Genomic DNA, 56660 nt, shown 5'->3' with positions numbered 1-56660 from the left:
CCGCCGCGACCGCCGTCCTGGGCCGTCTGGCCGCCCCGTCCGACCTGTCCGTCAACGCCCTCTCTTCGACCCAGCACAGCGTGGAGGCCTGAGCCATGGAGAAGTTCACCACCCACACCGGCCGGGCCGTTCCGCTGCGCCGCAGCAACGTGGACACCGACCAGATCATCCCGGCCCATTGGCTCAAGAAGGTCACCCGATCCGGTTTCGAGGACGGCCTGTTCGAAGCCTGGCGCAAGGACGAGTCGTTCGTCCTCAATCGGCCCGAGCGCCAGGGCGCCACGGTCCTGGTGGCAGGCCCCGAGTTCGGCACCGGCTCCTCCCGCGAGCACGCCGTCTGGGCGCTGCAGAACTACGGCTTCCACGCGGTCATCTCCTCGCGCTTCGCCGACATCTTCCGGGGCAACTCGCTGAAGAACGGCCTGCTGACCGTCGTACTCCCCCAGGAGACCGTGGAGCGCCTCTGGTCGCTCACCGAGAGTGACCCTTCGGCCGAGATCACCGTTGATCTGGAGAAGCGGGAAGTTCGGGCCGAAGGCGTCGCCGCGCCCTTCGAACTGGACGACAACGTCCGCTGGCGGCTGCTCAACGGCCTGGACGACATCAGCATCACCCTGCGGAACGAGGCCGACATCGCCGCCTACGAGGCGACCCGTCCGGCGTTCAAGCCCCGTACTCTGCCGGTCTCCTGAGTTACCCTCAGAACAAGCATTCTGACGATCGACCGGATGGCCCGCGCTCCCCTTCGGGGGGGCCGGGCCATCCGGCGTTCCGGAGCACGAGTTAGCGCCGGGGCCTCCCCGGATTGCCCATTCGGCTTTGCGGAAGAGGGCCCCGCGCAAGTACAACTGCGGGTAGATGGCACAATCAGTACATGCACCGGCACCATGAACCTCCGTACGCGGGCGGCGAACCCGCGTCCGAGGAGTCCACGGGCCGGGGATCCGAACGCCGAATTGACGATCGGCCGGACGTCACCTCCGCAACATCAGCTGAGGCGCCGGACGACCAGGAAGTCGCAGCGCTCTACGCGCTTGTGGCCGAGCGGTTGAAGCAAGCTCACGCCCGCGTGCATGCGCTGAACGTGTCTGTCGATGCAAAGACCGCTCTCACCCGTCAACTGCTCATCGTCACGGAGACCGCCAAGCGCGATCTTCCGGAGGCGGCAAGGCGGTTGAGTCGCTTTGTACATGACCTCGACGAGGGGCGCCCGCCGCTCGACTGAGGTCGCGGACGCGCAAATCCATTGCGACACTAGGGTGATTCGCGCGTTTGGTAATTGAAAGTCCGCAGATACATACCTAACGTGCGAAAAGAACGGATGGAATCATCCGGCGCCCGTTTCCGAAGGGGAAGACGTGAACAAGGCTCAGCTTGTCGAAGCGGTGGCCGAGCAGCTGGGCGGTCGCAAGGCTGCCGCAGAGGCCGTCGACGCAGTGCTCGACACCATGGTCCGTGCCGTTGTGGCCGGTGACCGGGTGTCGGTCACCGGTTTCGGCACCTTCGAGAAGGTGGAGCGCTCCGCGCGCTTCGCCCGCAACCCGCAGACCGGCGAGCGGGTCAAGGTCAAGAAGACCTCGGTCCCCCGCTTCCGTCCGGGCCAGGGCTTCAAGGACCTGGTCAGCGGCAGCAAGAAGCTGCCGAAGGAAGGCCCCTCGGTGAAGAAGGCCCCCAAGGGCTCCCTCACCCCGGGCAAGACCGGCGTCGCCGCGACCCCGGCCGCCAAGCGTGCCGCCACCAAGCGCGCCGCCGCTGCCGCCGCCGCCCCGGCCGCCACCAAGAAGGCCGCCGCGAAGAAGGCGACCACCACGGCTGCCGCCAAGAAGACCACGGCCACCGCCGCGAAGAAGGCGACCGCCACCAAGAAGGCCACCACGGCCGCCGCCGCCAAGAAGACCACGGCGACCGCGACCAAGGCCGCCGCGACCAAGAAGACGGCCACCGCGAAGAAGGCGACCACCACCGCCGCCGCCAAGAAGACCACGGCCACCGCCAAGAAGGCGACCGCCACGGCCAAGAAGACGGCGCCGGCGAAGAAGACCGCCACCCGCAAGACCACCGCGCGCAAGACCTCTGCCAAGTAAGTCCCGCGCGACTGTCCTCGGACGGTCTTCGGCTCGGAGCCGCGGCACCCCCTTCCGTGAATTGCGGAGACCGGGTGGCCGCGGCTCTTTCGATTTCCGGGCGCTTAGTCAGGATTCGACGGCAGCCCCCGGCCGGGCGCGGAGAACCGCGGGACCGGCGGATAACAGGGGAAGACGGGGAGGGCGGCGGGACGGCCTCAGCGCGCGTCGGCCGGGTCAGCGTCCGTCGGCGGGGTCGGGGAAGGTCTGCAGCGTCACGAAGACCACCCGGCGGGCATCGCCGGCGCCCTCGGTGCGGATCCGGACCCGCTGGCCGGGGCGCAGCAGCAGCAGGCCGCCGGCGTCGAAGGCGGACGCGTCGAACGGCACCGGGGTCCCGTCGTCGAGCAGCACGGAGCCGGCCCGGGTGGCGGGGTCGAAGGTGAACGCGGTGGCCTGCATGCCAGCAGCATAGCGAGCGGGCCGGGCGGGCCCGCTGGTCAGGAGAGGTTCAGACGCGCGAACAGCGCACTGGTGTACGGGCCCAGGCCGAGCGTCGCGGCCTCGCCGAGGTCGGCCCCGGTGTCGACGTCCCGGCGGACCGACTCCACGTCCGCCAGGCGCAGTTCGAGCGCTCCGCCGGCCGCGTGCCGGGCCCGGGAGCCGTCCCCGAAGGCGGGGGCGAGCGGACGGCCGGGGGAACTGGCCAGCAGGGAGGTGCCGACGCCGGGGGAGTCCGGCAGGAAGGCCCGACCGTCCGGTGGCACCGCGCCCAGCACCCGGGCGAGTTCGGCCGGGCGCAGGGCCGGCAGGTCCGCCGAGAGGGCGGCCAGCGGGGTCCGCGGAGCGAGCGCCCGGGCGGTCGATGCGCCGTGCGCCAGCGCCCGGTTGAGGCCGCCGCCGGGCTCGTCCGCGATCACCACGGCGCCGAGCTCGGCCAGTCGGGCGCCCGCGATGGCGTCCGGGGTGACCACCAGGACGCGGGCGACGCCCGGGGTGGCCAGTGCGGCGGTGACCGTGTCGAGGGCGAAGGACAGGGCCAGCTCGGCCCGGTGCGGCCCCGCGTACGGGGCCAGTCGGCTCTTCGCCAGGGCGAGCGGCTTGAGCGGCAGCACCAGCGACCAGACGGCGGCGGGTGCGGCGGGCGCGACGGGCCCGCTGGGGCGTACGGTGTCCTGGGTCATCGGCGTCATTGTGTCGCCGGGGCCGGAGCTCTCGCCAGGCCGTCCGAGCTGTGCGGACGTGCGTTTGATCACGCCCGCCCGGCGGGTTGGCGCGGCCGCTCGACAGCCGGTGAGCAGGCGGGCGACACTGTTCCGCGCCCGGGGCCCGGGCGCCGCTCGCAGGTCGCAGCGGTGCGCGGCACCGGAGGCCATGACCGCGGCACCCCACGTGCCGCATCGGATGAGAAGGAGCTGGGGTGGCCCGCCGCTCGTACGCCAAGTTCGGCAACGCCGACTACGGCATCTGGTACCGCTTCGCGGCCGTGCTGGTGAAGCCGGTGACGACCGCCCTGGTGAAGCCCGACTGGCGGGGCTGGGAGCACATTCCCGAGAAGGGCGGCTTCATCGCCGCGGTGAACCACAATTCGATCATCGACCCGGTGATCTACGCGCACTGGCAGTACAACAGCGGGCGGCCGCCGCGGATCCTCGGCAAGTCCTCGCTGTTCTCGATCCCGTTCATCGGATTCATGCTGCGCAAGACCGGCCAGATTCCGGTGTTCCGCGAGTCCACCGACGCCGCGCAGGCCTTCCGGGCCGCGATCGACGCCGTCAACAACGGCCAGTGCGTGCAGTTCTACCCGGAGGGAACGCTCACCCGGGACCCGGACCTGTGGCCGATGACCGGCAAGAACGGGGTCGCCCGGGTCGCGCTGATGACCGGTGCGCCGGTCATCCCGGTCGCGCACTGGGGCGCCCACGAGATCATCCCGCCGTACGGCCGGGCCGGCTTCGGCAAGGGCAAGTTCAACCTGTTCCCGCGCCACCGGGTGACGGTGGCCGCCGGGCCCGCGGTGGACCTGAGCAAGTACCAGGGCATGGAGCTCACCGCCCAGGTGCTCAACGACGCCACCGAGGACATCATGGCCGCCATCACCGACGTGCTGGCCGAGGTCCGCGGCGAGCAGCCGCCGGCCGAGCGCTACGACATGCGCAAGGCGGCCCGCGAGCGGGCCGCCGTCGCGCAGGCCGAACGCCGGCGGGCCAAGGGCCCCCGGGACGGCAACGAGGGTCAGGGGGCGGGCCGATGACCCGCTGCGCCGTGATGGGGACGGGCTCCTGGGGCACCGCGTTCGCGATGGTGCTGGCCGACGCCGGGTGCGACGTCGTGCTGTGGGCCCGCCGCCAGGACCTGGTGGACGCCGTCAACACCACCCACGAGAACCCGGACTACCTGCCGGGCGTCCGGCTGCCCGACACCGTCCGGGCCACCACCGACGCCGCCGAGGCGCTGGCCGGAGCCGACTTCGCGGTGCTGGTGGTGCCCTCGCAGACGCTGCGCGACAACCTGGCCGCGTGGGCGCCGCTGATCGAGCCGCAGACCGTGCTGGTGAGCCTGATGAAGGGCATCGAACTCGGCACCGCCAAGCGGATGAGCGAGGTGATCGACGAGGTCACCAAGGTCGGGCCGGAGCGGGTCGCGGTGGTCAGCGGGCCCAACCTGGCCAAGGAGATCGCCAACCGGCAGCCCGCCGCCAGCGTGGTGGCCTGCACCGACGAGGCGGTCGCCAAGCGGCTCCAGGCGGCCTGCCACACGCCGTACTTCCGGCCGTACACCAACACCGACGTGATCGGCTGCGAACTCGGCGGCGCCGTCAAGAACGTGATCGGCCTGGCCGTCGGCATGGCGGCCGGCATGGGGCTCGGCGACAACACCAAGGCGACGCTGATCACCCGCGGACTGGCCGAGACCACCCGGCTCGGCGAGGTGCTGGGCGCCGACCCGCACACCTTCGCGGGGCTGGCCGGGATGGGCGACCTGGTCGCCACCTGCTCCTCGCCGCTGTCGCGCAACAACACCTTCGGGATGAACCTGGGCCGGGGCATGTCGCTGGCCGAGACCATCGCGGCCACCCGGCAGACCGCGGAGGGCGTCAAGTCCTGCGAATCGGTGCTGGACCTGGCCCGGCGCAGCGGGGTCGACATGCCGATCGTCGAGGCCGTGGTGGACGTGGTGCACAACGGGCGGCCGACCCAGGAGGCGCTCCAGGCGCTGATGTCCCGCTCGGCCAAGGCGGAGCGGCGCTGAGGCGGAGCGCTGAGGCACGGCGCCGGGGCGTGGGCGCCGAGACGGAGCGGCGCCGAGGCGGGTCCGGCGGGTCCGCGCGCGGACTCTCCGGGTCCGCGTTGACTTCCCGGAAACACCTCGCACGGTAGTCTCAAACCCGATATGAGCATCGAACAGACCTCCCCGAACCCGTCCGCCCCGAAGCCGCGCGTCGCGCTGGTCTTCGGCGGGCGCAGCTCCGAGCACGCGATCTCGGTCTCGACCGCGGGCAGCGTTCTCCGGGCGATCGACCGTGACAAGTACGACGTGCTGCCGATCGGCATCACCCACGAGGGCCGCTGGGCGCTGACCAGCGACGAGCCGGCCCGGATGGCGATCACCGACGGCAGGCTGCCGGACGTGGCGCACGTCGCCGAGGCCGTCGACGGGCAGGTCGCGCTGCCGGTGTCCCCGGGCAGCCGGGAGGTGCTGCTGAGCGAGCCGGGCAGCGCCCCCAAGGCCCTCGGCGAGGTCGACGTGGTGTTCCCGCTGCTGCACGGCCCCTGGGGCGAGGACGGCACCGTGCAGGGCCTGCTGGAGCTCTCCGGCGTCCCGTACGTCGGCAACGGCGTGCTGGCCAGCGCGGCCGGCATGGACAAGGAGTTCGCCAAGCGGATCCTGGCCTCGCACGGTCTGGGCGTCGGCCACTACACGATCGTGCGGCCGCGCGACTGGGAGACCGAGCAGGGCCGGGCCGCGGTGCGCGAGCGGGTCGCCGAGCTGGGCCTGCCGGTGTTCGTGAAGCCCTGCCGGGCCGGGTCCAGCATCGGCATCACCAAGGTCAAGGACCTGGCCGAGCTGGACGCCGCGATCGAGGAGGCCCGCCGGCACGACCCCAAGCTGATCATCGAGGCGGGGGTGTCCGGCCGCGAGATCGAGTGCGGGGTGCTGGAGTTCGAGGACGGCCCGCGGGCCAGCGTCCCGGCCGAGGTGCTGGTCGGCGAGGGCTTCGACTTCTACGACTTCGAGGCGAAGTACATCGACTCCTCCGAGGTGCGGATCCCGGCCGAGCTGACCGCCGCCGAGGTCGCGGAGATCCAGCGCCAGGCGGTCGCCGCGTTCGAGGCGTTCGGCTGCGAGGGCCTGGCCCGGGTGGACTTCTTCCTGCTGGAGGACGGCTCCTGGATGATCAACGAGATCAACACCATGCCGGGCTTCACCCCGATCTCCGCCTACCCGAAGATGTGGGAGGCCAGCGGGATCTCGTACGCGGAGCTGATCGACCGGCTGCTGCAGACCGCGCTGCGCCGTTCGACCGGGCTGCGGTAGCGGGTCCGTACGCGCCGAGGGGCGGGCCGGAGGCTTCCGGCCCGCCCCTCGCGCGTGTTCGGTCTACTCGCTCAGCCCGGGATGCTGGCCTTCACCGCGTCGGTCAGGGCGGCCGCCGGGTCGAAGGGGTTCTGCGCGGCACCGGCCGGGACGGTCACCTCGACGTAGGCGGCCCGCATGGTCGTCACGAAGCGGTAGCCGCCGTCGCCGAGCTTCTGCGACCACCAGGTGACGTCGTCGACGGTCGGGGACCAGTCCTCGGCGTGCTCGCCGTCCAGCTCCTCCGGCCGGTCGACGCCGCACCGCACCACCACCCGGGGCGAGTCGCCCCAGGCCGCCGTGTACGGCGAGGCCGGCGAGGGGTCCTTGCGGGCGTGGCCGAGCAGCTCCGCCGGCAGCGCCGCGTCCAGCGCGCGGCAGTAGTCCGCGGCCCTCCCGCTCGGCCGCGGGACCGCGACGTCCTGGTCGGCCGGGCCCCAACTGCCGACCAGCAGCACGACCGTGCAGGTCAGTGCGACGGGCAGGGCCAGCCAGCGGACCGGCGCGGGGAGGGCGGTCAGCGCCTCGGGGATGCGGAGTTCTCTGGCCACCCGCCGATGGTAGCCGGGGCTCAGAGATGGACCACCGGACAGGTGAGGGTGCGGGTGATGCCCTCCACCTTCTGGACCTTGGCGACCACCATGCGGCCGAGGTCGTCGACCGTCTCGGCCTCGGCCTTGACGATCACGTCGTACGGACCGGTGACGTCCTCGGCGGTGATCACACCGGGGATCTTCGCGATCGTCTCGGCCACCGAGGTGGCCTTTCCTACCTCGGTCTGGATCAGGATGTATGCCTGTACCACGGGTGACCTCCCGGCGGCCGGTTGGGGGGATCGCCGCCGTGATCGCCCGGTCTGGTGCAGGGGTGGATGCGGGTTCACCGGCAGGCTGATCACCACGCTACCGCGCTGCGGGCCGGGGAGGGGAGACTTCGGCGCTCCCGAAGGGCGTACGCTGCGCGCGGGGGAGCGACGGGGACTGGATTCCGGATGGCGGTGCCGTCCGGGAAGGAAACGCGAGAGGACGCAGATGCAGGGGACCGTGGGCGAGCTCGGCGAGTTCGGTCTCATCCGGGAGCTGACCGCGCGGGTACCGCTCACCGACGCGGTCGACCTCGGCCCCGGGGACGACGCCGCGGTGGTGAAGGCCCCGGACGGCCGGGTGGTGGCCACCACGGACGTCCTGATCGAGAACCGGCACTTCCGCCGGGACTGGTCGACCGCCTACGACGTGGGCCGCAAGGCCGCCGCCCAGAACCTCGCCGACGTGGCCGCGATGGGCGCGGTGCCCACCGCGATACTGCTCGGGCTGGTCGCCCCCGCCGACCTGCCGACCACCTGGGCCACCGAGCTGATGGACGGGCTGCGCGACGAGTGCCAGGTCGCCGGGGCGACGGTGGTCGGCGGCGACGTGGTGCGCGGCGACACCGTGACGCTGGCGATCACGGCACTCGGCGACCTCCAGGGGCGCGCGGCGGTGACGCGCTCCGGCGCCCAGGTCGGCGACGTGATCGCGGTGTGCGGCTGGCTGGGCTGGTCGGCGGCCGGACTGACGGTGCTGCAGCGCGGCTTCCGCTCCCCGCGCGCCTTCGTCGAGGCGCACCGCCGCCCCGAGCCGCCGTACCACGCGGGCCCGGCCGCGGCCGAGTTGGGCGCGACCTCGATGATCGACGTGAGCGACGGGCTGGTCGCCGACCTCGGCCACGTGGCCCGCGCCAGCGAGGTGGACATCGACCTCAGGGCCGCCGACTTCGACGTCCCGGCGCAGATGGCCGACATCGGCCAGGCGGTCGGGGTGGACCCGTTGGTGTGGGTGCTGTCCGGCGGCGAGGACCACGCGATCGTGGCGACCTTCCCGCGAGGGGTCCAACTCCCGTCCCGCTGGCGGGTGGTGGGCGAGGTGACCGGTCGTCCGCGGGGCTCGCGCAGCGGCCGGGTGACGGTGGACGGCGCCCCCTGGGACCGGGTGGGCGGCTGGGACCACTTCTCCGAATGAGCTACGGCGCAAGGACGATCCGGAGTGGACGCCGGTACGGCGCGTGACGCTCCGGGCGTGCGGCGGACGGGATTCGGTGGTGCGTTTTGCGTAGGCTTGCGCCATCCGAGCCCGCCCGCCGTCCGGCGCGGGTGGTCTGAACCACTGCGAGCGGGAGCACACCACACATGCGCATCGGTGTACTGACCAGCGGCGGCGACTGCCCCGGTCTCAACGCGGTGATCCGCTCGGTGGTGCACCGGGGGACGGACGTCCACGGCGACGAGATCGTGGGCATCGAGGACGGCTTCCTCGGCCTGATCGAGGGCCGCACCCGGCCGGTCTCGCACGACGACGTCACCGGTCTGCTCACCCTCGGCGGCACCATCCTGGGCTCGGCCCGGGTGCAGCGCGAGCGGATCGCCTGGGCGGTGGAGAACGCCAAGACGCTGGCCCGGGACATCGGCATCGACGCGCTGATCGCGATCGGCGGCGAGGGGACGCTGACCGCCGCCAAACAGTTCAGCGACGCCGGGCTGCCGGTGGTCGGCGTGCCCAAGACCATCGACAACGACATCGACGCCACCGACGTCACCTTCGGCTTCGACACCGCGGTGCACGTGGCGACCGAGGCGATCGACCGGCTGAAGACCACCGCGGAGTCCCACCAGCGCGTCATGGTGGTGGAGTTGATGGGCCGGCACACCGGCTGGATCACCCTGACCGCGGGCATGGCCGGCGGCGCGCACGGCATCCTGATCCCGGAGAAGCCGTTCGACATCGAGGAGGTGGCCCGGATGGTCGAGGACCGCTTCGCCCGCGGCAAGAAGTTCGCCATCATCGCCGTCGCCGAGGGCGCCACCCCGATGCCCGGCACCATGCGCTTCGACCACGGCGAGGTCGACCAGTACGGTCACCGGACCTTCGGCGGGATCGGCAACCGGCTCGCCCACGAGCTGGAGAACCTGCTCGGCAAGGAGGCCCGTCCGGTCATCCTCGGCCACACCCAGCGCGGCGGCACCCCGACCGCCCGGGACCGGGTGCTGGCCACCCGCTTCGGCTGGCACGCGGTGGAGGCCGTCCACCTGGGCGCCTTCGGGCACTTCACCGCGCTGCGCCGGACCGGCATCGAGCTGCTGCCGATCGGTGACGCGGTCACCCGGCTGAAGACGGTGCCGGAGGACCGCTGGGCGGAGTCCGAGGCGGTGCTCTGAACCCCCGCGGGTAGGTTGGGCCCATGGACTCCACCGCACCTCCCCGCGTGCTCACCGTCGCAGGCTCCGACTCCGGCGGCGGCGCCGGCATCCAGGCCGACCTCAAGGCGATGCTCGCCCTCGGCGTCCACGGCATGAGCGTGATCACCGCCGTCACCGCGCAGAACTCGCTCGGCGTCCAGGGCTACTGGGAACTGCCCGCCGAGGCCGTCCGGGCGCAGTTCCGCAGCGTGGTGGACGACATCGGGGTGCAGGCCGTGAAGACCGGCATGCTCGCCTCGACCGAACTGGTCGAGACCGTCGCCGGCCTGCTCGCCGGGGTGGACGCCCCGGTGGTGGTCGACCCGGTCGGCGTCTCCAAGCACGGGGACGCGCTGCTGGCCGCCGAGGCGGTGGCCACCGTCCGCGAGCGGCTGCTGCCGGTCGCCACCGTGGTCACCCCCAACCTCCACGAGGTGACGCAGCTCACCGGCCGCACCGTCGAGGACGAGTCGCAGATGCTGCCCGCCGCCGAGGCGCTGCTGGACCTCGGGCCGCGCTGGGTGCTGGTCAAGGGCGGCCACCTGGCGGGCGAGGCCGCCGACCTGCTGTACGGCGGGCCCGGCGAGGTGCACTGGTACCGCGCGCCGCGCTACGACAACCGGCACACCCACGGCACCGGCTGCACCCTGGCCAGCTCGATCGCGGCCGGCCTGGCCAAGGGCGAGTCGGTGCCGGAGGCGGTGGGCTCGGCCAAGGAGTACGTCACCGGCGCGATCGCCGGGGGTTTCGCGCTGGGTGCCGGGATCGGCCCGGTCGACCACGCCTGGCGCTGGCGCCGGTCGGACAGGACCTAGGGTCCGGCGGATCCGGCCGGAAACGGATGATGGGCGGCCCCCCGAAGGGGTCCGCCCATCACCGGTGCGTCCGGATGGCGCGACCGGTCCCGGAAACAGCGAAGCCGGCTCATCCGGGGATGAACCGACTCACTGGAGGACCGGCATGCCGGTCTGCGCGTCAGCGCGAGACCTTACCGGCCTTGATGCACGAGGTGCAGACGTTGAGCCGCTTCGGCGTACGCCCAATCACAGCGCGCACCGTCTGAATGTTGGGGTTCCAACGACGGGGGGTACGGCGGTGAGAGTGGGAGATGCTGTTGCCGAAGCCCGGCCCCTTGCCGCAGACGTCGCAGTTGGCAGCCACAGGAGTCACTCCAAGACTTCAGATCAGATACTTTCGAAAACCCACTCACCCACCAGAACACTCGCGTGCACCGGACCGGACAAGGGGGTGAGCCTGGACGGTTCCAGGCAACCGGAAGAGCATACAACGCTTGCTTCCGTCCCACGAAACTACCATGACCGGCCGAGTGATCGCTCCGGTCGACGGTCCCGGCGGCCCTCCCCGACCCCCGATAACCTGCCGGTATCACCCCTTGCCGCCGCCCCCGGCCGTGTCGGCGTCCCGTTCCGGAGGAGACCTGGTGCTGCACACGCTCGACGCCCCGGCCGTGCGCACCTGGTGCCAGCTCGCCCTGCACGCGCTCGGCCAGGCCCGCGAGGAGATCGACGCGCTCAACGTCTATCCCGTCCCGGACGGCGACACCGGCACCAACCTCTACCTGACCGTCGAGTCCGCCGCCGCCGAGGTGGAGAGCCGCTTCGCCGACCCCGCCGCCGACCCGGCGCCCGGACTGGCCGACGCCGTCCGGGCGATGGCCCGCGGCGCGCTGATCGGCGCCCGCGGCAACTCCGGGGTGATCCTCGCCCAGTGGCTGCGCGGCACCGCGGAGACGCTCGCCGAGGGCGGCGGCGGCGATCACCTGCGGGCCGCCCTCCAGCGGGCCGCCGACTCGGCGTACCAGGCCGTCGCGGAGCCCGTCGAGGGCACCCTGCTCACCGTCGCCCGGGTCGCCGCCCGGGAGGCGGTCCGGGCCGGGGGCGGGCTCGCCCAGGTCGCCGACACCGCCTACCGGGCCGCCCGGGACGCGCTGCGACACACCCCCGAGCAGCTCGCCGTGCTGGCCGAGAACGGAGTGGTGGACGCCGGCGGGCGCGGTCTGGTGGCCGTCCTCGGCGCACTCGCCGACGCCGTCGCCGGGCAGCAGCCGATGGGTCCGGTCGCGCTGCGCGGGGACGTCCGGGCGGTGGAGAGCTGCGAGGTGCACCTCCGGCCGCCCGGCCCGGGCCACCCCGCCTTCGAGGTCATCTACCTGCTGGACGCGCCGGACGACGCGCTGCCCGCGCTGCGCGAGCGGCTCGGCCGGCTCGGCGACTCGCTGGTGATCGGCGGCGGCGACGGCCTGTGGAACGTGCACGTCCACGTGGACGACGCGGGCGCCGCCGTGGAGGCCGGGGTCGGCGCCGGGCGCCCGCACCAGATCCGGATCACCCACTTCGCGGAGGCCGCCGCCCGGGCCGGCACCGCCGCCGAGCGCGGCGAACGCGAGGAGCGGGCCCGCGCGGTGCTCTCCGTGGTCTCCGGCGACGGACTGGCCGAGCTGTGCGAGCAGGCCGGGGCCGTCGTCCTGCACGCCGACCCGGACCGCCGCCCGGCCAGCGCCGAACTCGCCGACGCCGTCCGCGGTTCGGCCGCCCGCGAGGTGGTGCTGCTGCTCAACGACCCCGAACTGCGCGCCGCCGCCGGGGCCGCCGCCGACCAGCTGCGTGAGGAGGGCGTACGGATCGCCGTCCTGCCCACCCGCTCGCCGGTGCAGGGCCTGGCGGCGCTCGCCGTGCACGAGGGCGGGCGGCGCTTCGACGAGGACGTGGTCGCCATGACCTCCGCCGCCGGGGCCACCCGGTACGCCGAACTCGCCGTCGCCGAGGGGGAGTCCTGGACCATGGCCGGGGTCTGCCAGGCCGGCGACGTGCTCGGCCTGATCGACGGCGACGTCGCGGTGATCGGCGCCGGGCTGGCCGAGGTCGGCGAGAGCGTGCTGGACCGGATGCTCGGCGCGGGCGGCGAACTCGTCACCCTGATCCTCGGCGAGGGCGCCGACCGGGCGCTCGCCGACCGGCTGGTGGCGCACGTCCGCCAGCAGCGGCCGGAGGTGGACTCGGTGGTCTTCCACGGCGGCCAGGGGTTCACCCCGCTGCTCATCGGAGTGGAGTGAGCCGCCCCTCCGGCTCGGAGGCGGCGGGCGGGTGAGCGTGCCCGGATCGTCGGTGCCTTGGTGTAGACAAGGGCCTGATGGGCGCTCTCGATGAATCACTGACCAAGCTCGTCGGCGACCGCACCGCGAAGGTGCTCGCCGACAGCCTCAAGCTGCGCACGGTCGGGGACCTGCTGCACCACTATCCGCGCCGCTACGTCGAACGCGGCCAGCTCACCAGCCTGGACGAGCTGGAGATCGACGAGCACGTCACCGTGCTGGCCCGGATCGAGAAGGTCACCCTGATCCCGTTCCGCGGCCGCAAGGGCGACCGGCTGGAGGTCGTGGTCACCGACGGCCGCAGCCGGCTCTCGCTGGTCTTCTTCAACCAGGGCTGGCGGCAGAAGGAGCTCAGGGCCGGAGCCCAGGGCCTGTTCGCGGGCAAGGTCGGCGTCTTCAACCGCACCCGCCAACTGGTCTCGCCCGACTACCAGCTGCTCGACGAGGACGCCGGCTCCGACGCCGCCGAGCAGTTCGCCGGCCGGCTCATCCCGGTGTACGGCGCCAGCGCGCAGATGCCCAGCTGGAAGCTGTCGATCTGCATCGAGACCGCGCTCACCAAGCACCTCGGGGACGTCGGTGAGCCGCTGCCCGCCGAACTGCGCGAGCGGCACGACCTGATCCCGCTGCCCGAGGCGCTGGAGTTGATCCACCGCCCGAGCAGCCAGGCCGACCGCGAGCGCGCCCAGAGCCGGCTGCGCTGGGACGAGGCCTTCGTCCTGCAGGTCGCGCTGGCCCAGCGGCGGGCCGCCGACTCCGCGCTGCCCGCCAAGCCGCGGGTGGCCCTCACCGGCGGGCTGCTGGACGCCTTCGACGCCCGGCTGCCGTTCACCCTCACCGAGGGCCAGCGGAAGGTCTCCGCCGAGATCGCCGCCGACCTGGCGACCGAGCACCCGATGCACCGGCTGCTCCAGGGCGAGGTGGGCTCGGGCAAGACCCTGGTCGCGTTGCGCGCCATGCTCGCCGTGGTGGACGCCGGTGGCCAGGCCGTGCTGCTCGCGCCCACCGAGGTGCTGGCCCAGCAGCACCACCGCTCGATCGTCGAGATGATGGGCGACCTCGCCGAGGGCGGCATGCTCGGCGGCTCGGAGCACGCCACCCGGGTGGTGCTGCTGACCGGTTCGATGGGGACGGCCGCCCGCCGCCAGGCGATGCTGGACATGGCCTGCGGGGACGCCGGCATCGCCATCGGCACCCACGCGCTGATCGAGGACAAGGTCCAGTTCCAGGACCTCGGCCTGGTCGTGGTGGACGAGCAGCACCGTTTCGGCGTCGAGCAGCGGGACGCGCTGCGCGCCAAGGGGGAGCAGCCGCCACACCTGCTGGTGATGACGGCCACCCCGATCCCGCGCACCGTCGCGATGACCGTCTTCGGGGACTTGGAGACCTCCGTCCTGGACCAGCTCCCGGCCGGCCGCTCGCCGATCTCCACCCATGTCGTCCCCGCGCTGGAGAAGCCCAACTTCCTCACCCGGGCCTGGGAGCGGGTCCGCGAGGAGGTCGGCAAGGGCCACCAGGCGTACGTGGTCTGCCCCCGGATCGGGGACGAGGAGCCGGCCGCCGACCCGAAGGCCGCGAAGAAGCGGCGCAAGGCGGCCGAGGAGGACTTCGAGGAAGTCACCGACGCCGACGCCGGCGCCGGGAGCGATGAACGGCGGCCGCCGCTCTCGGTGGTGGAGACCGCCGACAAGCTGGTGAAGGGCCCGCTCAGCGGGCTGCGGGTGGAGATCCTGCACGGCCGGCTCGCCCCGGAGGCCAAGGACGACGTGATGCGCCGGTTCGCCGCAGGGGAGGTGGACGTGCTGGTCGCCACCACCGTCATCGAGGTCGGCGTGAACGTCCCCAACTCCACCGTGATGGTCATCATGGACGCCGACCGCTTCGGCGTCTCCCAGCTCCACCAACTGCGCGGCCGGGTCGGCCGGGGCAGCGCGGCGGGCCTGTGCCTGCTGGTCAGCGAGATGCCCGGGGGCAGTGCCGCCCGGGCCCGGCTGGACGCGGTGGCCGGCACCCTGGACGGCTTCGAGCTGTCCCGGATCGACCTCGAACAGCGCCGTGAGGGCGATGTGCTGGGCCAGGCGCAGTCCGGGGTGAAGTCCTCGCTCAAGGTGCTCTCGGTGCTGGAGGACGAGGAGGTCATCCTCACCGCCCGGACCGAGGCCACCCGGCTGGTCGCCGAGGACCCCGAACTGGCCGCCCACCCGGAGCTGCGCACCGCGCTGGAGAGCCTGCTCGACGAGGACCGCGCGGCCTACATGGAGAAGGGCTGAGCGGGCCCTCGGGCCGGCCGGATTGTCAGACCCCCGGGAGAGAATGTAGTTGTTCAGGGCGCACCCTCAAGGTGCGTACCTGGCACGACACTTGGGGGTCCTGCCATGGCATTCCGTCATCTCAACGAGCTCCCGCTGGGCGACAAGGTCTTCCGGATCGAACTCGCCAGCGACGACGACCGAGAGGTCACCCTCACCCTGACCGGCTGGCGTGAGGGGGCGGCCGCCACGCCGCTCGCCTCGGGCAAGCTCCGACTGCCGGTCGAGGACGTCGCCTCGCTGCGGATCGCGCTCAACCGCGCACTGCGGGCGCTGGCGATCGTCGCCGACGTCTCCGAGCCCATCCCCGACCGCGACGTGCTGCGTGAGCTGTACCCCGGCCACGGCGCCCCCTGGGTGCCCCAGCACGAGGAGGAGCTGGTCCGGCGCTTCCACGACGGCGAGACCGTCGCCCGGATCGCCGCCCGCTTCGGCCGTACGCCCGACTCCGTCCGGACCAAGCTGCGCGAGCTCGGGCACGACCCGCGCCGCCCCGAGTTCTGCCCGCCCGACGGCTGCCTGTCGTGGTCCCGCTACGCCTCGCCGGCCCTGCTCGGCGCGGCGGTCCCGGGCCAGGGCGCGGGCACCGAGGCGAGCTGACCGCCCGCGTGCGCGGGCCCGGCCCGGCGGGGACGCCCCCGCCGGGCCCGGCCCGGCCGGCGTGAGCGTGGTGCGGGGCTGTGATTCGCCCGCTCGCCTCCGGGGCGCTCGGGTCCGGTGCCGACGGTCGGCGCTCCGGCGCTCGTGCCTCGCTGGTCGCTTCTCCCTTTCGGCACCGGCGCGCCCCTTCGGCTCGGGGCTGTGACTCGCCCGCTCGCCTCCGGGGCGCTCGGGCCCGGTGCCGACGGTCGTCGCTCCGGCGCTCGTGCCTCGCTGGTCGCTTCTCCCTTTCGGCACCGGCGCGCCCCTTCGGCTCGGGGCGGGATAGCGTGGTCGGGCAGCGACGAAAGGACCTCCCACCACCATGACCCGCGTGATCGCCGGAGCGGCCGGCGGCCGCCGACTGGCCGTACCGCCCGGCCGGGGCACCCGTCCGACCTCCGACAAGGCCCGCGAGGCGATGTTCTCCACCCTGGAGGCGTTCCGCGGCACCCTGCACGGGGCGCGGATGCTGGACCTGTTCGGCGGATCGGGCGCGGTCGGCCTGGAGGCGCTCTCGCGCGGCGCCGAGCACGTGCTGCTGGTCGAGGCGGACGCCCAGGCGGCCCGGGTGATCCGGGAGAACGTCCGCACGATCGGCCTGCCGGGCGCCGAGGTGCGGGCCGCCAAGGCGGAGAAGGTGATCGCCGGACCGCCTCCGCAGGACCCGTACGACCTGGTCTTCCTCGATCCGCCCTACGTGGTGACGGACGAGGAGGTGCGCGAGATGCTGATCACACTGTTGGCTGGGGGCTGGCTCGCGGCGGACGCACTCGTCACCGTGGAGCGCAGCACCCGTGGCGGCGAGTTCGGCTGGCCCGAGGGCTTCGAGGTGCTGCGCTCCCGCCGCTACGGCGAGGGCACGCTCTGGTACGGTCGCGCCGCCGCCGAGGCCAGCGAGCAGGAGTAGCGGGCCGCGGCCCGCAGCAGCCGTCACCCCACGAGGGAGCACACACGCCATGCGCCGAGCCGTCTGCCCCGGGTCGTTCGACCCGATCCACAACGGCCACCTGGAGATCATCGAGCGCGCCTCGAAGCTGTACGACGTGGTGCACGTCGCGGTCCTGATCAACCGGAACAAGCAGGGCATGTTCACCGTCGAGGAGCGGATCGGCCTGATCGAGGAGGTCACCGCTCCGTTCGGGAACGTGGTGGTCGAGTCGCACCACGGCCTGTTGGTGGACTACTGCCGGGACCGCGGCATCCCCGCGATCATCAAGGGCCTGCGCGCGGTCAGCGACTTCGACTACGAGCTGCAGATGGCCCAGATGAACCACGGCCTGACCGGCGTGGAGACGCTGTTCCTGCCGACCTCGCCGACGTACAGCTTCCTCTCGTCGACGCTGGTCAAGGAGGTCGCCTCGTACGGCGGCGACGTCTCGCACCTGCTGCCGGAGACGGTGCACGACCGCCTGGTGGAGCGGATCGCGGAGCGCAAGGCCGAGTAGTAGCCGGTGGCTTTCCTGCCGGTTCGTCATGGCTTGTCCGGGGCAGTGGAGGACGCTTCGGCTCAGGCGTTGTGAGCTCGCCGCACGGGGGCCGTACAGTCTGTAGTCCTGCCCTGCGGTGAGGTCCACCGCGCCGGGCCTGCCTCCGCCGGACCGTCGGCGGCACACGGAAAGACGAAGCCCCGTGGACGTGCAGAACAAGGTCGACGAGATCGTGGCGGCGGTCGAGAACGCCCGCGCGATGCCGATGTCGGCCTCCTGCGTGGTGAACCGGGCCGAACTGATCGGCCTGCTCAACGACCTCAAGGCGGCTCTGCCCGCCGAACTCGCCCAGGCCCAGTCGGTGATGGCCGACCACGAGCACGTGGTGGCGGAGGCCCAGGCCGAGGCCGACCGGATCATCCAGGGCGCGCACTCCGAGCGCGGTTCGCTGATCTCCGACACCGAGGTGGTCCGCCGGGCCCAGGCCGAGGCGGACCGGCTCCTGGCCGAGGCCCGTGCCGACGTCGAGACCAAGCGTGCCGAGGCCGACGACTACGTGGACAGCAAGCTCGCCAACTTCGAGGTCGTACTGACCAAGACGCTCGGCGCGGTCGGCCGTGGCCGGACCAAGCTGCGCGGCGACTCCTGCTTCGAGGCCGAGAGCGACGGCGAGGAGTTCCAGCAGCAGCGGAGCAGCCCGAGCCCCGAGGTCGACGAGTACGTCGATGTGAAGCTCGCCACCCTGGAGAACGTGCTCAGCGCCACCCTGGAGGCGGTCGGCAAGGGCCGCGACAAGCTGCTCGGCAAGAAGCCGATCGACGAGCTGGGCGCCTACCTGGCCGCGGCCGACGAGGCCCAGCAGGCCAAGGAGCGCGCCGAGGCGGTGGCCGCCGGCTTCGCCGCGGACGCCGACGGCGCCGAACTCGCCTGGTACCGCGAGGACGTCCCCCAGCAGCAGAGCTGGCCCGAGCAGACCCCGCCCGCGCCCGGCTGGCAGCCCACCGGCGCCGACCAGTACGCGGCCGTCGCCCAACACCAGGACGCCCAGCACCAGGACGTCCACCACCACGTCGGCCAGCCCCAGGGCGGGCAGTACGCCGAGGTGTACGGCGGCGGCTTCGACCCGGCCGGCCAGGGCGACCCGTACAACACCCAGTGGGGCCACCAGCAGGGCGGCTACCCGCAGCAGCAGGACTACCAGGGCCAGCAGCAGCACCAGGGCCAGCAGCAGGGCGCCTACGGCTATCCCCAGCAGCAGGACGGCTACGCGGCCCAGGCGTACGACGGCTACGGCTACCCGCAGCAGCCCGCGCTGCCCCCGGCCGTGCCGCACCAGCAGCAGCAGAACCTGGACGAGACCAGCTTCTTCGACACCAGCATGATCGACATGACCCGGTTGCGGGAGCTCGGCGGCCGCTGAGCGGACCTCCGCGGAGTCTCCTGACGGGACCGAAGTTGGGCCTGGCGGGAGACTCCGGTAGTCTGACCACTCCGGCATCCCCATGTCCGGCCGTCGGCTTGCCCTCGCAACGCCGACTCGTAATGGGGAACACAGCGTTGATCCCTATGGAAGTCAGGACACCTTGAACCGCCTCGACCACCGCGACCCCCTCGTGTTCGACACGCACGAGCTCGGCCGTCGTCCGGGCTCGATGCGCAAGGTGAGCCGGACCCTGGAGGCCCCCGAGGGTCTCGGGATCATCGACGTGATCAGCGTGCCGGAGAAGAGCCCGATCGAGCTGGAGCTCCGCCTGGAGTCCGTGGTCGAGGGCGTGCTGGTCACCGGCACCGCCGACGCCCACGTCGAGGGCGAGTGCGTCCGGTGCCTGGAGCCCGTCGAGTTCGACATCGACGTCGACTTCCAGGAGCTGTACTACTACCCGGAGTCCGACGAGCGTCACCGCGCCCGGACCACCGGGACCGAGGACCTCGACGAGGACTCGGAAGAAGAGACTTACCGTCTGGAGGGCGACTTCTTCGACCTCCAGCCGGTGCTGCGTGACGCGGTGGTGCTCGCACTGCCGCTGCAGCCGGTGTGCCAGGAAGACTGCCTGGGTCTGTGCTCCGAGTGCGGAGCGCGCCTGAGCGACGACCCGACGCACCACCACGACGCCGCCGACCCCCGGTGGGCGGCTCTGCAGGGACTCTCCGCCGCCCCCGGCGACGAGGGTGACGGAATCAAGAACAGCGACACCCGTGAGGGTCTCGCCGAGAACCAGGAGAAGTAGCCGTGGCTGTTCCGAAGCGGAAGATGTCGCGCAGCAACACGCGCCACCGTCGGTCCAACTGGAAGGCCGTCGTTCCGGCCCTCGTGGCGTGCGACCGCTGCCACGAGCCGAAGCTGGGCCACATCGCGTGCCCGAGCTGCGGCACGTACAACCGTCGCCAGGTCCTCTCGGTCTGATCGGCGGGGTGCACGGATCGATGTCGGACGGTAACTCCACCCGCAAGGCGTCCACTGCCTCGAAGGGTTCTTCGGGCGGCGGCAAGGCCGGCGGGCCGGCTTCGACCGAATACGACGTCCTGGAAGGGCGCCTCGGGTACACGCTCGAGCGCGCCCTTCTGGTGCGTGCCCTGACCCACCGCTCGTACGCGTACGAGAACGGAGGGCTGCCCACCAACGAGCGCCTGGAGTTCCTCGGCGACTCGGTGCTGGGCCTGGTGGTCACCGACACCCTCTACCGCGTCCACCCGGACGTCCCGGAGGGCACGCTCGCCAAGCTGCGTGCCGCGGTGGTCAACTCCCGCGCGCTCGCGGACGTCGGCCGGGGGCTCGAACTGGGCACCTTCATCCGGCTCGGCAAGGGTGAGGAGGGCACCGGCGGCCGCGACAAGTCGTCGATCCTCGCGGACACCGTCGAGGCCGTGATCGGGGCCGTCTACCTGGACCGCGGTCTGGAAGCGGCCACCGAGTTCGTCCACCGGCTGTTCGACCCGCTGATCGAGGAGTCCTCTCAGCTGGGAGCCGGCCTGGACTGGAAGACCAGCCTCCAGGAGCTCACCGCGTCGGTGGGCATCGGAGTGCCCGAGTACGTGGTCATGGAGTCCGGTCCGGACCACGAGAAGACCTTCACCGCGGCGGCCCGGGTGGCCGGCGAGGACTTCGGCAGCGGCGTCGGCCGCTCGAAGAAGGAAGCCGAGCAGAAGGCCGCCGAGAGCGCCTGGCGCGCGATCAAGGAGAAGTACGCCGACCGGCTGCCCGCCGGCGCGTGACCCGGAAGAAGTAGCCTTGCCTCCTGCCGATCCCTTCGAAGCAGGAGGCCAGCTCCCGTGCCCGAACTCCCCGAGGTCGAGGTCGTCCGCCGCGGTCTGGCGAACTGGGTCGCCGGGCGGACCGTCGCCGACGTCCAGGTGCTGCACCCGCGCGCGGTGCGCCGCCAGGCGGCCGGCGCCGCCGACTTCGCGGCCCGGCTGACCGGCACCACCCTCGGCACCGCGCAGCGCCGCGGCAAGTACCTCTGGGTGCCGCTGGGCGGCGCGGGGGCCGGCTTCTCGCTGATCGGCCACCTCGGGATGAGCGGCCAACTCCTCGTCCAGGACCCGTCGGTGCCGGACGAGACCCACCTGCGGGTCCGGCTGCGCTTCGCCGACGGCGGGCGCGAACTGCGCTTCGTCGACCAGCGGACCTTCGGGGGCCTGGCCGTCGAGGAGGCCGAGGAGGACGATCCGGAGGGCACCCCGCTCTCCATCGCGCACATCGCCCGCGACCCGCTCGACCCGCGCTTCGACGACGGCGCCTTCATGGCCGCGCTGCGCGCCAAGCGCACCACGGTCAAGCGCGCGCTGCTCGACCAGACCCTGATCAGCGGCGTCGGCAACATCTACGCCGACGAGGCGCTGTGGCGCTCCAAGCTGCACTACGAGCGCCCGACCACGACCCTCACCCGGCCACAGGCCGCGCTGCTGCTGGCCAACGCCCGGGACGTGATGGCGGCGGCGCTGGCCGTGGGCGGCACCAGCTTCGACAGCCTGTACGTCAACGTGAACGGCGAGAGCGGCTACTTCTCCCGGGACCTCGACGCCTACGGCCGCGAGCACGAGCCCTGCCGCCGCTGCGGCACCGCGATCCGGCGGGCCCCCTGGATGAACCGGTCCAGCTACTTCTGCCCCCGCTGCCAGCGCCTGCCGCGCACCGCCAACGGGGGCTGACGGCGGGGGCTACTTGTGGGCGAGTTCCGGGTGGTCGGCGGAGGCCTCGCCGAGGGCGCCGTGGTCGCCCTGGCCGAAGTAGGCGACGCCGACCGCGGAGACCACCGCGAGCAGGAAGCCCAGCACCCCGAGCCAGCCCAGGCCGGCCTTGGAGGAGTCGCCGAGCCAGAGCACGCCGATCGCGCCGGGCAGCACCGTCTCGCCGACCACCAGGGCGGCGGTGGCGCCGTTCACCGAGCCGATCTGCAGCGCCACGGTGTGCACGTACATGCCGCCGAGGCCGCCGACCAGGATCGCGTACAGCGCCGGGTCGGAGATCAGCCGGACCAGGTCGAACGGCTCCACGCCGTTCAGGATGCGCACGCCGACGCCCAGGGCGCCGAAGCCGAGGCCGGACAGCAGACCGGCGACGATCGCGCCCTTGGAGCCCATCCGGCGCACCAGCAGGCTGCCGCCGGCCAGCAGCACGGTCGTGATCACCAGCAGACCCCAGTGGAAGGCCGTCGACGCGTGGTGGCCGCCCTCCGGACCGGCCGAGACGGCCAGCAGCACCAGTGCCGAGCAGAGCACGCCGATCGAGACCCACTCCAGCTGCTTGAGCCGGATGCCCAGCAGCTTGATGCTCAGCACCGCGGTGATCACCAGGTTGGCGCTGATGATGGTCTGGGAGAGGAACAGCGGCAGCAGTCGCGCGGCCAGGGCGCCGAGCCCGAAGCCGATCAGGTCCAGCACCGTACCGGTGATGAACTCCCAGGTGACGGCGGCCTTCGCGGTGGAGGACAGGCTCGGCCCGCCGTGCTCGGTGGTCGCGGTGGTGGCACCCTTGGCCGCCTCCTCGCGGGCCGAGCGGCGGGAACCGACGGCCTGCAGGACCGAGCCGGTGCCGTAGCAGGCGGATGCCGCCACGGCCGTGACGAGGCCGATGATCACCGAGCGCTCCGATCGGGAGTTGGGTCAAGAAAAGGTAATGGGACCAGCGGTCCGGGACCAGTGTGCCCGTTCGCGCGGTACGGTCGGGACGCCCCCTCGAACCGCCCCGGAACCTTCCCGGGTCCGCCCGGACGTACGTCCGGCCGCCCCCCGCGGTTCCCGCGCCCCACCCGTCTCAGGGTCGGCTGGGGGAAATCTCATCCGCGAGAAGGGGAGCCACCCCGGCGGACGGCGGGGAATCCTGTCATAACCAGTATGCGAAGGGTATGCCGTGCCCGGCTGCCGGTCACGGTAGCGTCGGGGACATGAGAACCCTTGCACGACGTTCCCGGGGCACCGGGCCGCTTGCCCTGGTGGCGACGCTGCTCGGGCTGCTGCTCCTGTTCGCGCCCGCGGCCTCCGCCGCCGGCGGGCTGAGCGATGCCACCGCCGCCCTCAAGGCCGGCAAGGTCTACGTCGACCCGGCGATGACCAGCCGCTTCAGCCAGAGCCAGGCGGACGCCCTGACCAAGAAGATCGAGAAGGCCGACAAGCCGATCTTCGTCGCGGTCGTCCCTGACTCGCCTTCGTACAACAAGCAGAGCGTCTTCCAGGACGTGCGCACCAAGGTCGGCATCGACGGGGTCTACGCGATCTGGCGCGGCGACCAGTTCACCGCCCGCGCCGACCGCGGCGCGATGTCGGCCGGCTCCGCCGAGAAGCTCGCCAGCGCAGCCCTGCACTCCCACAACGGCGACATCGACGCCACCCTGAACGACTTCGTCGACAACGCGGCCCCGCAGGCCAAGGGCACCGGGGTCAACCACAGCACCTCGATCGCCTGGGTGGTCATCCCGCTCGTGCTGGTGGCGCTGGCCGGCGCCGGCGTCTTCTTCCTCTTCCGCCGGGCCAAGCAGCGCAAGGAGGCCCAGGCCCGGGCCGAGCTGGAGCAGCTGCGCCGCGTGGTCGACGAGGACATCACCGCCTACGGCGTCGAGCTGGAGCGCCTGGACTTCAACCCGCGGGCCACCGACGCGGACGACGTCCAGCGCACCGACTACAGCCACGCGCTGGACTCGTACGAGAAGGCCAAGCGCCTGATGGACGAGGCCAAGAAGCCCGAGGACGTCAAGGTCGTCACGGAGACCATCGAGGACGGCCGGTTCGCGCTGGCCACCCTGGCCGCCCGGCGCGAGAAGCGCCCGCTGCCCGAGCGCCGCCCCCCGTGCTTCATGGACCCGCGGCACGGCCCGTCCGTCAAGGACGTCGACTGGGCCCCGGCCGGCGGCGCCGCCCGCAGCGTCCCGGTCTGCCAGGCCGACGCGGACCGGGTGGCCGCCGGCCTCGACCCGGCGATCCGCACCGTCGACACCGAGCACGGCCCGCAGCCGTACTGGAACGCCGGGCCGGCGTACGCCCCGTACGCGGGCGGCTACTACAGCGGCTTCGGCGGCGGCGGCCTGCTGTCGGGCCTGCTGGTCGGCACGATGCTCGGCTCGATGATGAGCTCCCCGGCCTACGCCGCGGCCCCCATGATGGGCGGCGGCCACGGCTACCAGGACCAGTACGACGGCGGTGACTTCACCGGCGCCGACTTCAACTCCTCCGACTTCGGCGGCTTCGGTGGCGGGGACTCCGGTGGCGGGGACTTCGGCGGCGGGGACTGGTAGTCCGCCCGCCCCGCGCCGTCCCTCCGCGGCCCCGCCGGTTCCGACCGGCGGGGCCGTCCGCCGTCCCGGTGCGGGTTCGGGGAGCCGATCCGGCGTGGCAGGCTGGCGTCGTGACCCCCGACACCACTACTCCCGGCGTCCCGGTCGGCCCTGCTCGATGGCCGCGGCGCTCCAGGTGGTGGGGGAGAAGTGGGCCCTGCCGGCGGTGCGCGAGCTGTCTTACGGCAACCACCGCTTCGACCGGACCGCCCGCAACACCGGCGCGCCGCGCGACCGGCTGACCGCACGGCTGCGGGCGCTGGAGGAGGCCGGGGTGGGCGAGCGCCGCCCGTACGGCGCGGTGACCGGCCGTCGCGCCGGTTAGGGTCTTGGCATGCACGGTCGCGACGCCCACAGTGATGAACCGGTCCGGGTGACCGCCTGGGTCCGGGGGAGGGTCCAGCAGGTCGGGTTCCGCTGGTGGACCAGGGCGCGGGCGCTGGAGATCGGCCTCACCGGCTACGCGAGCAACCTCGGCGACGGCCGGGTGCAGGTGGTCGCCGAGGGCCTGGCCGCCGACTGCGAGCAGCTGCTGACCCTGCTGCGAGGGCCGGACACGCCCGGAGCGGTGTCCGGAGTGACCGAGATCTGGACCGCCGTCGGCGCAGGTTACGAGGGCTTCGAGATCCGCTGAACGCCCGGCTCCCGGGCCGGCGCCGCCGCTCCCCGGAACTGATCCGCAACGGCCGGTGTCATACGGTTGCCAATCGGGCAGACTCGTGGTTGACTCCGCATCGAACGATGATCCACGAGCACGTGGTGGACCCGGGCCCGAGACCCCCCAGGCGTGACGACACCGCCGGGCAGGTGACAGGGGCGCGGTAGCGTGCGGTGATCGTGTTGACCCGTACCGTCTTTGGTGAGACGCTTGAAGCCCGCGCACACGATCGCGTATCCCGGTAGGCGCATGCCCTCGTGAGCCCAGCTCACGGCGGTTGTGCCGTAGTGCCCAGCCAGCACTTCCGGTGCGCGCCGCGCGTGCGTCCCCCTTCCCCCTAGACCTGTACCGTTCCGGTTCGGTCACTCAGCGTGGAGGACCATTCATCATGGCAAAGGCGCTTCTCGGGTACGTCGGCGGCCCCGACCCGCGAATGCTCTCCGAGATGCGACGGCTTCAGCAGCGCGTCCAGGACCTGGAGTCCGAGCTCCTTCGGATGCAGGCTGAGAACGACGCGCTCACCGCTGTCGCTGACGAGCACTCGCTGCTCAACAGCATCGACCTGGATCAGCGGGAGCCGGCTCTCACCTGAGCCCCGCCCCGCTCCTCACGGATCGACGCCGCTGTGCACTGAGCCGCCCCGAAAGGGACGCAGCTTTGCAAGGGACGCCCGGATGTGGCGTCCCTTCGTCGTGTCGGACTCCGGATACAGTCGGTTCCCGTCGTGAGCGAATGAGGAGACCGGCCGCGTGCACCTGAAGAGTCTGACGCTGCGCGGCTTCAAGTCCTTCGCCTCCAGCACCACCCTGCGCTTCGAGCCCGGCATCACCTGCGTGGTCGGCCCGAACGGCTCCGGCAAGTCGAACGTGGTGGACGCGCTGTCCTGGGTGATGGGCGAGCAGGGGGCCAAGTCGCTGCGCGGCGGCAAGATGGAGGACGTCATCTTCGCCGGGACCAGCGGGCGCGCCCCGCTCGGCCGGGCCGAGGTCAGCCTCACCATCGACAACGGCGACGGCGCCCTGCCGATCGATTACTCCGAGGTGACGATCACCCGGACCATGTTCCGCAACGGCGGCAGCGAGTACGCGCTCAACGGCGGGACCTGCCGCCTGCTGGACATCCAGGAACTGCTCTCCGACTCCGGCATCGGCCGCGAGATGCACGTCATCGTCGGACAGGGCCAGCTCGACTCCGTGCTGCACGCCGACCCCATGGGCCGGCGCGCCTTCATCGAGGAGGCGGCCGGCGTCCTCAAGCACCGCAAGCGCAAGGAGAAGGCGCTGCGGAAGCTGGACGCGATGCAGGCCAACCTCAACCGGGTCCAGGACCTGGTCGCCGAACTGCGCCGCCAGCTCGGACCGCTCGGCCGACAGGCCCGGATCGCCCGCCGGGCCGCCGGCATCCAGGCCGACCTGCGGGACGCCCGGCTGCGGCTGCTCGCCGACGACCTGCTCGCGCTGCGCCGGGCCGTCGAGGCCGAGGTCGCCGACGAACTGGCGCTGCGGCTGCGCCGGACCACCGTCGAACAGGAACTGGCGCGGGCGGTGCAGCGCGAGCAGGTCCTGGAGGCACAGGTCCGGCAGCTCGGCCCGGGCCTGGAGGCCGCCCGGCAGACCTGGTACCGGCTCTCCGCCCTCGCCGAACGCACCCGGGGCACGATCGGACTGGCCGAGGCCCGGGCCCGGCACGCCGCCGCCGGGAGCGCGGCCGAGGAACGGCGCGGCCGGGACCCGGAGGAGCTGGAACAGGAGGCCGAGCGGATCCGCGAGGAGGAGGCCGCCCTCGCCGAGGCGCTGGAGGAAGCCCGGTACGCGCTGGCCGAGGCGATCGAGCGCAAGGACGAACTGGAGCGCGGGCTGGCCGCCGAGGAACGCCGGCTGCGGGACGCCGCCCGGGCCATCGCGGACCGCCGGGAGGGCCTGGCCCGACTCCAGGGACAGGCCGCCGCCGCCCGTTCCAGGGCCGGCTCGGCGGAGGCCGAGATCGGTCGGCTCGCCGAGGCCAGGGACGAGGCGCTGCTGCGCGCCGGGGCCGCGCAGGGCGAACTGGACGAACTCCAGCAGCAGGTGGACGGCCTGACCGGGGACGACGAACAGGCCGAGGCCGGGTACCAGCGGGCCCGGGCCCGGCTGGCCGAGGCCGAACGGGACCAGGCCGCCGCCCGGGAGGCGGCCGCGGCCGCCGAACGCGAACGGGCCGGGCTCACCGCGCGGCACGAGGCGCTCTCGCTCGGACTCCGCCGCAAGGACGGCACCGGCGCACTGCTGGCCGCGGGGGAGCGGCTGACCGGGCTGCTCGGCCCGGCGGCCGCGCTGCTGCGGATCGAGCCCGGTTACGAGGTGCCGGTGGCCGCCGCGCTCGGGGCCGCCGCCGACGCGGTGGCCGTCGAGTCGCCGCAGGCCGCCGTCGGCGCGCTGCGACTGTTGCGCGCCCAGGACGCCGGTCGGGCCGCGCTGCTGATCGCCGGAGCAGAGGAACTCCCGCGCGGAAACGGTGAGTTGCCGGATGGTGCCCGGTGGGCCACCGAACTGGTCGACGGGCCGGGCGAGTTGATCGCCGCCGTACGGAACCGGCTGGCCGGGGTGGTCGTGGTCGCCGACCTGGAGCAGGCGCTGCGACTGGTCGCCGATCACCCCGAACTGTCCGCCGTCACCACCGAGGGCGACCGACTGGGCGCCGGCTTCGCCCAGGGTGGCTCCGGTGGCGCTCCCAGCCTGCTGGAGACCCAGGCGGCGGTGGACCAGGCAGCCCGGGCGATCGGCGAACTCGACCTCCGCTGTGCCGAATCGGCCGAGCGACTGGCCCGACTCACCGAACTGCGACGGGAGTCGGCCGCGGAGGTCGAGCGGCTCGGCGAACTGCGGCGGCAGGCGGAGAAGGAGCGGGCCCAGGTGGCTGGGGCGCTCGGCCGGCTCGGCGGACAGGCCCGGGCCGCCGCCGGGGAGGCCGAGCGGCTGTCGGCCGCCGCCGCGCGGGCCGAACAGGGCCTGGCCGAACTGCTGGCCACCGCCGAGGAACTGGCCGAACGACTGGCCGCCGCCGAGGAGTCGGTGCAGTCCGGGGAGGACGAGCCGGACCCGGCCGAGCAGCAGCGGCTGGCCGGCGCCGCCTCCGCCGCCCGGCAGGGCGAACTGGAGGCCCGGCTCGCGGTGCGCACCCACGAGGAGCGGGTCCGCGCGCTGGCCGGCCGGGCCGACCAGCTGGACCGGGCCGCCCGCGCCGAGCGCGAGGCGCGCGCCCGGGCCGCCGAGCGCCGCCGGCGCGCCGAGCACGACGCCCGGGTGGCGAACGCCGTCGCGGCGGGCGCCCGGCAGCTGCTGGCCTGCCTGGAGGTGTCGCTGGCCCGCGCGGACGCCGGGCGCGCGGGCGTCGAACAGGCGCTCGCCGAGCGGGAGAACGAGCTCCGGGAGCACCGTGAGCACGGGCACGGGCTCAAGGAGGAGCTGGACAAGCTGGTCGACGCCGGCCACCGGGACGAGGTGCTGCGGGCGGAGAAGCGGCTGCGGATCGAGCAGTTGGAGGCCCGCGCGCTGGAGGAGTTCGGCATCGACGGGGGCGAGCTGCTGGCCTCGTACGGACCGGACCAGCCCGTGCCGCTGTCGCCCGCGGCGTCGGCCGCTGATGGCACCGTCGAGGAGGGACAGGAGCGGGGGGAGCCGTACCCGTACGTCCGGGCCGAGCAGGAGAAGCGGCTGCGTGCCGCCGAGAAGGCGTACCAGCAGCTGGGCAAGGTCAACCCGCTGGCGCTGGAGGAGTTCGCCGCGCTGGAGGAGCGCCACACGTTCCTCGGCGAGCAGCTGGACGACCTCAAGCGCAGCCGGCGCGACCTGCTGGACATCGTCCGGGACGTGGACCAGCGGGTCGAGCAGCTGTTCACCTCGGCGTACCACGACACCGCCGCCCAGTTCGAGGGTGTCTTCGCCCGGCTCTTCCCGGGCGGCGAGGGGCGGCTGGTGCTGACCGACCCGGACAACATGCTCACCAGCGGGGTCGAGGTGGAGGCCCGCCCGCCGGGCAAGAAGGTCAAGCGGCTGTCGCTGCTGTCCGGCGGCGAGCGCTCGCTGACCGCGGTGGCGCTGCTGGTGGCGATCTTCAAGGCCCGGCCCAGCCCGTTCTACGTGATGGACGAGGTGGAGGCGGCGCTGGACGAGACCAACCTGCGCCGGCTGGTCGGGATCATGGAGGAGCTGCGGGAGAGCTCCCAGCTGATCGTGATCACCCACCAGAAGCTGACCATGGAGTCCGCCGACGCGCTGTACGGCGTGACCATGAAGGGCGACGGGATCTCCCAGGTGATCAGCCAGCGGCTGCGCGAGGGGGCACCTCCCGGCCGCCAGGCCGGGGGAGAGCGCCGGGAGCGGCGTCCGTCGGGCGTCGGTCGGGTGACGGTCTAGGGCGGCGGCGGTCCGGAACGGCTCCGGTCACGGATACTGGTCGGGTTATGGAATACGTGATCCTTGCCGTAGTCATCGCCGTGGTCGCCGTCGGCGCGATCGCGGGCCTCGTCGTTTCCGGCAGACGACGCCAGCAGCTGCCCCCGAAGTCGCAGGCGCCGGTCATCACGGCGCCGAAGACCACCCCGCGGGAGCCCCAGGTCGGCGAGGAGGCCGCGCCGCCGACCGAGGAGCCGCGCCGCACCGTCGAGGAGGTGCCGCTCCCCGAGGCCCCCGCGGTCCCCGAAGCCCCCGAGATCCCAGAGGCCGTCGAGGTCGAGGCCCCCGCCGAGGCCGAGGTGGCGCCCGCCATCGAGGTCCCCGAGCCCACCGCCGGCCGGCTGGTCCGGCTGCGCTCCCGGCTCTCCCGTTCGCAGAACTCCCTCGGCAAGGGGCTGCTCTCGCTGCTCTCGCGCGAGCACCTGGACGAGGACACCTGGGAGGAGATCGAGGAGACCCTGCTCACCGCGGACGTCGGCGTCGCCCCGACCCAGGAGCTGGTCGAGCGGCTGCGCACCCGGGTGAAGGTGCTCGGCACCCGTACGCCCGAGGAGCTGCGCGGCCTGCTCCGCGAGGAGCTGGTCGAGCTGGTCGGCAAGGACGCCGACCGCACCGTCCGCTCCACCAAGCACGAGGAGGGCCCGGCCGTGGTCCTGGTCGTCGGCGTCAACGGCGTCGGCAAGACCACCACCACCGGCAAGCTGGCCCGCGTCCTGGTCGCCGACGGCCGCCGGGTGGTGCTCGGCGCGGCCGACACCTTCCGGGCCGCGGCCGCGGACCAGCTGCAGACCTGGGGCGAGCGGGTCGGTGCGCGTACCGTGCGCGGCCCGGAGGGCGGCGACCCGGCCTCGATCGCCTTCGACGCGGTCAAGGAGGGCATCGCCGAGGGCGTCGACACCGTGCTGATCGACACCGCCGGCCGACTGCACACCAAGACCGGCCTGATGGACGAGCTGGGCAAGGTCAAGCGGGTCGTCGAGAAGCACGGCCCGGTGGACGAGGTGCTGCTGGTGCTGGACGCCACCACCGGCCAGAACGGTCTGATCCAGGCCCGGGTGTTCGCCGAGGTGGTGGACATCACCGGCATCGTGCTGACCAAGCTGGACGGCACCGCCAAGGGCGGCATCGTGGTCGCGGTGCAGCGCGAGCTGGGCGTGCCGGTCAAGCTGATCGGTCTGGGCGAGGGCGCGGACGACCTGGCGCCGTTCGAGCCTGGTGCGTTCGTGGACGCGCTGATCGGGGACTGACCGGGACTCCCCGTCGACGAGGGTCCGCTCCTCCGGGAGCGGGCCCTCTCGCGTGCCCGGGGTGCCTCCCGCCCCGAGCCGACGGGGCGGGGCGGTGCCGAGATGGAGGAGTGACGGGCGAGGTGCGAGCGCTGGAGCGGCGACCCTCGGCGCCGGTCAGAGCGCCCCGGAGGAGAGCGGGCGCGTCGCCGGACGGGTCAGGAGGCGATCCAGGCGGGCTCGGCGGTGCGCTCGCGGCTGCGGTGGCAGGCGTAGGCGAGGGTGCCGAGCAGCAGCCGGGCCTCGGGCGGGCAGCCGGCGTTGTCGCGGGTGGGGCGGCGCAGCCAGCGGACCGGGCCGAGTTCGCCGAGCACGGTGGGCGGGGCGGCGACGTAGCTGCCCTCGCCGTGGCAGGCCAGGTCGAGCGCGGCGTCGTCCCAGCCCATCCGGTAGAGCAGGTCGGGCAGTCGACGGGCGGTGCCGGCGGCGACCAGGAACTGCAGCCGGCCGGTGGGCGGGGCGAGCACCGGGCCCACCTGGGTGCCCATCCGCTCCAGCCGGACCAGCGCCTGCAGGCCGGCCGGCTCGGGGACGTCCAGGACGTCGAAGGCGCGGCCGGTGGGGAACAGCACGGAGCCCTCGGCCCCGGGGGCCCCGGCCCGGCTCGCGGTGCCCGGCACGGGGTGCAGGCCGGGCGCGGCGCAGCGCCGGGAGCCGCAGGGACAGCGGGGCGGGGCGGCGGAGTCGGCCGGGTCGCCGGTGGCGACGGTCCAGCCCCAGCGGCCGGTGTACTCCGCGGCGGCCTGGGACGCGGTGACCTTGGTGCGGCGGCGCGCGCCCAGCGGCGCCAGCCGCAGGTGCCCCAGTCGAAGTTCGCCGAACAGGTTGTCCATGCCTCCCCCAACAGGTTCTCGTTGCCGATGGTTACGGGATGGTGACTGTGTGTTGATTTTCCGTTGCGTGGTGCGTAGTGCGGTGGCGGCGCGCAGCGCTTGGCGTGCGCCTGTTGCGGGGGTGTGCCTCGGGCGCCGCCTTGTGGGGGCGGCGCCGATGCCGGATCGTCGGGTGCGTGGGGTGGTTGCCGTCCCGAGTGGGTGGCGAACTCGCCTGTGGCTGCGGCGGATTACGGGGTCTGCCGGGTCTTCCGGGGTTGGCCGGGGGACTTGGCGGCTCGCATATGCCGGGCCGCCGCGACCACCTAGTCAAGCGCCTGCCCCCGTAGTTCGGTTCACTCCTGGGGGTGGCGAAAGGTGGCGTTTCGCCAGGGGCGCTCCCACGGGTACCTCGCGGGGCACTACGTTCAGCACGCGGACGTCGTCGGAGCTCCCGCTCCGGGCCGTCGGGGAACGGGAGTTGGGGATCTGACGGACCGTCCACGACGATGGCACACCAGTACGACGAGGCGGTACCGCAGCACCTCAGACACGGCACGTCTGGCAAGAGCCCGCAACCGTCGGGCGGTCACGATCGGGGGCCCCGCAGGGGCCGGGCGGGATGGGGACGTTCCCATGGCAGAGAAGCAACCCAACGAGAAGCTGACCACGTGGTTCGCCCGCAGCGGCTGGTCCAAGGGGGAGTTGGCCCGCCAGGTCAACCGCCGGGCCCGGCAGATCGGCGCCCACCACGTGTCCACCGACACCTCCCGGGTGCGCCGATGGCTCGACGGCGAGCAGCCCCGCGAGCCGATCCCCAAGATCATGTCCGAGCTGTTCTCGGAGCGCTTCGGCTCGGTGGTCTCGATCGAGGACCTCGGCCTGCGCGCCGCGATCCCGGTCTCCACCGTCGGTGGCGGCGTGGACCTGCCGTGGAGCGCCCCGCAGACCGTCCAGCTGATCAGCGACTACTCCCGCAGCGATCTGATGCTCAACCGCCGGGGCTTCCTCGGCACCTCGCTCGCGCTGACCGCCGGCGCCGCGCTGATCGAGCCCATGCAGCGCTGGCTCGCCCCCGGCCCGACCGGCATCCCCACCCCGATCCTCACCGCGGCCAACGGCGGCGAGGTGTTCACCGGCCGGCTCTCCGAGCCCGAGCTGGAACTGCTGGAGCAGACCACGGTCATGTTCCGCCAGTGGGACGCCCAGAACGGCGGCGGGCTGCGCCGCAAGGCCGTGGTCGGCCAGCTCCACGAGGTCACCGACCTGCTGCAGGAGACGTACAGCGAGGACACCACCAAGCGGCTGTTCCGGCTCACCGCCGAACTCGCCCACCTGGCCGGCTGGATGTCCTACGACGTCGGGATGCACCCGAGCGCGCAGAAGTACTACGTGCTCGCCCTGCACGCCGCCAAGGAGGCCGGCGACCGCCCGTTCGGCGCGCTGATCCTCACCGACATGAGCCGCCAGATGATCCACCTCAACCGGGGCGAGGACGCCCTGGACCTGATCCACCTGGCCCAGTACGGCAGCCGGGACACCGCCACCCCGCGGCAGCAGTCCCTGCTGTACGCGATGGAGGCACGCGCCTACGCCACCATCGGCGAGGTGAACCGCTGCGCCCGGGCGATCCGGCTGGCCGAGGACACCTTCACCGACATCCGCGAGGGCGACGGGGACCCGGACTGGCTGAAGTTCTTCTCACCGGCCGAGCTGAACGCCGAGAACGCCCACTCCTACCGCGACCTCGCGTACCACTCGGACAACGCCCAGCTCTACGCCTCGCTGTCCGCGCCGGTGATGGGGCGCGCCGTCGACCTGTTCCGCCAGGACGACGACCACGTGCGCTCGTACGCCTTCAACCTGATCGGCATGGCCAGCGTCCACCTGCTGCAGAAGGAGGCCGAGGAGGCGGCGCGGTACGCCGAACAGGCGGTGGACATCGCGACCAAGGTGCGCTCGGAGCGGCTGAACTCCCGGGTCCGCAAGACCACGGAGGCCGCGGCCGCCCGGTTCCAGGGCGTGGACGCGGTGAGCCGGCTCCAGGAGCGGGTGGTCCAGGACATCCCGGAGTTCGTCTCGGTGGTCTGAGCGGCCCCGGGCAGGAGACTCCACCGACCGTGACGGCCGCCGCCGTCACGGTCGGTGGCTTTCCGGGCCACGGACCGTGCGGTGCGGCGGCAGAGTAGCCCATCCGGCCCTGCGGCGGGGCCGCGGTTCACGCGGCCGTAACCCGCGCGTCGCACGCGTCACGGCCGCGAAACAAGCGACCGCACTGGCCGAAACCCGCCTTCGGCACTCTCCTCTTCATCGCCGACACCCCGGGTGGCACGGGACAGGTACCCGGGGGCGGAGCGGCTTGGACGCAGAGGAGACGCCGATGCCGGACGGCTTCAGCGCGGGCGACACCGCCTTCGTGCTCATCAGTGCGGCCCTGGTCATGGTGATGACCCCGGGCCTGGCCTTCTTCTACGGGGGCATGGTCAGGGCCAAGAGCACATTGAACATGCTGGCGATGAGCTTCCTCTCGCTCGGCATCGTCAGTGTGCTGTGGGTCCTCTACGGCTACTCGCTCAGCTTCGGGCCCGACTCCTTCGCCGGACTCATCGGCAACCTGGACTTCCTCGGGATGCGCGGCATCGGACTGAACGAACTGACCGGGTCGATCCCGGTGACGGCCTTCGCGATCTTCCAATTGATGTTCGCGATCATCACCCCGGCGCTGATCAGCGGCGCCGTCGCGGACCGGGCCAAGTTCTCCGCCTGGGGCCTGTTCATCGCGCTCTGGGTGTCGGTCGTCTACTTCCCGGTCGCGCACTGGGTGTTCTTCATGGACAACGGCCACGGCGGCTGGCTGGGCGACAGAAACGGCGTGATCGACTTCGCCGGCGGAACGGCCGTGCACATCAACGCCGGTGTCGCCGGCCTCGCACTCTGCCTGGTGCTGGGCAAGCGGGTCGGCTTCAAGAAGGACCCGATGCGCCCGCACAGCCTGCCGCTGGTGATGCTCGGCTCCGGGCTGCTGTGGTTCGGCTGGTTCGGCTTCAACGCGGGCTCGGCGCTGGCCGCCAACGGCGTGGCCGCGATGGCGATGGTCAACACCCAGGTCGCCACCGGTGCCGCGCTGGTCGGCTGGCTGGTCTACGAGAAGCTCAAGCACGGCGCGTTCACCACGCTGGGCGCCGCCTCCGGCGCGGTGGCCGGCCTGGTCGCGATCACCCCGGCCTGCGGCTCGGTCAGCCCGCTCGGCGCGGTGGCCATCGGCCTGATCGCGGGCGCCGTCTGCGCCGCGGCCGTCTCGCTCAAGTACCGCTGGGGCTTCGACGACTCGCTCGACGTGGTGGGCGTGCACGCGGTGGGCGGGGCGATCGGCTCGCTGCTGATCGGCCTGTTCGCCACCGGCGGGGTCGGCCAGACCGCCAAGGGTCTGTTCTACGGCGGCGGGCTGGGTCAGCTCGGCAAGCAGGCGATGGGCGTGGCGGTGGTCGCGGCGTACTCCTTCGTGCTCTCCTGGCTGCTGGCCAAGGCCGTCGACAAGCTGGTCGGCTTCCGGGTCGCAGAGGAGGTCGAGGTGGCCGGCATCGACCAGGCCGAACACGCCGAGTCCGCCTACGACTTCAGCGCCGTCGGGGGCGGCCTGGCCCGGGCCCTGCCGGCGCTGGGCCTCGGCTCCGGTGCCAGCTCCGGGCCCGGCTCCGCGCCTGGTGGCAAGCCCGCCGGGACGGCCGTCGAGAAGGCCGCCGACAAGACCACCGAACAGCCCGCCGAGAAGACCGAGGTCGACGCCCGATGAAGCTCATCACCGCCGTGATCAAGCCGTACCGCCTGGACGAGGTGAAGGCCGCCCTGCAGGCCTTCGGGGTCCACGGCCTGACCGTCACCGAGGCCAGCGGCTACGGGCGCCAGCGGGGCCACACCGAGGTCTACCGGGGCGCCGAGTACACCGTCGACCTGGTGCCGAAGATCAGGATCGAGGTGCTGGTCGAGGACGAGGACGCCGACGACCTGATCGACGTCCTGGTGAAGGCCGCCCGCACCGGCAAGATCGGCGACGGCAAGGTGTGGAGCATCCCGGTCGACACCGCCGTCCGGGTCCGCACCGGCGAACGCGGCCCGGACGCCCTGTGAGGCACTGACCGATCCGGCGGACCCGCCCCTGCCCGGGGCGCGGGTCCGCCCGTCGGCGCATCCCCGCTCGGCCGTACGGCGGCTCGGCCGTACGGCGGTCCCGCCGTACGACCGCTCGGCTGTACGGCCCACCCGCACCACGGCTCACCCGCATCACGGACGGGACCCCGCGCATGACCACCGAGACCAGCCCCTCCGATCCCCTGGACCACCCGGCGGCCCGGACCGCGCTGCTGGAACGGCCCGGACTGACCGGCCGCCCGCGCCGCCTCGCGCTCGCCCGGCTCACCGACGACTGGCTCGCCGGGCTGCTCGCCGCCGCCGGGGCCCCGGCCTCCGGCGTCGCGCTGGTCGCCGTCGGCGGCTACGGCCGGGGCGAGCTGTCCCCGCGCAGCGACCTGGACGTCCTGCTGCTGCACGACGGCCCGATCGCCCGTGAGCTGCCCGAGCGGATCTGGTACCCGGTCTGGGACGCCGGAGCCAAGCTGGACCACTCGGTGCGCACCCCCGCCGAGGCCCGTGCGGTGGCCGCCGCCGACCTCAAGGCCCAGCTCGGCCTGCTGGACGCCCGCCACCTCGCCGGGGACCCGGCGCTCACCGCCGCGCTGCGCTCCGCGGTGCTCACCGACTGGCGCGCCAGCGCCCCCGCGCGCCTGCCCGAGCTGCGCGAACTGGGCCGGGAGCGGGCCGAACGGCACGGCGAGCTGTCCTTCCTGCTGGAGCCCGACCTCAAGGAGGCCCGCGGCGGCCTGCGCGACCTGGTCGCGCTCGACGCCGTCGCCGCCACCTGGCTCGCCGACGCGCCCCGGGACGGCCTGGACGCCGCGGCGCTGCGGCTCGCCGACGTCCGCGACGCCCTGCACCTGGCCACCGGCCGGGCCACCGAACGGCTCAGCCTCCAGGACCAGGACCAGGTCGCCGAGCGGCTCGGGGTGCTGGACGCCGACACCCTGCTGCGCCATGTCTACGAGGCCGCCCGGACCGTCTCCTACGCGAGCGACGTCACCTGGCGGGCGGTGGACCGGGTGCTCGCCGCCCGCTCCGGCCGGGGCCGTCGGGCCGTCCGGTTGGGCTTCCCGTTCACCGGTGCCGGGCGCGCCAGCGGCGCGGTGGCCCGGGGCGCCGTCGCGCGCCGCCCGCTCGCCGAGGGCGTGGTCGAGCAGGACGGCGAGGCGGTGCTCGCCCAGGCCGCCCGCCCGGCCGCCGACCCGGTGCTGCCGTTGCGCGCCGCGGCCGCCGCCGCCCAGAACGGGCTGACCGTCTCGTACGCGACGGTGCGCCGACTGGCCGCCGAGTGCCGTCCGCTGCCGGTGCCCTGGCCGGACGAGGCGCGCGAGCAGCTGGTGACCCTGCTGGGGGCGGGGGAGGCGGCCGTGCCGGTGTGGGAGGCGCTGGAGGCGGAGGGGCTGGTGACCAGGCTGCTGCCGGACTGGGAGCGGGTGCGCTGCCGCCCGCAGCGCAACGCGGTGCACCGCTGGACGGTGGACCGGCACCTGGTGGAGACGGCCGTCCGGGCCGCCGCGATGACCCGCCGGGTGGCCCGGCCCGACCTGCTGCTGGTCGCCGCGCTGCTGCACGACATCGGCAAGGGCTGGCCCGGCGACCACAGCGAGGCCGGCGAGGTGATCGTCCGCGACCTGGCCGCCCGGATGGGCTTCCCGCCCGAGGACACCGAGACCCTGGCGGTGCTGGTCCGCCACCACCTGACCCTGGTCGACACCGCGACCCGGCGCGACCCGGACGACCCGGCCACCGTCGAGACGGTCACCAAGGCGGTCCGCACGCTGCCGGAGCTGGAGCTGCTGCACGCGCTCACCGAGGCGGACGCGCTGGCCACCGGCCCGGCGGCGTGGAGCGCCTGGCGGGCCTCGCTGGTGGACGGCCTGGTGGCCCGGGCCGCCGCCCAGCTGGCCGGGGGCCCGGTCCCGCCGACGGAGGTCGCGCCCGGCGCGGAGCAGGAGCGGCTCGCCGTCGAGGCCGCCCGCACCGGCGCTCCCGCACTGTCGCTGCTGGCCCAGGCGGTGGGCGCGGACCCGGCCACCGAACCGATGGGCGTCGAGCTGACCCTGGCCGTCCCGGACCGGCCCGGGCTGCTCGGCACGGTGGCCGGGGTGCTGGCGCTGCACCGGCTGACCGTCCGCTCCGCCGGTCTGCGCGAACTGGACCCGATCGGCGCGGGCCCGGTGCTGCTGCTGTCCTGGCGGGTGGCCGCCGAGTTCGGCGAACTGCCGGAGGCGGCCCGGCTGCGCGCCGATCTGCGCCGGGCGCTGGACGGCTCGCTGGACGTCTCCCGCCGCCTCGCCGAGCGGGACGCCGCCGCCCCGCGCCGCCGGGGCATAGCGACCCCACCGCCGCTGGTCGCGGTGGCGCCGGCGGTGGCCTCGGCGACCGCGACCGTGCTGGAGGTCCGCGCGCACGACGCCCCCGGGCTGCTGCACCGGATCGGACGGGCGCTGGACGGGGCGGGCGTCCGGGTGCGCACCGCGCACGTCTCCACGCTGGGCGCGGAGGCCGTCGACTCCTTCTACCTGACCGATCCGGAGGGCCGTCCGCTCACCGCGGGGCGGGCCGGGGAGGTGGCGGCGGCGGTCCGGGCGGCGCTGGGCTGAGGCCTAGCCGTCCGGGGGCCGGAGGCCCGCCGTACGGGGCGGCGGAGGTCCGCCGCACGGGATGCCGGAGGTCCGCCGCACGGGGGTGGAGACCGTACCCGGGGCGGCCGGATACCCTGGGGGACGACGACCGTACTGATACCGATGCCGCAGAGGACCCGCGACGACGTGTTCGACACCCTTTCCGATCGCCTCGCAGCGACGTTCAAGAACCTCCGGGGCAAGGGCCGCCTGAGCGAGGCGGACATCGACGCCACCGCCCGCGAGATCCGCATCGCGCTGCTGGAGGCGGACGTCGCGCTGCCGGTCGTCCGGGCCTTCATCAAGCAGGTCAAGGAGCGGGCGCTCGGCGTCGAGGTCTCCGGCGCGCTGAACCCGGCGCAGCAGATCATCAAGATCGTCAACGAGGAGCTCATCGCGATCCTCGGTGGCGAGACCCGCCGGGTGCGGTTCGCCAAGAGCGGCCCGACGGTCATCATGCTCGCCGGTCTGCAGGGTGCCGGTAAGACCACCCTCGCGGGCAAGCTCGGTGCCTGGCTGAAGAAGCAGAAGCACACCCCGCTGCTGGTCGCCTGCGACCTCCAGCGCCCCAACGCGGTCAACCAGCTCCAGGTGGTCGCCGACCGCGCCGGCGTGGCCTTCTACGGCCCGCAGCCGGGCAACGGCGTCGGCGACCCGGTGCAGGTCGCCAAGGACTCGATCGAGTACGCCAAGCAGAAGCAGTACGACGTCGTCGTCGTGGACACCGCCGGCCGCCTGGGCATCGACGCCGAGCTGATGCAGCAGGCCGCCGATATCCGCGCCGCGGTGAACCCCGACGAGGTCCTGTTCGTCGTCGACGCGATGATCGGCCAGGACGCGGTCACCACCGCGCAGGCCTTCCTCGACGGCGTCGACTTCACCGGTGTCGTGCTCTCCAAGCTCGACGGCGACGCCCGCGGTGGTGCCGCCCTGTCGGTCGCGCACGTCACCGGCCGGCAGATCATGTTCGCCTCCAACGGCGAGAAGGTCGACGACTTCGACGCCTTCCACCCGGACCGGATGGCCTCGCGCATCCTGGGCATGGGTGACGTCCTCTCGCTGATCGAGAAGGCCGAGCAGACCTTCTCGCAGGAGGAGGCCGAGAAGATCGCCGCCAAGCTGCGCGGCGGCCCGAAGGCCTTCACGCTGGACGACTTCCTGTCCCAGCTGGAGCAGGTCCAGAAGATGGGCTCGATCTCCAAGCTGCTCGGCATGCTGCCCGGCATGGGCCAGATCCGCGAGCAGATCAACAACATCGACGACAAGGACGTCAACCGGGTCGGGGCGATCATCAAGTCGATGACCCCGACCGAGCGCGCCGAGCCGGAGCTGATCAACGGCTCCCGCCGGGCCCGCATCGCCAAGGGCGCGGGCGTCCAGGTCGGCGAGGTCAAGAACCTGGTCGAGCGGTTCTTCGACGCCCGCAAGATGATGTCCGCGATGGCCTCCGGCAAGGGCATGCCCGGCATGCCGGGGATCCCGGGCATGGGTGGCGGCGCGAAGAAGTCCGGCAAGAAGGCCCCGCAGGCCAAGGGCAAGCGCAAGAGCGGCAACCCGCTGAAGCGGGCGCAGGAGGAGGCAGCGGCCGCCGAGCGCCGCGCGCTCGGTCCGGGCGCCGGCCAGGGCCCGGCCGACGGCGGCGCGTTCGGCCTCGGCGCGGGCAAGGGCCCGGCCGACTTCGAGCTGCCCAAGGAGTTCAAGGACCTGCTGTAGGCCTCGGCCCGCAATCCTGTTCGGCCCGTCGCCCGGTGTACTCCGGGCGGCGGGCCGTTCGCGTGTCCGGGCCGTCGCCGTCGCTGCTGCCGTCGCCGTCGCCGTCGCCGTCGCCGTCGCCGTCGCGGCCGCGTCCGTGCGTGCGGGCCGGATGGGGGCCGGGGGTGGTGTTCGGGCACGTGTCGGCCTGGCCGGGCACGCTGCGGTGCCGGAGGACGGTGCGGTGTCCGATGATGGCGGCATGCGAGTGACGATCAGGGCCCCGAGGGCCGAGGACGAGGTTGTGTACGCGGAGGCGGTCCGACGGTCCGCCGAGCACATCGGACGGTGGAACCCGGTCGAGCCGGACGGTCTGCCGGAGCTGCTGGGGCGGCAGGGGGCCGGCCTGCGCACCTTCCTGATCCTCGACCGGGAAACCGGCGGACTGGTCGGGAAGGTGAACGTCGCCAACATCGTGATGGGCCGGTTCTGCAACGCCTCGCTGGGCTACGACTCGTACCTGCCGTTCGCCGGCACCGGGCGGATGACCGAGGGCCTGCGGCTGGTCCTGGACCGTTGCTTCGCCCCGCAGTCGGCCGACGGGCTGGGGCTGCACCGGCTGGAGATCAACGTGCAGCCGGAGAACGAGCGCTCGATCGCGCTGGCCAAGCGGCTGGGCTTCCGGCACGAGGGCTTCACCCCGCGGATGCTCTTCCTGCAGGGGGACTGGCGCGACCACGAGCGGTTCGCGCTGACCGCGGAGGAGTGGCCGGGCGCCGCCGCGTGAGCCCCGACGGGGCGTCATAACCGCTGGTCGGGGGGCTTGGGCACGGCTGTACGGCCGGTCCGGCGCGGCGTTGCGGTTGGCCCGCCCGAGCGGCTGTCCGTATTGTCCGGTGGGTGACCGAACCCGTGCCGCCGCGCCAGACCCCCGACCAGCCCTGGCGGTCCGAGGGGGCCCCGCCCCCGCCCCCGCCCCGCCGCCGGATGCCCGGCGGCTGGACCGGCCTCGTCCTCACCGCACTCGTGGTGTTCCTGATCTCCGACCTGCTGCTGTCGTTCTTCGGCAACGAGGGCGCCACCACGATCTCCTACACCGAGTTCAACGACCAGCTGAACAAGGGCAACATCACCAAGATCTACTCCAAGGGCGACGCGATCGAGGGCACCCTCAAGAGCGCCCAGCCCAAGCCCGACGGCGGCAAGGGCGACTACACGGAGTTCGACACCCAGCGCCCCTCCTTCGCGGGCGACAACCTCTGGACCACCCTGCAGCAGCAGGGCGTCGAGGTCACCGCCACCTCGCCGGTCCAGCAGCGCAGCTTCCTCACCAACCTGCTGCTCTCGCTCGCCCCGATGCTGCTGCTGGTCTTCGTCTGGGTGCTGCTCGCCCGCCGGATGGCCGGCGGCCTCGGCGGCGGACCGCTCGGCCGCAAGGCCCCGCCCAAGCCGGTCACCGCCGATCAGGGCAAGCGCACCACCTTCGCCGACGTGGCCGGCATCGACGAGGTCGAGGCCGAACTCACCGAAGTGGTCGACTACTTGAAGAACCCCGAGCGCTACCGCAGGCTCGGCGCCAAGATGCCGCGCGGGGTGCTGCTGAGCGGCCCGCCCGGGACGGGCAAGACCCTGCTGGCCCGGGCCGTGGCCGGGGAGGCGGACGTGCCGTTCTTCTCCGCCTCCGCCTCCGAGTTCATCGAGATGATCGTCGGCGTCGGCGCCAGCCGGGTCCGCGAACTGTTCACCGAGGCCCGCAAGGTCGCCCCGGCGATCATCTTCATCGACGAGATCGACACCATCGGCCGCCAGCGCGGCGCCGGCGGCGGCATGGGCGGGCACGACGAACGCGAGCAGACGCTCAACCAGATCCTCACCGAGATGGACGGCTTCACCGGCTCCGAGGGCGTCATCGTGATCGCCGCGACCAACCGGGCCGACGTGCTCGACCCGGCGCTACTGCGCCCCGGCCGCTTCGACCGCCGGATCACCGTCAGCCCGCCGGACCGGGAGGGGCGCGCGGCGATCCTGCGCATCCACACCCGGACCGTGCCGCTGGCCGGCGACACCGACCTCACCCGGCTGGCCAAGGTCACCCCCGGGATGACCGGCGCCGAACTCGCCAACCTGGTCAACGAGGCCGCTCTGCTGGCCGTCAAGCGGGAGCAGGACGCGGTCAACGAGCGGGACCTCTCGGACGCCCTGGAGAAGGTCCAACTGGGCGCCGTACGGCCGCTGGTGATGCCGCAGGAGGAGCGCGAGCGGACGGCGTACCACGAGAGCGGGCACGCGCTGCTCGGCATGCTCCAGCCGGGTGCGGACCCGGTCCGCAAGATCACCATCGTGCCGCGCGGCCGGGCCCTCGGCGTCACCCTCTCCACCCCGGAGAACGACCGCTACTCGTACACCGAGCCCTACCTGCGCGGCCGGATCATCGGCGCGCTCGGCGGGATGGCGGCAGAGCAGGTGGTCTACGGGGTGATCACCACCGGCGCCGAGAGCGACCTGGAGCAGGTCACCAACATCGCCCGCGGGATGGCCGGGCGCTGGGGGATGAGCGAGCGGGTCGGGCGGCTCACCGCCGTGCCCGCGGACGCGCAGGGCGCGTACGGGCTCTCGGCGGCGCCGACGACGCTGGACGCGGTGGACGAGGAGGCCCGGCGGATCGTCGCCGAGTGCTACGAGGACGCGGTGCGGATCCTGACCGAGCAGCGGCCCCGGCTGGACGCGCTGGCGGCGGCGCTGCTGGAGGCGGAGACGCTGGACGAGGAGGCGGCCTACCGGGCGGCGGGGGTGCCCCGGAAGACGGCCGACGAGGAGGCGTGAACCGGTAGCCGGGGTGCCCGCCGTGGTGGCGGGCACCCCCGGTTCGTCGTGCGTGCCCCGGTGCGCCCAGGGTTCGTTCAGGGCGTGTTCGACGGCGTGTTCAGCGCGTGTTCAGGGGTGTGTTCGGCGGCGTTGTTCGGCGGCGTGTCCAGGGTCTGTTCAGGAGGTGTCCTCAGCGGGGCCGCTCCGCGATCAGGTAGCGGAAGACGTTCTCCATCCGGACCGAGCCGTCCGGGCACAGGTACGGCTGCAGCGCCTCCTCCAGCTCCTTGGCCACCAGCGCGGCCCCGGAGAACTCCTCCGCCGCCTCGAACAGCCCGGTGGAGAGCAGCCCGCGCACCGCGCTGTCGAGGTCCGGGTAGGCGAACGGGCAGCCCACCCGGCCGCTGCCCGCCGGGCGCAGGCCGACCGGCAGGAGCAGGTCCTCCAGCGCGCCGGGCGCGCTCAGCTCGAACGGGTCGCGCGCGGTGGTCCGCCCCGCCCGCCGGCGGGCCACGTCCAGCACCGGGGCGCTCTCGCAGCGCTCCGGCGGCCCCCAGGCGGCCAGCACCACGTGCCCGCCCGGAAGGGTCAGCCCGGCGGCCTCGGCGACCACCCGGCCGGGCTCGGCGGCGCCGGGCAACTGGTCGAAGACCGTCACCAGCGAATGGGCCGAGCGGGGGACGGCGGCGGCCGGCCGGGCCCCCGCGCACACCCGCAGCCGGCGGTCCCGGGCCAGCTCGCGCAGCTCGTCCCGGGGCTCCTGCCCGGCCACCTGGGCGCCCCGTCCGGCGGCGAGCAGCAGGGCCAGTCCGGAGCGGCAGCCCAGCCCCAGCACGCTGCTCGCCGGGCCGACCTCCAGGCGGTCGTACACCGCCTCGTAGAGCGGTACCAGCATGCGTTCCTGGATCTCCGCCCAGTCGCGCGCCCGCGCGGGCCCGGCGGCCCCTTGCTGCGGGTGGTGCGGTCGTGCGCCCGTCGGTCGTGCGGTCGTGCCGGTCGTCCGAGCTGAAGCCATCGCGGCCTCCCATCCGGTCCTTCGGTGTGCTGCTACGGCTCCCCCAAAGTCCCGCCCCACTCCAGCGAACAGCGGGTCGGGCCCGGCGTCCAGAGGGGTGCAGGGTGGTGCGCGCGTGTCGCGGTCGTGCGCCCCCCTGCGGACGGCATGCCACGGCTGCCGGCCGGTGAGGGCGGCGGTGACGTCCCGCGAGAGCGGTGGCGAGCTCCCGCGAGGGCGGTGGCGATCCCCCGCGAGGGCGGCCGTGATCTCCCGCGAGTGTGATGGCGATTCGAAGTGAGGGGGTCGATCCCCGTACCATTCCGCCCATGGCTAAGGCACCCGTTCTCACCCCTCAGGCGGAAGACTTCCCGCGCTGGTACCAGGACCTCATCAACAAGGCCGAGCTGGCCGACAACGGTCCGGTGCGCGGCACCATGGTCATCCGACCGTACGGCTACGGCCTGTGGGAGCGGATGCAGCAGGAGATGGACGCGCGCATCAAGAAGGCGGGCGCGCAGAACGCCTACTTCCCGATGTTCATCCCGCAGTCCTACCTGACCAAGGAAGCCGAGCACGTCGAGGGCTTCGCGCCCGAACTCGCGGTGGTCACCCACGGCGGCGGCAAGCAGCTGGAGGAGCCGGTCGTCGTCCGGCCGACCTCCGAGACCATCATCAACGAGTACTTCTCCAAGTGGGTGCAGAGCCACCGGGACCTGCCCCTGCTGATCAACCAGTGGGCCAACGTGGTCCGTTGGGAGCTCCGCCCGCGCGTCTTCCTGCGCACCACCGAGTTCCTCTGGCAGGAGGGCCACACCGCCCACGCCACCTACGAGGACGCCCGTGCGTACGCGTCGATGATCCACACCCAGGTCTACGGCGACTTCATGACCAACGTGCTCGGCATCGACGTCGTGCTCGGCCGCAAGACCGCCAAGGAGCGCTTCGCCGGCGCCATCAACACCCTCACCCTCGAAGGCATGATGGGTGACGGCAAGGCGCTGCAGATGGGCACCAGCCACGAGCTGGGCCAGAACTTCGCCAAGGCGTTCAACACCACCTACCAGTTGCAGGGCGCCGAGCGCGAGCACGTCTGGCAGACCTCCTGGGGCGTCTCGACCCGCATGGTCGGCGGCCTGATCATGTCCCACGGCGACGACAACGGCCTGCGGGTGCCCCCGCGCCTGGCCGCCGTCCAGGCCGTGGTGCTGGCCATCAAGGGCGACGACGCGGTCATCGCCAAGGTCCGCGAGATCGGCGCCCAGCTGGAGGCCGCCGGCATCCGGGTCGTGGTCGACGACCGCACCGACACCCCGTTCGGCCGCCGCGCCGTCGACTGGGAGCTCAAGGGCGTTCCGCTGCGCATCGAGGTCGGCCCGCGCGACCTGGAGAACGGCACCGCGATGCTGGCCCGCCGCATCCCCGGCGGCAAGGAGCCGGTCTCCATCGACGCCCTGGCCGCGCTGCTGCCGGGCATCCTGGAGGAGGACCAGGCGCTGCTGCTGCGCCAGTCCCGCGAGCGCCGCGAGGCCCGCACCGTCGACGTCAAGACCCTCGACGAGGCCGTCGAGGCCGCCGCGACCGGCTGGGGCCGGATCTCCTGGGCCGACCTCGGCGCGGAGGGCGAGGCCAAGCTGTCGGAGCAGGGCGTCACGGTGCGCTGCATCGTCGCGGCCGACGGTTCGGTGCCGCAGACGGACGACCAGGACGGCAATATCGCGATCGTCGCGCGCGCGTACTGACCGCCGCGCACTGATCGCACTGATGCGCGTACCGGTACGCACTGCTGCGAGTAGTGTTGCGCGTACTGACGTGCTACTGCCGTACGTACCGGCGTGCGCACTGTTGCGCGTACTGATGACGGCCGCCGGCAGGTAATGACCGTTACCGGCGACATTTGCCCGGAATGCGGATGGGTAAGAATCCGGTAACTCTGCCGGAGGAGCCCGACCGGGCTACATCCCTACTGGCCAGTCAACTGCCGGTATTAACGGAATAGCGGTACGGTGTACGGCCCGTGGCCCTGTCAACTTCGGCGGGTCCACGGGCCGTACGTCCTGGGGGCGACAGCCCGCCTCCCGGATGGAATTCACGAGGTCCGCCGGTGTTGCGACGGGCCGAAACCGGCAGGGGGTTGGTCTTGCGTAAGATCCGGAACGCGCAATTCGCGCGCAGTCGCGCATTCCTGGGAGTTCCCTGGGAATTCCCGGAGAACGGGAACATGCGGAACATCGGCTCACTCTGCATCGTTGGTCTAGCGTGAGCACGACACAGCCCCTCGTCCTCGCGGCCGAACTGGCCGCCGCCTGGAGTGACATCCAGGCCTACCACCAGGACCTTCCCGACCTGGCCTCGCCCGAGGCACTGATCGGCGAGTCCTCCTCGGCCTGTGGCACGCGGCTCGGTTTCGAGCGGCTCCTCCACGAGGCTGCCCACGGTCTGGCCGCGGCCCGGGACATCCGGGACACCTCGCGCGCCGGCCGCTACCACAACCGGCGCTTCCTGATGCTCGCCTCCGAGCTGGGCCTGGCACACCCGGTCGAGCCGCACGCCAGCAGCGGCTTCTCCCAGGTGACCATGCTCAAGGAGACGCAGGAGCGCTACGCCGAGACCATCGAGCGGCTGGACCGCGCCCTCGGTGCGCACCAGGAAGCGGTGGCCGGCGACGGCACCAACCGCGCCTTCCGCGGCCCGGCCGCCCGGCACGGCTCCTCCGGGGGCGGCGTCCGGGTCAAGGCGGTCTGCGGCTGCGGACGCAACGTCCGGGTCGTGCCGTCAGTGCTCGCCCAGGCGTCCATCGTCTGCGGTGCGTGCCAGCAACCGTTCAAGATCGCATAACCCGGGGTCGGGGCCGGTCGGCGACTGTGCGGGCAGTCGGCGCGGCCGGCGTGATCGGCAGCGGTGACATCGGTGACATCGGTGAGTCTGTGGGCTGACCGGGAGCGGGGGCTCCCGGTCGAGCCCTGAGCTGTTCGTTCGCGGCGCCTGTCCTGGCGCTGTCCGCCGGGTGTGGCCCTGTGTCGCGGGCTCCCGGCGGGTTCCTGGCGAGTTCCTGGCGAGTTCCCTGCGGGTGACGGTCGGGTCGGTCGGGTGTCGGTCGGGGTGGCCGGGAGCTGGTCGGGTGCCGGTCGGGACGGCCGAGTGAAGACCCTTCGCGCCGGTATGGCAGAATGGACAGCTGAGTACTCGGCAGCCGGGTCAGGACCCCTCTCTCCTACGGCTGGCGTGTCCCTTGAACGGCCCGCCCCGCAACCCCACGCGGACGGCAAGGCCGCTCACCCACGTCAACACCAGGAGAATCCACTCCCGTGGCAGTCAAGATCAAGCTGAAGCGTCTCGGCAAGATTCGCTCCCCGCACTACCGCATCGTCGTCGCCGACGCCCGCACCAAGCGTGACGGTCGCGCGATCGAGGAGATCGGCATCTACCAGCCGACCTACAACCCCTCGAAGATCGAGGTCGACAGCGACCGCGCCCAGTACTGGCTTTCCGTCGGCGCCCAGCCGACCGAGCCGGTCCTCGCGATCCTCAAGCTGACCGGCGACTGGCAGAAGTTCAAGGGCCTGCCGGCCCCGGCGCCGCTGCTGGTCGCCGAGCCCAAGGTCGAGGACTTCTCGCACCTGTTCGCGAAGGCCGTCGCCGGCTTCGAGGACGCCACCACCGGTGTCGCCATCACCCCGAAGGCCAAGAAGTCGGACAAGGCCGAGGCTGAGGCCGACGCCGCCGTCGAGGCCTGAGCGTGATCGAGGACGCCCTCGACCACTTGGTAAAGGGCATCGTCGAGCACCCCGACGAGGTGCAGGTGCGTTCGCGCAACCTGCGTCGGGGCAACACCATCGAGGTGCGGGTGCACCCTGATGATCTCGGCAAGGTGATCGGCCGGGGCGGCCGCACGGCGCGCGCACTGCGCACCGTGGTCGGCGCCCTCGGCGGTCGCAACGTCCGGGTCGACCTGGTCGACGTGGACAACATTCGCTGACGCAGCTGCTCGTTCAGCCGTCGGGCTTGAGGCCGACCGGGACGCATGTCGTCCCGGTCGGCCTTTTTCGCTTCCGTGGCCCGATCGGCAGTCCGGTCGCCTGGCCGGCTGGTCGGTCGGCCGTCTGGTCGCCTGGCCGGTCGGTCGGCTTCTGAGGGCCTTCGCCGGCCTTTGTGGGTCCTCGTGGACCTTCGCCGGGGGCGGCTCCAGGCGTCTTCGTCGCATCCGTCTCAGCTCATCTACCCCTGCTCATCTGTCTCTGCCTCTCGCTCAGCAACTCCAGGAGAACGATCACCGTGCAGCTCGTCGTCGGCAAGATCGGCCGCGCCCACGGCATCAGGGGGGACGTCAGTGTCGAGGTCCGCACCGACGAGCCGGAACTCCGGCTCGGCCCTGGTGCCGTCCTGCTCACCGACCCGGCCTCGGCCGGGCCCCTGACCATCGAGTCCGGCCGGGTGCACAGCGGCCGACTGCTGCTGCGCTTCGCCGGCGTCAAGGACCGCAACGCCGCCGAGGCACTGCGCGGCACCCTGCTCATCTCCGAGGTCGACCCGGAGGAGCGTCCGGACGATCCGGAGGAGTACTACGACCACCAGCTGATCGGCCTCGACGTGGTGCTGCTGGACGGCACCCGGGTCGGCGAGCTGACCGAGGTCGTCCACCTGCCGTACCAGGACCTGCTCATGGTGGAGAAGGCCGACGGCACCGAGGTGATGGTGCCCTTCGTCACCCAGATCGTGCCGACCATCGACCTGGAGAACCAGCGGGCCGTGATCACCCCGCCGCCCGGGCTGATCGACCCCGAGGAGGCCGAGGTCGCCCGCGGCGCCTCGGAGGAGCCGGAGGAGTCGGAGTGAGCGCCGAGCAGGCTTCCGGGGACGCCGTCCTCGGGGATGCGGATGTCCACGGTGTCGACGACGTCCAGGGCGACCAGGGCGACCAGGGCGTCCGGTCCGGGATGCGGATCGATGTCGTCTCGATCTTCCCCGAGTACCTGGAACCGCTGAACATCTCGCTGGTCGGCAAGGCCCGGGCCCGTGGCCAGCTCGACGTGCACCTCCACGACCTGCGGGAATGGACCCATGACGTGCACCGCACGGTGGACGACAGCCCGTACGGCGGCGGCCCCGGCATGGTGATGAAGCCCGAGCCGTGGGGCGAGGCGCTGGACGCGGTGGTGGCCGGCGGTCCTGCGGGCGAGGTGCCCACGCTGGTCGTGCCGACCCCGAGCGGGCGCCCGTTCACCCAGGAGCTGGCGCAGGAACTGGCGGGCCGCCCCTGGCTGGCGTTCACCCCCGCGCGGTACGAGGGCATCGACCGCCGGGTCATCGAGGAGGCCGCCACCCGCATGCCGGTGGTCGAGGCCTCGATCGGCGACTACGTGCTGGCCGGCGGCGAGGTCGCGGTGCTGGTGATGGTCGAGGCCATCGCCCGGCTGTTGCCCGGCGTACTCGGCAACGCCGAGTCCCACCGGGACGACTCCTTCGCCCCCGGTGCGATGGCCGACCTGCTGGAGGGCCCGGTCTACACCAAGCCCGCCGAGTGGCGCGGCCGGACCGTACCGGACGTGCTGCTCAGCGGAAACCACGGCAAGATCGCCCGCTGGCGGCGGGAGCAGGCCTTCGCCCGCACCCTGGCCAACCGGCCCGACCTGGTCGGGCGCTGGCAGAACGGCGCCTTCGACAAGAAGGACCGGGCGGCGCTCAGCGTCCTGGGCCTGGCCTGGGACGAGGAGCTGGGCCGATTTCGGTCCGCAGCCGGTGATGTGGAAGAATAGGCCGCTGCTGTCTGTCGCTGGTTCCCTTCCGTAGGGAGCACGTGGACCGGCGCCCTCGCCACGGGGGGATCGCCGCCAGCCGATGCGGCCCGCAGCTCACCCCATTGTGACGAACTTCCGTGGGCGGCCCGTGGCGCCTGCGATGGAGAGCAACATGAGCAACAAGCTCGCTGCTGTCGACGCGGCTTCGCTGCGCACCGACATCCCGGCCTTCCGCGCCGGTGACACCCTGAAGGTTCACGTCCGGGTCATCGAGGGCAACCGCTCCCGTGTCCAGGTCTTCCAGGGCGTCGTCATCCGTCGCCACGGCGCCGGCGTCGGTGAGACCTTCACCGTTCGCAAGGTCAGCTTCAACGTCGGCGTGGAGCGCACCTTCCCGGTGCACACCCCGGTCGTCGAGAAGATCGAGGTCGTGACCCGCGGTGCGGTTCGCCGCGCCAAGCTGTACTACCTGCGTGACCTCCGCGGCAAGGCCGCGAAGATCAAGGAGAAGCGCGACCGCTGATCCACGGACCCCTGGCCGCGCCGGGGGCCGGATCGCTCCGAGGGGCCGGGCTGCCGCAAGGTAAGCTCAGCGCCCGATGAGCACGCACGAACCACTCGCGGACCGCGACGGCAGTCCCGCACCCACCGGTGCGGGCTGGCTGGCGGGGTCCGCGGTCGTTTCCGGGTCGGGGGTGGCGCCGGGGCCAGGGTCGGGGTCGGGGGCGTTCGCGGAGACGGGTGGAGGCCGGGGCGACGTCGAGAGCAGCGGCCAGAACCCGGACCACGATCGGGCCGAGACGACGGACGAGGACGCGGACACGGACGCAGGCGCGGAAGCAGCCTGCGGTGCGACCGACGACGACGAGGCCGACGAGGCCCACGACGAGGCCGACGAGGCGCCCGGGCGGTCGCGTTCGCGGGACCTGTTGCTGTTGGCCGGGATCTGCCTGGCGGCGCTGCTCCTCGTGAACGCCTTCGTGGCCCGTCCGTTCACGGTGCCGTCCGGCTCGATGGAGAACACCCTGCAGCCCGGCGACCGGTTGATCGCCAACCAGCTCGCCTACGCCTTCGGCGGTCACCCCCAGCGGGGCGACGTCGTGGTCTTCGACGGGACGGGATCCTTCCTCCCCGAGTCGGCCGAGCCACCGGGGTTCTGGGACAGCCTGCGCTCGGTCGGCCGGGACCTCGGGCTGGTCCCGGCCGGGGACACGGTCTACGTCAAGCGCGTGGTCGGTGTCGCCGGGGACCGGGTGCGGAGCACCGGCCCGGGTGCGCCGGTCACCGTCAACGGTGTGCCGGTGGACGAGACCGCTTACCTGGACCCGGGCGACCAGCCGTCCGACGTACCCTTCGACATCCTGGTGCCGCGCGGCAAGCTGTTCGTGCTGGGCGACCACCGCAGCGCCTCCCGGGACTCGCGTGACCACCTCGGTGAGCCCGGTGGGGGCTTCGTGCCCGAGGACAAGGTGATCGGCCGGGCCGACTGGGTGGTCTACCCGTTCTCGCACCTGACCGGCCTGGACCGGCCCGCGGCCTTCGCCGCGATTACGGGGACGGGTGGTCATGGGGAGCAGGGGTAGGGGGCGGGTCGCCGACCACCCGGCCCCGGAGCAGGGCAGCGGCGAGGCGGACCACGCCGGCGCCGGCCCCGTTGTACCGGTTCGCGGCCGCGCCGAGCGCCGCCGTAGCGCCCGCCGCGCGGCGCGCCGACGCAAGCGCTCGCTGCTGCGCGAGTTCCCGCTGATCATCCTGGTGGCACTGCTCGTGGCGCTGGTGATGAAGACCTTCCTGATCCAGGTGTTCGTGATCCCCTCGGGCTCGATGGAGCAGACCATCCAGGTCGGGGACCGGGTGCTGGTGGACAAATTGACCCCCTGGTTCGGCAGCGAGCCGCAGCGCGGCGACGTGGTGGTGTTCAAGGATCCGGGCGGCTGGCTGGAGGGCGATCGCAAGCCGTCCGGCGACGGGCCGGTACTGGGCCCGGCCAAGCAAGTGCTGACCTTCGTCGGACTGTTGCCGTCCGACAACGAGCAGGACCTGATCAAGCGCGTGATCGGTGTCGGCGGGGACACCGTCGAGTGCTGCGACGAGCGGGGGCGGCTCAGCGTCAACGGCCACCCGGTGGAGGAGCCGTACCTCGCGGCCGGCAACCCGCCGTCCCGGCAGCCGTTCAAGGTGACGGTGCCGAAGGGGCGGCTGTGGGTGATGGGGGACCACCGCGACGTCTCCGCCGACTCCCGCTTCCACATGGGCAATCCGGGACAGGGCACCGTCCCGCTGACCGATGTGGTCGGTCGCGCGTTCGTGATCGCCTGGCCGCTGGGCCGCTTCCATCAACTCGATGAACCGGGTTCACTCTCCTCTCTTTCCGCGACCCCGCAGGTCGCCAGAACTACGCCGGAATCGATGGCGGTTGGGCCGGTTCCCATGGAACCTCCGCTCGTTATGGGTGTGTTGGGCATCCTTCCGCTTGTCGTTCGCCGGCTGAGGCGGCCTCCGGAGTGAGCCGCTACGGCCGTTGAACGGGCTGGCGGCGCGTGTGGAACCGTGAGCCGGATGCCTTGGAGTGATAGAGAAGTGCAGGTGCGGCCGGGAGCGGTCCCGGCTGTCCGCCAGGCGGTGTTGGTGTCAGGGGAGTCCGCTGTGGGCAATCCTGATGCGTTCATGGTCGTGGTGAGCGTGGTGCCCGCTGTGCGGCACTTTGAGCGCGGGCGCGCGGGCGTCCGCACAGCAGGGAGGAGACGTTGTGGGGGATTTGGTGATCGGTGCCCGCTCAGGCGCCGGGGAACCCGAGGGCCCGGGCGGCCGGGTGAGCCGGTCCGCCGAGTCCTCGGCGCCCTCCGCCGCGGTCGAGGACGCGGCGGCCCAGACCGCCGATGAGCACGGCACCGGCTCGGACGGTCCCGCAGAGCCCCCGCGGCCGGAGAGCGGGGCGGCGGACGGGTCGGCGGACGATTCGGATTCGGAGGCGCCGGCCAAGCCGCGCAAGCAGCGCTCCTTCCTGAAGGAGCTGCCGATCCTGGTCGGCATCGCGCTGATCCTGGCGCTGGTGATCAAGACCTTCTTCGTCCAGGCCTTCTCCATTCCGTCCGAGTCGATGCAGAACACCCTGCAGGTCGGCGACCGGGTGCTGGTGGACAAGCTGACCCCCTGGTTCGGATCCGAGCCCGAGCGCGGAGACGTCGTGGTGTTCCACGACCCGGGCGGCTGGCTCAACGACGAGCCGACCCAGCAGAGCAGCAACTCCTTCGTCCGCGGCGTGCAGGACGTGCTCAGCTTCGTCGGGCTGATGCCCTCCGCCAATGAGAAGGACCTGATCAAGCGGGTCATCGCGGTCGGTGGCGACACCGTCGAGTGCAAGGACGACGGCCCGGTCAAGGTCAACGGTGTGGCGCTCAACGAGCCGTACATCTACTCCGGCAACACCCCTTGCGGGACGCAGCCCTTCGGCCCGGTGAAGGTGCCGAAGGGCCGGATCTGGGTGATGGGCGACCACCGCGCGGACTCGCTCGACTCCCGCTTCCACATGGACCAGCCGGGCGGCGGCACCGTGCCGGTGGACAACGTGATCGGGCGTGCCTTCGTGGTGGCCTGGCCGGTCAGCCACTGGTCCACGCTCCCGGTGCCGGACACCTTCGACCAGAAGGGCCTGGCGGCGGCCTTGCCGGTCGCGCCCCCCGTGGCCGGTGCGGTGGGGGCCGTCGTCCTGCTTCCGCTGGTGCGCCGGGTGCGGACCCGGACGGAGCGCCGGAAGGCCTCCTGAGCTCTACCAGCTCCTCCCCGACCCTTGCGCGGGCCGTGGTACCGACGAGTAATCTGCTCGGACGTGCCACGGCCCGTCGGCGTTCGCGCCCGAGCCACCGGCGTGCCAGTGGTGTTCTCCGGTCGGCCAGAGGTGGACGGTTTCGATGAGCAGTGTCGTGGAGCAGTCGGCCGACCAGTCGGACGCGCCCGCCCCGTCCGGCCGGCGGCCCGCCGCGGTGCTGCAGGGCGTCGCGCTCGCGCTCGGGCTGCTGCTGATGATCGGCGGTTTCGCGCTCATAGCGATCGACTACCGGCCGTACAAGATCCCCACGGCCTCGATGCATCCGACGCTCCAGGTCGGCGACACCGTGCTCGCCCGCAAGGTCGACGGCGGCGCCATCGGCCGAGGCGACGTGGTGGTCTTCCGGGACCAGGCCTGGGGCGGGGAGCTCATGGTCAAGCGGGTCGTCGCGGTCGGCGGCGACACCGTCGCCACCACTGCGGACGACCACCGGCTGACGGTCGACGGACAGCCCGTGGAGGAGCCCTACCTCGCGACCCAGGGCCGCCAGGGCGAGTCGTTCAGCGTGACGGTGCCGCAGGGCCGGCTGTTCCTGCTCGGCGACAACCGGGTCGGCTCGCTCGACTCCCGCACCCACCTGGAGGTCGACGGCGGGACCGTCCCGGCCACCGCGGTCGAGGCCAGGGTCGAGGCCACCCTGCTGCCCTTCGGGCGGATCGGCCTGCTGCACCGGACCACGGCCTTCGACGGTTTCGCGGGCCCGAGGGCCGGGGACCCGGGGCCGCTGGAGCCGGCCGCCTACGCCAGCGTTGCGGGCGCGGCGCTGATCGTCGTGACCTCGGTGGTGGGCGGGGTGGCGGGCCTGGCGCGCCGGCTCCGCCGGGGGCACAGCTCCTGAGCGCGACCGTCGCAGGCCGGGCCGCTCTGCCGAACATCGCCCCGGACGGACGCGCCGGGTGGCAGGATCGGTAGCGCCACCGATACGAACGGAAGGAGCGTGGAGCGCTGCCATGACTGCACAGCGTCGCAGGGCGGCGCGGATCCTGCTGCTGGACGGGCAGGACCGCATCCTCCTCTTCCTGGGGGTCGACCCCGCGGTCCCCGACGAGACGTGGTGGTTCACGCCCGGGGGCGGCTTGGAACCGGGGGAGGACGTGCGGGAGGCCGCCGAGCGGGAGCTCGCGGAGGAAACCGGCTTGCGGGGTGTGGACCTGGGGCCCTTGGTGGCGTACGGCACGGTGTCGTTCTCCTTTCAGGGACAGCGTTACGAGCAGGAGCAGTGGTTCCACCTGGCCCGGACCGCGGGGACGGAACTGGACCACTCGGGCATGGGCGAGGACGAACACGCCCAGCTGCTCGCGGCGCGCTGGTGGACGGTCGAGGAACTGCGGGGGACAGCCGACACGGTCTATCCGGTCGGGCTGGCGGACTTCCTGGAGCGACTGCTGGCAGAGGGCCCACCGGTCGATCCGGTACGGCTCTGAGCGTGGGTGCGGTGGTCCACAATGGGTGGACGTGACAATTTGAGGGGACGCCTGGATGAGTGCCGAAGATCTCGAGAAGTACGAGACCGAGATGGAGCTCAAGCTCTACCGGGAGTACCGGGACGTCGTCGGCCTGTTCAAGTACGTGATCGAGACTGAGCGACGTTTCTACCTCACCAACGACTACGAGCTGCAGGTGCACTCGGTCCAGGGCGAGGTGTTCTTCGAGGTGTCGATGGCGGATGCGTGGGTCTGGGACATGTACCGGCCGGCCCGGTTCGTCCGCAAGGTCCGGGTGCTGACCTTCAAGGACGTGAACATCGAGGAACTCGCGAAGAGCGATCTGGAGCTGCCCTCGGACGAGTCCGGCTTCGGGAACTGACGTTGGACGACTCAGTCCCACGCTGTCCAGCCGAATTTCGCGTGACGGGGGCTTCTCACTCCTGCGGGTGACAGGAGTCGTCTCCAGACCCGAGTTATCCACAGGCAACCGGTAATTCCCGGTTTCGGCCTGCGCGGTGGTGCAGCCTCCTCGGCGGAGGTGGTCACCATGCAGAACGCCATCGTGCAGGACCAGGCCGTACCGAACACGGCCGAGAACGCGGCGGATGACCTGGCCGACCGGGACCGCAGCACCAGGACAGGGCTCGGCCGCTACGGGGAGCGGGTCGCCGCCCGTCACCTCGCGGAGGCCGGGCTCCGCATCCTCGACCGCAACTGGCGCTGCGTCGAGGGCGAGCTGGACATCGTGGCCCTCGACGGCGACACCGTCGCGGTCTGCGAGGTGAAGACCCGCTCCGAGCGGGGCTTCCAGCAGCCCAGCGAGGCCATCGACCGGGCCAAGGCCGCCCGACTGCGGCGGCTGGCGGAGCGCTGGCTGGCCGAACGCTGGCCCGGCCACTTCGCCCGGCTGGCCGGGCCCGGGTACGACCCCGGGCCGTCCGATCCGCAGTGGCCGCCCGCCCCACCGGGCGGAGTGCGGATCGACTTGGTCGCCGTGGTCAACCGGGCGCGGGGTGCGGCCCTGGTCGACCACCTGCGGGGGGTGGTCTGAGATGGCCTTCGCCCGTACCTGTTCCGTCGCGCTGGTCGGGGTCGACGGAGTGATCGTCGAGGTCCAGGCCGATCTGGAGCCCGGGGTGGCCGCGTTCACCCTGGTCGGCCTGCCCGACAAGGCACTCACCGAGGCCCGGGACCGGGTCCGCGCAGCGGTCTGCAACAGCGGGGAGGCCTGGCCCCAGCGCAAGCTGACCGTCGGGCTCAGCCCCGCGTCGGTGCCCAAGAGCGGCAGCGGCTTCGACCTCGCGGTGGCCTGCGCCGTGCTGGCCGCCGCCGAACGGCTCGACCCGTCCTCCATCGCTGATCTGCTGCTGATCGGCGAGCTGGGGCTGGACGGCCGGGTGCGGCCGGTCCGCGGGGTGCTGCCGTCGGTGCTGGCCGCCGCCGATGCCGGATACGAACGGGTCGTGGTCGCCGAGCAGACGGCGCCCGAAGCATCGCTCGTCCCGGGGGTGACGGTGCTCGGGGTCCGCAGCCTGCGCCAGCTGGTCGCCGTCCTGACCGGGGTGACACCGCCGGAGGAGCCGCCCGACCCGATCGGCGGCAGACCGGATCCGCTGATGGCCGGCCTGATGCTGCCCAGCGCGAGCGTCCGGGGCCTGCCCGACGACCGCGCGGCGCGTTTCGACATGGCCGACGTGGCCGGTCAGTACGAGGCCCGGCGAGCCCTGGAGATCGCCGCGGCCGGAGGGCACCACCTCTACCTCAAGGGGCCTCCGGGCGCCGGCAAGACAATGCTGGCGGAGCGGCTGCCCGCGCTTCTCCCGCCGCTGACCCAGAAGGAGTCGCTGGAAGTCACCGCCGTCCACTCGGTGGCGGGCCTGCTCCCGGCCGGGCGTCCGCTGATCGACACCGCGCCCTACTGCGCCCCGCACCACTCCACCACGATGCCCGCGATCGTGGGCGGCGGCAGCGGTCTGCCGAGACCGGGGGCGGTGTCCCTGGCCCACCGGGGAGTGCTCTTCCTCGACTTTACCGACTACCCAGTGGCTGCTTAATTGTGCCGTTTGATGGACCTTTTGTCCTGAAACAGCATTATTTACCGATCGGCAAGGAACCCTCC

General features: G+C 72.7%; 55 protein-coding genes and 1 pseudogene (1 of these 56 running past the window's edge). 48 read left to right on the top strand and 8 right to left on the bottom strand.

The features are described 5' to 3' along the window. The 4 genes from leuC to ACFWIS_RS26545 form a co-directional block, all read left to right on the top strand. Nucleotides 1–92, top strand: the end of a protein-coding gene (leuC, locus tag ACFWIS_RS26560; protein WP_380453453.1) for a 3-isopropylmalate dehydratase large subunit. Its footprint begins 1348 nt before the window's first position; only the last 92 of its 1440 coding nucleotides appear in the window; the start codon falls outside the window, past its left edge; it ends in the stop codon at nt 90–92. Between the two features lie 3 nt (nt 93–95). Beyond that, nucleotides 96–692: a 3-isopropylmalate dehydratase small subunit gene (leuD, locus tag ACFWIS_RS26555; protein WP_380453451.1), complete on the top strand. Its 597-nt coding sequence runs from the start codon at nt 96–98 to the stop codon at nt 690–692. 182 nt (nt 693–874) lie between these two features. Next, complete coding sequence (locus ACFWIS_RS26550) at nt 875–1225, top strand: hypothetical protein (protein WP_380453449.1); 351 nt, start codon at nt 875–877, stop codon at nt 1223–1225. Between the two features lie 133 nt (nt 1226–1358). Further along, nucleotides 1359–2084, top strand: a complete 726-nt coding sequence (locus tag ACFWIS_RS26545; RefSeq protein WP_380453446.1) for an HU family DNA-binding protein — start codon at nt 1359–1361, stop codon at nt 2082–2084. 216 nt (nt 2085–2300) lie between these two features. On the opposite strand, the gene ACFWIS_RS26540 is transcribed toward ACFWIS_RS26545, so the two are convergent. Then, nucleotides 2301–2525, bottom strand: a complete 225-nt coding sequence (locus ACFWIS_RS26540; RefSeq protein WP_380453443.1) for a hypothetical protein — start codon at nt 2523–2525, stop codon at nt 2301–2303. Nucleotides 2526–2563: 38 nt separating this feature from the next. After that, nucleotides 2564–3247, bottom strand: coding sequence for a 2-phospho-L-lactate guanylyltransferase (cofC, locus tag ACFWIS_RS26535; protein ID WP_380453440.1), 684 nt, complete (start codon nt 3245–3247; stop codon nt 2564–2566). 236 nt (nt 3248–3483) lie between these two features. On the opposite strand from cofC, the gene ACFWIS_RS26530 reads away from it, so the two are divergent. The 3 genes from ACFWIS_RS26530 (at nt 3484) to ACFWIS_RS26520 (ending at nt 6602) form a co-directional block, all read left to right on the top strand. Next, entirely contained in the window at nt 3484–4317 is an 834-nt protein-coding gene (locus ACFWIS_RS26530; RefSeq protein WP_380453437.1) for a lysophospholipid acyltransferase family protein, read from the top strand. Beyond that, a complete protein-coding gene (locus ACFWIS_RS26525) occupies nt 4314–5315 on the top strand; it encodes an NAD(P)H-dependent glycerol-3-phosphate dehydrogenase (protein ID WP_380453435.1) in 1002 nt (333 codons plus the stop codon). The genes ACFWIS_RS26530 and ACFWIS_RS26525 overlap by 4 nt, the downstream gene beginning before the upstream one ends. Before the next feature lie 141 nt (nt 5316–5456). Next, nucleotides 5457–6602, top strand: coding sequence for a D-alanine--D-alanine ligase family protein (locus ACFWIS_RS26520; protein ID WP_380453432.1), 1146 nt, complete (start codon nt 5457–5459; stop codon nt 6600–6602). 71 nt (nt 6603–6673) lie between these two features. Here ACFWIS_RS26520 and ACFWIS_RS26515 read toward each other — a convergent pair whose 3' ends face one another. Both ACFWIS_RS26515 and ACFWIS_RS26510 read right to left on the bottom strand, forming a co-directional pair. Beyond that, on the bottom strand, nt 6674–7192 hold the full coding sequence (locus tag ACFWIS_RS26515; RefSeq protein WP_380453429.1) for a DUF3515 domain-containing protein: 519 nt from the start codon (nt 7190–7192) through the stop codon (nt 6674–6676). A 20-nt stretch (nt 7193–7212) separates the two neighbouring features. Next, a complete protein-coding gene (locus ACFWIS_RS26510) occupies nt 7213–7446 on the bottom strand; it encodes an Lrp/AsnC family transcriptional regulator (protein WP_380453427.1) in 234 nt (77 codons plus the stop codon). Nucleotides 7447–7672: 226 nt separating this feature from the next. Here ACFWIS_RS26510 and ACFWIS_RS26505 point away from each other — a divergent pair, with 226 nt between their 5' ends. The 3 genes from ACFWIS_RS26505 to thiD all read left to right on the top strand — a co-directional run bounded on the left by ACFWIS_RS26505 (nt 7673) and on the right by thiD (nt 10667). Then, entirely contained in the window at nt 7673–8638 is a 966-nt protein-coding gene (locus ACFWIS_RS26505; RefSeq protein ID WP_380453424.1) for a thiamine-phosphate kinase, read from the top strand. A gap of 167 nt (nt 8639–8805) precedes the next feature. Then, nucleotides 8806–9831, top strand: coding sequence for an ATP-dependent 6-phosphofructokinase (locus ACFWIS_RS26500; RefSeq protein ID WP_380453421.1), 1026 nt, complete (start codon nt 8806–8808; stop codon nt 9829–9831). 23 nt (nt 9832–9854) lie between these two features. Further along, nucleotides 9855–10667 carry a bifunctional hydroxymethylpyrimidine kinase/phosphomethylpyrimidine kinase gene (thiD, locus tag ACFWIS_RS26495; RefSeq protein ID WP_380453418.1) on the top strand — a complete coding sequence of 271 codons (813 nt, stop codon included), beginning with the start codon at nt 9855–9857 and terminating at the stop codon, nt 10665–10667. A gap of 160 nt (nt 10668–10827) precedes the next feature. On the opposite strand, the gene rpmB is transcribed toward thiD, so the two are convergent. After that, a complete protein-coding gene (gene rpmB / locus ACFWIS_RS26490) occupies nt 10828–11013 on the bottom strand; it encodes a 50S ribosomal protein L28 (protein ID WP_014138233.1) in 186 nt (61 codons plus the stop codon). Between the two features lie 280 nt (nt 11014–11293). Here rpmB and ACFWIS_RS26485 point away from each other — a divergent pair, with 280 nt between their 5' ends. The 10 genes from ACFWIS_RS26485 (at nt 11294) to mutM (ending at nt 21491) form a co-directional block, all read left to right on the top strand. Beyond that, entirely contained in the window at nt 11294–12925 is a 1632-nt protein-coding gene (locus ACFWIS_RS26485; RefSeq protein ID WP_380453415.1) for a DAK2 domain-containing protein, read from the top strand. A 77-nt stretch (nt 12926–13002) separates the two neighbouring features. Further along, on the top strand, nt 13003–15234 hold the full coding sequence (gene recG / locus ACFWIS_RS26480) for an ATP-dependent DNA helicase RecG (protein ID WP_380453413.1): 2232 nt from the start codon (nt 13003–13005) through the stop codon (nt 15232–15234). A 105-nt stretch (nt 15235–15339) separates the two neighbouring features. Then, nucleotides 15340–15873, top strand: a complete 534-nt coding sequence (locus tag ACFWIS_RS26475; RefSeq protein WP_380453410.1) for a hypothetical protein — start codon at nt 15340–15342, stop codon at nt 15871–15873. Between the two features lie 364 nt (nt 15874–16237). Continuing rightward, a complete protein-coding gene (rsmD, locus tag ACFWIS_RS26470) occupies nt 16238–16822 on the top strand; it encodes a 16S rRNA (guanine(966)-N(2))-methyltransferase RsmD (RefSeq protein WP_380453407.1) in 585 nt (194 codons plus the stop codon). Between the two features lie 49 nt (nt 16823–16871). Continuing rightward, on the top strand, nt 16872–17360 hold the full coding sequence (gene coaD, locus ACFWIS_RS26465) for a pantetheine-phosphate adenylyltransferase (RefSeq protein WP_380453405.1): 489 nt from the start codon (nt 16872–16874) through the stop codon (nt 17358–17360). Nucleotides 17361–17544: 184 nt separating this feature from the next. Continuing rightward, nucleotides 17545–18762: a cell division initiation protein gene (locus tag ACFWIS_RS26460; RefSeq protein WP_380453403.1), complete on the top strand. Its 1218-nt coding sequence runs from the start codon at nt 17545–17547 to the stop codon at nt 18760–18762. Between the two features lie 163 nt (nt 18763–18925). After that, nucleotides 18926–19570 (top strand): YceD family protein, encoded by a 645-nt coding sequence (locus tag ACFWIS_RS26455; protein WP_380453402.1) that lies wholly within the window; start codon nt 18926–18928, stop codon nt 19568–19570. 2 nt (nt 19571–19572) lie between these two features. After that, a complete protein-coding gene (gene rpmF / locus ACFWIS_RS26450; RefSeq protein ID WP_030056747.1) occupies nt 19573–19746 on the top strand; it encodes a 50S ribosomal protein L32 in 174 nt (57 codons plus the stop codon). Between the two features lie 20 nt (nt 19747–19766). After that, the gene (gene rnc / locus ACFWIS_RS26445; RefSeq protein WP_380453400.1) at nt 19767–20555 is read left to right on the top strand and encodes a ribonuclease III; all 789 of its coding nucleotides are present in this window, start codon (nt 19767–19769) and stop codon (nt 20553–20555) included. Nucleotides 20556–20612: 57 nt separating this feature from the next. After that, nucleotides 20613–21491, top strand: a complete 879-nt coding sequence (gene mutM, locus ACFWIS_RS26440; protein WP_380453398.1) for a bifunctional DNA-formamidopyrimidine glycosylase/DNA-(apurinic or apyrimidinic site) lyase — start codon at nt 20613–20615, stop codon at nt 21489–21491. A gap of 9 nt (nt 21492–21500) precedes the next feature. On the opposite strand, the gene ACFWIS_RS26435 is transcribed toward mutM, so the two are convergent. Then, nucleotides 21501–22421, bottom strand: a complete 921-nt coding sequence (locus tag ACFWIS_RS26435) for a hypothetical protein (RefSeq protein WP_380453396.1) — start codon at nt 22419–22421, stop codon at nt 21501–21503. Between the two features lie 305 nt (nt 22422–22726). Between ACFWIS_RS26435 and ACFWIS_RS26430 the strand changes: the two genes are divergently transcribed. From ACFWIS_RS26430 to ftsY, 6 genes are all read left to right on the top strand, one after another. Next, nucleotides 22727–24070 (top strand): hypothetical protein, encoded by a 1344-nt coding sequence (locus ACFWIS_RS26430; RefSeq protein WP_380453394.1) that lies wholly within the window; start codon nt 22727–22729, stop codon nt 24068–24070. Nucleotides 24071–24164: 94 nt separating this feature from the next. Beyond that, entirely contained in the window at nt 24165–24434 is a 270-nt protein-coding gene (locus ACFWIS_RS26425; RefSeq protein ID WP_380453392.1) for a winged helix-turn-helix transcriptional regulator, read from the top strand. A gap of 9 nt (nt 24435–24443) precedes the next feature. Further along, nucleotides 24444–24743, top strand: a complete 300-nt coding sequence (locus ACFWIS_RS26420) for an acylphosphatase (RefSeq protein WP_380453390.1) — start codon at nt 24444–24446, stop codon at nt 24741–24743. Between the two features lie 412 nt (nt 24744–25155). After that, nucleotides 25156–25359, top strand: coding sequence for a hypothetical protein (locus tag ACFWIS_RS26415; RefSeq protein ID WP_030243474.1), 204 nt, complete (start codon nt 25156–25158; stop codon nt 25357–25359). Between the two features lie 157 nt (nt 25360–25516). Further along, complete coding sequence (gene smc / locus ACFWIS_RS26410; RefSeq protein WP_380453388.1) at nt 25517–29161, top strand: chromosome segregation protein SMC; 3645 nt, start codon at nt 25517–25519, stop codon at nt 29159–29161. Between the two features lie 47 nt (nt 29162–29208). After that, nucleotides 29209–30447, top strand: a complete 1239-nt coding sequence (ftsY, locus tag ACFWIS_RS26405) for a signal recognition particle-docking protein FtsY (protein WP_380453386.1) — start codon at nt 29209–29211, stop codon at nt 30445–30447. A gap of 197 nt (nt 30448–30644) precedes the next feature. On the opposite strand, the gene ACFWIS_RS26400 is transcribed toward ftsY, so the two are convergent. After that, complete coding sequence (locus ACFWIS_RS26400) at nt 30645–31319, bottom strand: bifunctional DNA primase/polymerase (RefSeq protein ID WP_380453384.1); 675 nt, start codon at nt 31317–31319, stop codon at nt 30645–30647. A 573-nt stretch (nt 31320–31892) separates the two neighbouring features. On the opposite strand from ACFWIS_RS26400, the gene ACFWIS_RS26395 reads away from it, so the two are divergent. From ACFWIS_RS26395 to ftsH, 7 genes are all read left to right on the top strand, one after another. Beyond that, a complete protein-coding gene (locus ACFWIS_RS26395; protein WP_380453478.1) occupies nt 31893–33389 on the top strand; it encodes a hypothetical protein in 1497 nt (498 codons plus the stop codon). Nucleotides 33390–33678: 289 nt separating this feature from the next. Next, nucleotides 33679–35091: an ammonium transporter gene (locus tag ACFWIS_RS26390; protein ID WP_380453382.1), complete on the top strand. Its 1413-nt coding sequence runs from the start codon at nt 33679–33681 to the stop codon at nt 35089–35091. Then, nucleotides 35088–35426, top strand: a complete 339-nt coding sequence (locus ACFWIS_RS26385) for a P-II family nitrogen regulator (RefSeq protein WP_270143771.1) — start codon at nt 35088–35090, stop codon at nt 35424–35426. Before ACFWIS_RS26390 ends, ACFWIS_RS26385 begins: the two co-directional genes overlap by 4 nt. A 173-nt stretch (nt 35427–35599) precedes the next feature. After that, entirely contained in the window at nt 35600–38035 is a 2436-nt protein-coding gene (locus ACFWIS_RS26380; RefSeq protein WP_380453380.1) for a [protein-PII] uridylyltransferase, read from the top strand. A gap of 168 nt (nt 38036–38203) precedes the next feature. Continuing rightward, complete coding sequence (gene ffh, locus ACFWIS_RS26375; RefSeq protein WP_380453476.1) at nt 38204–39769, top strand: signal recognition particle protein; 1566 nt, start codon at nt 38204–38206, stop codon at nt 39767–39769. Between the two features lie 241 nt (nt 39770–40010). Next, complete coding sequence (locus ACFWIS_RS26370) at nt 40011–40535, top strand: GNAT family N-acetyltransferase (protein ID WP_380453379.1); 525 nt, start codon at nt 40011–40013, stop codon at nt 40533–40535. 113 nt (nt 40536–40648) lie between these two features. Continuing rightward, entirely contained in the window at nt 40649–42571 is a 1923-nt protein-coding gene (gene ftsH / locus ACFWIS_RS26365) for an ATP-dependent zinc metalloprotease FtsH (RefSeq protein ID WP_380453377.1), read from the top strand. Between the two features lie 172 nt (nt 42572–42743). Here ftsH and ACFWIS_RS26360 read toward each other — a convergent pair whose 3' ends face one another. Next, a complete protein-coding gene (locus ACFWIS_RS26360) occupies nt 42744–43568 on the bottom strand; it encodes a class I SAM-dependent methyltransferase (RefSeq protein ID WP_380453375.1) in 825 nt (274 codons plus the stop codon). A 308-nt stretch (nt 43569–43876) separates the two neighbouring features. Between ACFWIS_RS26360 and proS the strand changes: the two genes are divergently transcribed. The 15 genes and pseudogenes from proS to ACFWIS_RS26285 form a co-directional block, all read left to right on the top strand. Continuing rightward, a complete protein-coding gene (proS, locus tag ACFWIS_RS26355) occupies nt 43877–45289 on the top strand; it encodes a proline--tRNA ligase (RefSeq protein WP_380453373.1) in 1413 nt (470 codons plus the stop codon). A gap of 517 nt (nt 45290–45806) precedes the next feature. Next, nucleotides 45807–46385 carry a hypothetical protein gene (locus ACFWIS_RS26350; RefSeq protein WP_188307074.1) on the top strand — a complete coding sequence of 193 codons (579 nt, stop codon included), beginning with the start codon at nt 45807–45809 and terminating at the stop codon, nt 46383–46385. A gap of 470 nt (nt 46386–46855) precedes the next feature. Then, nucleotides 46856–47284: a 30S ribosomal protein S16 gene (gene rpsP / locus ACFWIS_RS26345; RefSeq protein WP_380453371.1), complete on the top strand. Its 429-nt coding sequence runs from the start codon at nt 46856–46858 to the stop codon at nt 47282–47284. A 2-nt stretch (nt 47285–47286) separates the two neighbouring features. Continuing rightward, nucleotides 47287–47526, top strand: coding sequence for an RNA-binding protein (locus ACFWIS_RS26340; protein WP_030056773.1), 240 nt, complete (start codon nt 47287–47289; stop codon nt 47524–47526). 296 nt (nt 47527–47822) lie between these two features. After that, entirely contained in the window at nt 47823–48383 is a 561-nt protein-coding gene (rimM, locus tag ACFWIS_RS26335; RefSeq protein WP_380453369.1) for a ribosome maturation factor RimM, read from the top strand. A 101-nt stretch (nt 48384–48484) separates the two neighbouring features. Continuing rightward, entirely contained in the window at nt 48485–49303 is an 819-nt protein-coding gene (gene trmD, locus ACFWIS_RS26330) for a tRNA (guanosine(37)-N1)-methyltransferase TrmD (protein ID WP_380453474.1), read from the top strand. Between the two features lie 154 nt (nt 49304–49457). After that, complete coding sequence (gene rplS / locus ACFWIS_RS26325; protein WP_030243502.1) at nt 49458–49808, top strand: 50S ribosomal protein L19; 351 nt, start codon at nt 49458–49460, stop codon at nt 49806–49808. 76 nt (nt 49809–49884) lie between these two features. After that, nucleotides 49885–50868: a signal peptidase I gene (gene lepB, locus ACFWIS_RS26320; RefSeq protein WP_380524008.1), complete on the top strand. Its 984-nt coding sequence runs from the start codon at nt 49885–49887 to the stop codon at nt 50866–50868. After that, the gene (lepB, locus tag ACFWIS_RS26315; RefSeq protein WP_380453471.1) at nt 50852–51793 is read left to right on the top strand and encodes a signal peptidase I; all 942 of its coding nucleotides are present in this window, start codon (nt 50852–50854) and stop codon (nt 51791–51793) included. The genes lepB (ACFWIS_RS26320) and lepB (ACFWIS_RS26315) overlap by 17 nt, the downstream gene beginning before the upstream one ends. 241 nt (nt 51794–52034) lie before the next feature. Next, complete coding sequence (gene lepB / locus ACFWIS_RS26310) at nt 52035–53051, top strand: signal peptidase I (RefSeq protein ID WP_380453365.1); 1017 nt, start codon at nt 52035–52037, stop codon at nt 53049–53051. A gap of 145 nt (nt 53052–53196) precedes the next feature. After that, complete coding sequence (gene lepB, locus ACFWIS_RS26305; RefSeq protein ID WP_380453364.1) at nt 53197–53952, top strand: signal peptidase I; 756 nt, start codon at nt 53197–53199, stop codon at nt 53950–53952. 112 nt (nt 53953–54064) lie between these two features. Next, nucleotides 54065–54538, top strand: a complete 474-nt coding sequence (locus tag ACFWIS_RS26300; RefSeq protein ID WP_380453362.1) for an NUDIX hydrolase — start codon at nt 54065–54067, stop codon at nt 54536–54538. 55 nt (nt 54539–54593) lie between these two features. Next, entirely contained in the window at nt 54594–54920 is a 327-nt protein-coding gene (locus ACFWIS_RS26295) for a DUF2469 domain-containing protein (RefSeq protein ID WP_030056781.1), read from the top strand. A gap of 168 nt (nt 54921–55088) precedes the next feature. Next, the gene (locus tag ACFWIS_RS26290) at nt 55089–55592 is read left to right on the top strand and encodes a YraN family protein (protein ID WP_380453360.1); all 504 of its coding nucleotides are present in this window, start codon (nt 55089–55091) and stop codon (nt 55590–55592) included. A gap of 1 nt (nt 55593) precedes the next feature. Next, a pseudogene (locus tag ACFWIS_RS26285) lies at nt 55594–56568 on the top strand (YifB family Mg chelatase-like AAA ATPase); the annotation flags it as partial. Nucleotides 56569–56660: the final 92 nt, after the last annotated feature.

The sequence above is a fragment of the Kitasatospora sp. NPDC127060 genome, from assembly GCF_042724935.1.
Taxonomy (GTDB): Bacteria; Actinomycetota; Actinomycetes; order Streptomycetales; family Streptomycetaceae; genus Kitasatospora.
The sequence above is the reverse complement of the archived record's forward strand: the minus strand, read 5'-3'. Positions and strand labels throughout refer to the sequence as shown.

Coding starts and splice junctions, on each gene's coding strand:
- leuD (WP_380453451.1), top strand. CDS start 96: ATGGAGAAGTTCACCACCCACACCGGCCGGGCCGTTCCGCTGCGCCGC.
- ACFWIS_RS26550 (WP_380453449.1), top strand. CDS start 875: ATGCACCGGCACCATGAACCTCCGTACGCGGGCGGCGAACCCGCGTCC.
- ACFWIS_RS26540 (WP_380453443.1), bottom strand. CDS start 2,525: ATGCAGGCCACCGCGTTCACCTTCGACCCCGCCACCCGGGCCGGCTCC.
- cofC (WP_380453440.1), bottom strand. CDS start 3,247: ATGACCCAGGACACCGTACGCCCCAGCGGGCCCGTCGCGCCCGCCGCA.
- ACFWIS_RS26525 (WP_380453435.1), top strand. CDS start 4,314: ATGACCCGCTGCGCCGTGATGGGGACGGGCTCCTGGGGCACCGCGTTC.
- ACFWIS_RS26520 (WP_380453432.1), top strand. CDS start 5,457: ATGAGCATCGAACAGACCTCCCCGAACCCGTCCGCCCCGAAGCCGCGC.
- ACFWIS_RS26505 (WP_380453424.1), top strand. CDS start 7,673: ATGCAGGGGACCGTGGGCGAGCTCGGCGAGTTCGGTCTCATCCGGGAG.
- ACFWIS_RS26500 (WP_380453421.1), top strand. CDS start 8,806: ATGCGCATCGGTGTACTGACCAGCGGCGGCGACTGCCCCGGTCTCAAC.
- thiD (WP_380453418.1), top strand. CDS start 9,855: ATGGACTCCACCGCACCTCCCCGCGTGCTCACCGTCGCAGGCTCCGAC.
- recG (WP_380453413.1), top strand. CDS start 13,003: ATGGGCGCTCTCGATGAATCACTGACCAAGCTCGTCGGCGACCGCACC.
- ACFWIS_RS26475 (WP_380453410.1), top strand. CDS start 15,340: ATGGCATTCCGTCATCTCAACGAGCTCCCGCTGGGCGACAAGGTCTTC.
- rsmD (WP_380453407.1), top strand. CDS start 16,238: ATGACCCGCGTGATCGCCGGAGCGGCCGGCGGCCGCCGACTGGCCGTA.
- coaD (WP_380453405.1), top strand. CDS start 16,872: ATGCGCCGAGCCGTCTGCCCCGGGTCGTTCGACCCGATCCACAACGGC.
- rnc (WP_380453400.1), top strand. CDS start 19,767: ATGTCGGACGGTAACTCCACCCGCAAGGCGTCCACTGCCTCGAAGGGT.
- ACFWIS_RS26430 (WP_380453394.1), top strand. CDS start 22,727: ATGAGAACCCTTGCACGACGTTCCCGGGGCACCGGGCCGCTTGCCCTG.
- ACFWIS_RS26420 (WP_380453390.1), top strand. CDS start 24,444: ATGCACGGTCGCGACGCCCACAGTGATGAACCGGTCCGGGTGACCGCC.
- ACFWIS_RS26415 (WP_030243474.1), top strand. CDS start 25,156: ATGGCAAAGGCGCTTCTCGGGTACGTCGGCGGCCCCGACCCGCGAATG.
- ftsY (WP_380453386.1), top strand. CDS start 29,209: ATGGAATACGTGATCCTTGCCGTAGTCATCGCCGTGGTCGCCGTCGGC.
- ACFWIS_RS26400 (WP_380453384.1), bottom strand. CDS start 31,319: ATGGACAACCTGTTCGGCGAACTTCGACTGGGGCACCTGCGGCTGGCG.
- ACFWIS_RS26390 (WP_380453382.1), top strand. CDS start 33,679: ATGCCGGACGGCTTCAGCGCGGGCGACACCGCCTTCGTGCTCATCAGT.
- ACFWIS_RS26385 (WP_270143771.1), top strand. CDS start 35,088: ATGAAGCTCATCACCGCCGTGATCAAGCCGTACCGCCTGGACGAGGTG.
- ACFWIS_RS26380 (WP_380453380.1), top strand. CDS start 35,600: ATGACCACCGAGACCAGCCCCTCCGATCCCCTGGACCACCCGGCGGCC.
- ACFWIS_RS26370 (WP_380453379.1), top strand. CDS start 40,011: ATGCGAGTGACGATCAGGGCCCCGAGGGCCGAGGACGAGGTTGTGTAC.
- ACFWIS_RS26360 (WP_380453375.1), bottom strand. CDS start 43,568: ATGGCTTCAGCTCGGACGACCGGCACGACCGCACGACCGACGGGCGCA.
- proS (WP_380453373.1), top strand. CDS start 43,877: ATGGCTAAGGCACCCGTTCTCACCCCTCAGGCGGAAGACTTCCCGCGC.
- trmD (WP_380453474.1), top strand. CDS start 48,485: ATGCGGATCGATGTCGTCTCGATCTTCCCCGAGTACCTGGAACCGCTG.
- rplS (WP_030243502.1), top strand. CDS start 49,458: ATGAGCAACAAGCTCGCTGCTGTCGACGCGGCTTCGCTGCGCACCGAC.
- lepB (WP_380524008.1), top strand. CDS start 49,885: ATGAGCACGCACGAACCACTCGCGGACCGCGACGGCAGTCCCGCACCC.
- lepB (WP_380453471.1), top strand. CDS start 50,852: ATGGGGAGCAGGGGTAGGGGGCGGGTCGCCGACCACCCGGCCCCGGAG.
- lepB (WP_380453364.1), top strand. CDS start 53,197: ATGAGCAGTGTCGTGGAGCAGTCGGCCGACCAGTCGGACGCGCCCGCC.
- ACFWIS_RS26300 (WP_380453362.1), top strand. CDS start 54,065: ATGACTGCACAGCGTCGCAGGGCGGCGCGGATCCTGCTGCTGGACGGG.
- ACFWIS_RS26295 (WP_030056781.1), top strand. CDS start 54,594: ATGAGTGCCGAAGATCTCGAGAAGTACGAGACCGAGATGGAGCTCAAG.
- ACFWIS_RS26290 (WP_380453360.1), top strand. CDS start 55,089: ATGCAGAACGCCATCGTGCAGGACCAGGCCGTACCGAACACGGCCGAG.